General features: G+C 62.8%; 53 protein-coding genes (2 of these 53 cut by a window edge). 21 read left to right on the forward strand and 32 right to left on the reverse strand.

The window, feature by feature from the left end; translation table 11 throughout:
* From secY to GRI97_RS07655, 9 genes are all read left to right on the forward strand, one after another.
* Window positions 1-84, forward strand: the end of a protein-coding gene (secY, locus tag GRI97_RS07615) for a preprotein translocase subunit SecY (protein WP_161390446.1). 1,281 nt of this gene lie to the left of the window's left edge; 84 of the gene's 1,365 nt are visible here — the last part of the coding sequence; the start codon falls outside the window, past its left edge; it ends in the stop codon at window positions 82-84.
* Window positions 85-165: 81 nt separating this feature from the next.
* Window positions 166-816, forward strand: coding sequence for an adenylate kinase (locus GRI97_RS07620; protein WP_161390447.1), 651 nt, complete (start codon window positions 166-168; stop codon window positions 814-816).
* Between the two features lie 480 nt (window positions 817-1,296).
* Window positions 1,297-1,665 (forward strand): 30S ribosomal protein S13, encoded by a 369-nt coding sequence (rpsM, locus tag GRI97_RS07625; protein ID WP_161390448.1) that lies wholly within the window; start codon window positions 1,297-1,299, stop codon window positions 1,663-1,665.
* Window positions 1,666-1,717: 52 nt separating this feature from the next.
* A complete protein-coding gene (gene rpsK / locus GRI97_RS07630; protein ID WP_161390449.1) occupies window positions 1,718-2,107 on the forward strand; it encodes a 30S ribosomal protein S11 in 390 nt (129 codons plus the stop codon).
* A 108-nt stretch (window positions 2,108-2,215) separates the two neighbouring features.
* The gene (locus GRI97_RS07635; protein ID WP_161390450.1) at window positions 2,216-3,271 is read left to right on the forward strand and encodes a DNA-directed RNA polymerase subunit alpha; all 1,056 of its coding nucleotides are present in this window, start codon (window positions 2,216-2,218) and stop codon (window positions 3,269-3,271) included.
* A gap of 145 nt (window positions 3,272-3,416) precedes the next feature.
* The gene (gene rplQ, locus GRI97_RS07640) at window positions 3,417-3,833 is read left to right on the forward strand and encodes a 50S ribosomal protein L17 (protein ID WP_161390451.1); all 417 of its coding nucleotides are present in this window, start codon (window positions 3,417-3,419) and stop codon (window positions 3,831-3,833) included.
* Window positions 3,834-4,058: 225 nt separating this feature from the next.
* Window positions 4,059-6,200, forward strand: a complete 2,142-nt coding sequence (locus tag GRI97_RS07645; RefSeq protein ID WP_161390452.1) for a prolyl oligopeptidase family serine peptidase — start codon at window positions 4,059-4,061, stop codon at window positions 6,198-6,200.
* A gap of 125 nt (window positions 6,201-6,325) precedes the next feature.
* Window positions 6,326-6,898, forward strand: coding sequence for a hypothetical protein (locus GRI97_RS07650; protein WP_161390453.1), 573 nt, complete (start codon window positions 6,326-6,328; stop codon window positions 6,896-6,898).
* A 136-nt stretch (window positions 6,899-7,034) separates the two neighbouring features.
* Complete coding sequence (locus GRI97_RS07655) at window positions 7,035-7,613, forward strand: hypothetical protein (protein ID WP_161390454.1); 579 nt, start codon at window positions 7,035-7,037, stop codon at window positions 7,611-7,613.
* A 152-nt stretch (window positions 7,614-7,765) separates the two neighbouring features.
* Here GRI97_RS07655 and GRI97_RS07660 read toward each other — a convergent pair whose 3' ends face one another.
* The 11 genes from GRI97_RS07660 to GRI97_RS07710 form a co-directional block, all read right to left on the reverse strand.
* Entirely contained in the window at window positions 7,766-8,413 is a 648-nt protein-coding gene (locus tag GRI97_RS07660; RefSeq protein ID WP_161390455.1) for a trimeric intracellular cation channel family protein, read from the reverse strand.
* 12 nt (window positions 8,414-8,425) lie between these two features.
* Window positions 8,426-8,848, reverse strand: coding sequence for a VOC family protein (locus GRI97_RS07665; RefSeq protein WP_161390456.1), 423 nt, complete (start codon window positions 8,846-8,848; stop codon window positions 8,426-8,428).
* Window positions 8,845-10,239: an amidohydrolase gene (locus GRI97_RS07670; RefSeq protein WP_161390457.1), complete on the reverse strand. Its 1,395-nt coding sequence runs from the start codon at window positions 10,237-10,239 to the stop codon at window positions 8,845-8,847. Before GRI97_RS07670 ends, GRI97_RS07665 begins: the two co-directional genes overlap by 4 nt.
* 169 nt (window positions 10,240-10,408) lie before the next feature.
* Window positions 10,409-11,806, reverse strand: coding sequence for a dihydrolipoyl dehydrogenase (gene lpdA / locus GRI97_RS07675; protein WP_161390458.1), 1,398 nt, complete (start codon window positions 11,804-11,806; stop codon window positions 10,409-10,411).
* Window positions 11,807-11,930: 124 nt separating this feature from the next.
* Window positions 11,931-13,142 carry a 2-oxoglutarate dehydrogenase complex dihydrolipoyllysine-residue succinyltransferase gene (gene odhB, locus GRI97_RS07680; protein ID WP_161390459.1) on the reverse strand — a complete coding sequence of 404 codons (1,212 nt, stop codon included), beginning with the start codon at window positions 13,140-13,142 and terminating at the stop codon, window positions 11,931-11,933.
* A 12-nt stretch (window positions 13,143-13,154) separates the two neighbouring features.
* Window positions 13,155-15,995 (reverse strand): 2-oxoglutarate dehydrogenase E1 component, encoded by a 2,841-nt coding sequence (locus GRI97_RS07685; protein WP_161390460.1) that lies wholly within the window; start codon window positions 15,993-15,995, stop codon window positions 13,155-13,157.
* Window positions 15,996-16,061: 66 nt separating this feature from the next.
* Window positions 16,062-16,952, reverse strand: a complete 891-nt coding sequence (gene sucD / locus GRI97_RS07690) for a succinate--CoA ligase subunit alpha (protein ID WP_161390461.1) — start codon at window positions 16,950-16,952, stop codon at window positions 16,062-16,064.
* 137 nt (window positions 16,953-17,089) lie between these two features.
* Complete coding sequence (gene mdh, locus GRI97_RS07695) at window positions 17,090-18,052, reverse strand: malate dehydrogenase (RefSeq protein WP_161390462.1); 963 nt, start codon at window positions 18,050-18,052, stop codon at window positions 17,090-17,092.
* Between the two features lie 320 nt (window positions 18,053-18,372).
* A complete protein-coding gene (locus tag GRI97_RS07700) occupies window positions 18,373-20,319 on the reverse strand; it encodes a putative bifunctional diguanylate cyclase/phosphodiesterase (RefSeq protein WP_235917639.1) in 1,947 nt (648 codons plus the stop codon).
* A 112-nt stretch (window positions 20,320-20,431) separates the two neighbouring features.
* Window positions 20,432-20,740: a hypothetical protein gene (locus GRI97_RS07705; RefSeq protein WP_161390463.1), complete on the reverse strand. Its 309-nt coding sequence runs from the start codon at window positions 20,738-20,740 to the stop codon at window positions 20,432-20,434.
* 131 nt (window positions 20,741-20,871) lie between these two features.
* Window positions 20,872-21,873 carry a cell wall hydrolase gene (locus GRI97_RS07710; RefSeq protein ID WP_328598513.1) on the reverse strand — a complete coding sequence of 334 codons (1,002 nt, stop codon included), beginning with the start codon at window positions 21,871-21,873 and terminating at the stop codon, window positions 20,872-20,874.
* 421 nt (window positions 21,874-22,294) lie between these two features.
* Between GRI97_RS07710 and GRI97_RS07715 the strand changes: the two genes are divergently transcribed.
* The 3 genes from GRI97_RS07715 (at window position 22,295) to uvrA (ending at window position 29,297) form a co-directional block, all read left to right on the forward strand.
* Window positions 22,295-23,575, forward strand: a complete 1,281-nt coding sequence (locus GRI97_RS07715) for a surface lipoprotein assembly modifier (protein WP_161390465.1) — start codon at window positions 22,295-22,297, stop codon at window positions 23,573-23,575.
* A gap of 412 nt (window positions 23,576-23,987) precedes the next feature.
* Window positions 23,988-26,282, forward strand: a complete 2,295-nt coding sequence (locus tag GRI97_RS07720; RefSeq protein ID WP_161390466.1) for a transferrin-binding protein-like solute binding protein — start codon at window positions 23,988-23,990, stop codon at window positions 26,280-26,282.
* Between the two features lie 114 nt (window positions 26,283-26,396).
* Window positions 26,397-29,297, forward strand: coding sequence for an excinuclease ABC subunit UvrA (gene uvrA / locus GRI97_RS07725; RefSeq protein ID WP_161390467.1), 2,901 nt, complete (start codon window positions 26,397-26,399; stop codon window positions 29,295-29,297).
* A gap of 212 nt (window positions 29,298-29,509) precedes the next feature.
* On the opposite strand, the gene GRI97_RS07730 is transcribed toward uvrA, so the two are convergent.
* The 4 genes from GRI97_RS07730 to GRI97_RS07745 form a co-directional block, all read right to left on the reverse strand.
* Entirely contained in the window at window positions 29,510-30,043 is a 534-nt protein-coding gene (locus GRI97_RS07730; protein WP_161390468.1) for a septal ring lytic transglycosylase RlpA family protein, read from the reverse strand.
* 964 nt (window positions 30,044-31,007) lie between these two features.
* Complete coding sequence (locus tag GRI97_RS07735; protein WP_161390469.1) at window positions 31,008-32,240, reverse strand: argininosuccinate synthase; 1,233 nt, start codon at window positions 32,238-32,240, stop codon at window positions 31,008-31,010.
* Between the two features lie 36 nt (window positions 32,241-32,276).
* Window positions 32,277-33,668 (reverse strand): MATE family efflux transporter, encoded by a 1,392-nt coding sequence (locus tag GRI97_RS07740; protein ID WP_161390470.1) that lies wholly within the window; start codon window positions 33,666-33,668, stop codon window positions 32,277-32,279.
* Between the two features lie 71 nt (window positions 33,669-33,739).
* Window positions 33,740-35,008, reverse strand: a complete 1,269-nt coding sequence (locus GRI97_RS07745) for an SAM-dependent methyltransferase (protein WP_161390471.1) — start codon at window positions 35,006-35,008, stop codon at window positions 33,740-33,742.
* 87 nt (window positions 35,009-35,095) lie between these two features.
* On the opposite strand from GRI97_RS07745, the gene GRI97_RS07750 reads away from it, so the two are divergent.
* Window positions 35,096-35,536, forward strand: a complete 441-nt coding sequence (locus tag GRI97_RS07750; protein ID WP_161390472.1) for a DUF1801 domain-containing protein — start codon at window positions 35,096-35,098, stop codon at window positions 35,534-35,536.
* Here the strand turns inward: GRI97_RS07750 and GRI97_RS07755 are convergent.
* From GRI97_RS07755 to GRI97_RS07780, 6 genes are all read right to left on the reverse strand, one after another.
* Complete coding sequence (locus tag GRI97_RS07755) at window positions 35,533-36,273, reverse strand: molybdopterin-binding protein (protein ID WP_161390473.1); 741 nt, start codon at window positions 36,271-36,273, stop codon at window positions 35,533-35,535. The two genes, GRI97_RS07750 and GRI97_RS07755, sit on opposite strands and share 4 nt — an antisense overlap.
* Window positions 36,260-36,934 carry a cytochrome b/b6 domain-containing protein gene (locus GRI97_RS07760; RefSeq protein WP_161390474.1) on the reverse strand — a complete coding sequence of 225 codons (675 nt, stop codon included), beginning with the start codon at window positions 36,932-36,934 and terminating at the stop codon, window positions 36,260-36,262. The genes GRI97_RS07755 and GRI97_RS07760 overlap by 14 nt, the downstream gene beginning before the upstream one ends.
* A 92-nt stretch (window positions 36,935-37,026) precedes the next feature.
* The gene (locus GRI97_RS07765; RefSeq protein WP_235917640.1) at window positions 37,027-37,782 is read right to left on the reverse strand and encodes an SDR family oxidoreductase; all 756 of its coding nucleotides are present in this window, start codon (window positions 37,780-37,782) and stop codon (window positions 37,027-37,029) included.
* 42 nt (window positions 37,783-37,824) lie between these two features.
* Window positions 37,825-39,882 (reverse strand): NAD(+) synthase, encoded by a 2,058-nt coding sequence (locus tag GRI97_RS07770; protein ID WP_161390475.1) that lies wholly within the window; start codon window positions 39,880-39,882, stop codon window positions 37,825-37,827.
* A 234-nt stretch (window positions 39,883-40,116) separates the two neighbouring features.
* Entirely contained in the window at window positions 40,117-40,800 is a 684-nt protein-coding gene (locus GRI97_RS07775) for an MOSC domain-containing protein (protein ID WP_235917641.1), read from the reverse strand.
* Between the two features lie 14 nt (window positions 40,801-40,814).
* Window positions 40,815-42,017, reverse strand: coding sequence for an amidohydrolase family protein (locus GRI97_RS07780; RefSeq protein WP_235917642.1), 1,203 nt, complete (start codon window positions 42,015-42,017; stop codon window positions 40,815-40,817).
* A gap of 119 nt (window positions 42,018-42,136) precedes the next feature.
* Between GRI97_RS07780 and GRI97_RS07785 the strand changes: the two genes are divergently transcribed.
* Window positions 42,137-42,724 carry a MarR family transcriptional regulator gene (locus GRI97_RS07785; protein WP_161390476.1) on the forward strand — a complete coding sequence of 196 codons (588 nt, stop codon included), beginning with the start codon at window positions 42,137-42,139 and terminating at the stop codon, window positions 42,722-42,724.
* 53 nt (window positions 42,725-42,777) lie between these two features.
* Here the strand turns inward: GRI97_RS07785 and GRI97_RS07790 are convergent, their stop codons facing one another.
* Entirely contained in the window at window positions 42,778-43,374 is a 597-nt protein-coding gene (locus GRI97_RS07790) for an FMN-dependent NADH-azoreductase (protein ID WP_161390477.1), read from the reverse strand.
* 83 nt (window positions 43,375-43,457) lie between these two features.
* Between GRI97_RS07790 and GRI97_RS07795 the strand changes: the two genes are divergently transcribed.
* Window positions 43,458-43,904: a winged helix-turn-helix transcriptional regulator gene (locus GRI97_RS07795; protein WP_328598514.1), complete on the forward strand. Its 447-nt coding sequence runs from the start codon at window positions 43,458-43,460 to the stop codon at window positions 43,902-43,904.
* Between the two features lie 666 nt (window positions 43,905-44,570).
* Window positions 44,571-44,834: a CPCC family cysteine-rich protein gene (locus GRI97_RS07800; protein ID WP_161390479.1), complete on the forward strand. Its 264-nt coding sequence runs from the start codon at window positions 44,571-44,573 to the stop codon at window positions 44,832-44,834.
* Between the two features lie 224 nt (window positions 44,835-45,058).
* On the opposite strand, the gene GRI97_RS07805 is transcribed toward GRI97_RS07800, so the two are convergent.
* The 4 genes from GRI97_RS07805 to rlmN form a co-directional block, all read right to left on the reverse strand.
* Window positions 45,059-45,517: a hypothetical protein gene (locus GRI97_RS07805; RefSeq protein ID WP_161390480.1), complete on the reverse strand. Its 459-nt coding sequence runs from the start codon at window positions 45,515-45,517 to the stop codon at window positions 45,059-45,061.
* Window positions 45,518-45,880 (reverse strand): transcriptional repressor TCF25 family protein, encoded by a 363-nt coding sequence (locus GRI97_RS07810; RefSeq protein WP_161390481.1) that lies wholly within the window; start codon window positions 45,878-45,880, stop codon window positions 45,518-45,520. It lies immediately after the preceding gene.
* Window positions 45,881-46,005: 125 nt separating this feature from the next.
* A complete protein-coding gene (locus GRI97_RS07815; protein ID WP_161390482.1) occupies window positions 46,006-48,474 on the reverse strand; it encodes a PhoX family protein in 2,469 nt (822 codons plus the stop codon).
* 153 nt (window positions 48,475-48,627) lie between these two features.
* The gene (gene rlmN / locus GRI97_RS07820) at window positions 48,628-49,923 is read right to left on the reverse strand and encodes a 23S rRNA (adenine(2503)-C(2))-methyltransferase RlmN (protein ID WP_161390878.1); all 1,296 of its coding nucleotides are present in this window, start codon (window positions 49,921-49,923) and stop codon (window positions 48,628-48,630) included.
* Between the two features lie 287 nt (window positions 49,924-50,210).
* Here rlmN and GRI97_RS07825 point away from each other — a divergent pair, with 287 nt between their 5' ends.
* Both GRI97_RS07825 and GRI97_RS07830 read left to right on the forward strand, forming a co-directional pair.
* Window positions 50,211-50,873, forward strand: coding sequence for an outer membrane protein (locus tag GRI97_RS07825; RefSeq protein WP_235917643.1), 663 nt, complete (start codon window positions 50,211-50,213; stop codon window positions 50,871-50,873).
* Window positions 50,874-51,025: 152 nt separating this feature from the next.
* Window positions 51,026-51,682, forward strand: coding sequence for an outer membrane protein (locus GRI97_RS07830; RefSeq protein ID WP_161390484.1), 657 nt, complete (start codon window positions 51,026-51,028; stop codon window positions 51,680-51,682).
* A gap of 60 nt (window positions 51,683-51,742) precedes the next feature.
* Here the strand turns inward: GRI97_RS07830 and GRI97_RS07835 are convergent, their stop codons facing one another.
* A complete protein-coding gene (locus GRI97_RS07835) occupies window positions 51,743-52,237 on the reverse strand; it encodes an invasion associated locus B family protein (protein WP_161390485.1) in 495 nt (164 codons plus the stop codon).
* Between the two features lie 206 nt (window positions 52,238-52,443).
* Between GRI97_RS07835 and GRI97_RS07840 the strand changes: the two genes are divergently transcribed.
* Both GRI97_RS07840 and GRI97_RS07845 read left to right on the forward strand, forming a co-directional pair.
* Complete coding sequence (locus GRI97_RS07840; protein ID WP_161390486.1) at window positions 52,444-53,082, forward strand: OB-fold-containig protein; 639 nt, start codon at window positions 52,444-52,446, stop codon at window positions 53,080-53,082.
* 26 nt (window positions 53,083-53,108) lie between these two features.
* A complete protein-coding gene (locus GRI97_RS07845; protein WP_161390879.1) occupies window positions 53,109-54,884 on the forward strand; it encodes a flotillin family protein in 1,776 nt (591 codons plus the stop codon).
* Window positions 54,885-54,916: 32 nt separating this feature from the next.
* Here GRI97_RS07845 and GRI97_RS07850 read toward each other — a convergent pair whose 3' ends face one another.
* Both GRI97_RS07850 and GRI97_RS07855 read right to left on the reverse strand, forming a co-directional pair.
* Entirely contained in the window at window positions 54,917-55,120 is a 204-nt protein-coding gene (locus GRI97_RS07850; protein WP_161390487.1) for a hypothetical protein, read from the reverse strand.
* Window positions 55,120-55,350 (reverse strand): DUF4169 family protein, encoded by a 231-nt coding sequence (locus GRI97_RS07855; protein WP_161390488.1) that lies wholly within the window; start codon window positions 55,348-55,350, stop codon window positions 55,120-55,122. Before GRI97_RS07855 ends, GRI97_RS07850 begins: the two co-directional genes overlap by 1 nt.
* A 152-nt stretch (window positions 55,351-55,502) precedes the next feature.
* Between GRI97_RS07855 and GRI97_RS07860 the strand changes: the two genes are divergently transcribed.
* Window positions 55,503-56,654, forward strand: a complete 1,152-nt coding sequence (locus GRI97_RS07860) for a DUF3734 domain-containing protein (RefSeq protein ID WP_161390489.1) — start codon at window positions 55,503-55,505, stop codon at window positions 56,652-56,654.
* A 64-nt stretch (window positions 56,655-56,718) separates the two neighbouring features.
* Here GRI97_RS07860 and GRI97_RS07865 read toward each other — a convergent pair whose 3' ends face one another.
* The 3 genes from GRI97_RS07865 to greB form a co-directional block, all read right to left on the reverse strand.
* Window positions 56,719-56,901 (reverse strand): hypothetical protein, encoded by a 183-nt coding sequence (locus tag GRI97_RS07865; RefSeq protein WP_161390490.1) that lies wholly within the window; start codon window positions 56,899-56,901, stop codon window positions 56,719-56,721.
* 66 nt (window positions 56,902-56,967) lie between these two features.
* Window positions 56,968-57,306 (reverse strand): hypothetical protein, encoded by a 339-nt coding sequence (locus GRI97_RS07870; protein ID WP_161390491.1) that lies wholly within the window; start codon window positions 57,304-57,306, stop codon window positions 56,968-56,970.
* 16 nt (window positions 57,307-57,322) lie between these two features.
* Window positions 57,323-57,671, reverse strand: the 3' portion of a protein-coding gene (gene greB / locus GRI97_RS07875) for a transcription elongation factor GreB (RefSeq protein ID WP_161390492.1). 137 nt of this gene lie beyond the right edge of the window; the window shows 349 of its 486 coding nt (coding positions 138-486); its start codon lies off the right edge, out of view; its stop codon occupies window positions 57,323-57,325.

Genomic DNA, 57,671 nt, shown 5'->3' on the forward strand with positions numbered 1-57,671 from the left:
ATCAGCCAGATCCAATCACATTTGCTGGCGCATCAGTATGGTGACCTGATCAAAAAGGCCAAGTTGAAGGGCCGGCTGCGCTGAGGCAGCGCGCCCATCAGGTTGAGTAGATAGCCAGGGGTGGCGGCTGTTGCCGTCACCCGGGTTTTTTTGGGGGAGCGGACAATGAACATTATTCTGCTGGGCCCTCCGGGCGCAGGCAAGGGCACGCAGGCCGCGCGTCTGGTTGAGCATCACGGCATGGTGCAGCTGTCGACGGGCGACATGTTGCGCGCTGCGGTCAAGGCACAGACGCCGGTCGGGCTGCAGGCGCAAGCTGTTATGCAGCGCGGAGAGCTGGTTTCCGACGAGATCGTTAGCGCGCTGATCGACGCGGAACTGACCGCGATGGGTCCGGATACCGGCGCGATCTTCGATGGCTATCCGCGGACGGCGGCACAGGCTGAATCGCTTGATGCGCTGCTGGCCCAGCACGGGCGGCAACTGGATCATGTGATCGAGCTGGATGTGAACGAGGATGCCCTGGTTGAGCGGATCGTCGGGCGGTTTTCCTGCGCCACCTGTGGTGAAGGCTATCACGATCGGTTCAAGCAGCCGGCGAGCGAGAATGAATGCGACAAGTGCCATGGGCACGAATTCAAGCGCCGTCCGGACGACAATGAAGACACCGTGCGTACGCGCATGGCCGAATACCGCGCTAAAACGGCGCCGATCCTGCCGCTGTATGAATCGCGCGGTATCGTCAGCCGCATCGATGGCATGGCGCCGATGAATGACGTGTCGGTCGCGATCGAGGCTATTCTCGCCAGCGATTGATGTCGACCGGGCAGGGTGCTGTGCCCGGTCTGCAAGGGCCGGGAGGCCGCGCTACCGCCTCCCGGCTCCTGGCGCCGCAAGAAATGCGGCCATTGCGTCATGCGGGCCGATGGAGAGCCGCGGGTGCCCGATTGACAGTATCGGGATTGGGGCAAGATCGCGGGCGGTCGCCGTTTTTGACCTCGCCCGCGAAATCCGCTATTGCTCCAGACATGGCTTCTCGGTGCGGGCAGCGGAAAACCGCTTGCGCGCCTCATCTTGTTGATGGGCTGTTGACGGCGCCCGAGAATCGCCCTAAGCGCGCATTCCATTCGTCTATTCGAAGGTCCCTTCCAGGCAGCCCTCGTTTCCAAAGCGTGGTTGGCCGGATGGTTGCAGCGTTCCCGCTGTTTCTTTGAAGAATGGATGGATTTGACCGCTATGAGATAGGGCTTGATCTGCCGAAAATCGGATCGGGCGCTGTGGAGCATGGAGAATTAAGTGGCTCGTATTGCCGGGGTAAATATCCCCACCAACAAGCGCGTTATCATCGCGCTCACCTATATTCACGGAATCGGCCCTGCGACTGCCAAGGCAATCGCGGCCAAGCTGGGCATTGATGAAACCCGCCGCGTGCAGGATCTCAGCGACGCCGAAGTTCTGCAGATTCGTGAAGCTATCGACGCTGAATACACCGTCGAAGGTGACCTTCGTCGCGAAACTGCGATGAACATCAAGCGCCTGATGGATCTGGCCTGCTATCGCGGCCTGCGTCATCGTAAGGGTCTGCCGGTTCGTGGTCAGCGCACGCACACCAATGCGCGCACCCGCAAGGGCAAGGCCAAGCCGATCGCTGGCAAGAAGAAGTAAGCGCCTTTTCGGCAGCTGACTTCCCGGTAGAAATTAGGACAGGATATAAACCATGGCACGCGAACCCCAGCGCATTCGGAGGCGGGAGCGCAAGAATATCACCAGCGGTGTTGCTCACGTCAACGCCAGCTTCAACAACACCATGATCACCATCACCGACGCCCAGGGCAATGCTATCAGCTGGTCCAGCGCGGGGATGATGGGCTTCAAGGGCAGCCGTAAATCGACTCCCTATGCAGCACAGGTCGCGGCTGATGACGCGGGCAAGAAGGCCGCCGAACACGGCGTGCGTACGCTGGAAGTCGAAATCAAGGGCCCGGGTTCGGGCCGTGAAAGCGCGCTGCGGGCGCTGCAGGCGGTGGGCTTCACCATCACCTCGATCCGCGACGTGACCCCGATCCCGCACAATGGCGTGAGGCCGTCCAAGCGCCGTCGCGTCTGATCGATCCTGCTGCGCGGCATTCGGTCGCACTGGCAAATTCGCATCGGCCGCGGCGTGTTTAACGCTCCGCGGCCTTTGTCGACATTAGAATACCTTTAGGGGAAGTCCATGTCCGTCAATATGAAGAACTGGCAGGAACTGAAGAAGCCCAACAGCCTGGAAATCAAGGAAGGCAGCGACCGCAAGCGCAAGGCAACCTTCGTTGCTGAACCGCTGGAGCGGGGCTATGGCCTGACGCTGGGCAACGCACTGCGGCGCGTGCTGCTGTCGTCGCTGCAGGGCGCGGCAATTACCTCGATCAAGATCGAAAACGTGCTGCATGAATTCTCGTCGCTCGCTGGCGTTCGCGAAGACGTGACGGACATCGTTCTGAACGTGAAGCAGATCGCACTGCGGATGGAAGGCGAAGGCCCCAAGCGTCTGCAGCTGTCCGTGACCGGCCCGGCGGAAGTGACCGCCGGCAATATTGCCGTGACCGGTGATATTGAAGTGCTGAACAAGGATCTGGTGATCTGCCACCTCGACGAAGGTGCGACGCTGAACATGGAACTGACAGCTGATACCGGCAAGGGCTATGTCCCGGCCGTTGCCAACCGTCCGATTGATGCGCCGATCGGCCTGATCCCGGTGGATTCGCTGTATTCGCCGATCAAGCAGGTCAGCTACAAGGTCGACAATGCCCGCGTCGGGCAGGAACTTGACTATGACAAGCTGAGCCTGAATGTCGAAACCGACGGCACGGTCACCCCGGAAGATGCCGTGGCTTATGCTGCGCGTATCCTGCAGGATCAGTTGACCCTGTTCGTTCACTTCGATGAAGGCATTCCGCAGCCAGCATCGCCGATGATCGGCGTTGCCGTGCCGCCGGAAGAAAGCGACGCCAATCAGCTCAACCGCTACCTCCTCAAGAAGGTGGACGAGCTGGAACTGTCGGTGCGTTCGGCCAACTGCCTCAAGAACGACAACATCATCTACATTGGCGATCTGGTTCAGAAGACCGAAGCGGAGATGCTGCGTACGCCGAATTTTGGCCGCAAGTCGCTCAACGAAATCAAGGAAGTCCTCTCCAGCATGGGGCTGCGCCTCGGCATGGATATCCCGGGCTGGCCGCCGGAAAACATCGAGGAAATGGCCAAGAAGCTCGAGCAGGAACTGCTCGGCTGATCGGGCGGCGCCGTTTCGATGGCGCCACCAGGGTTTTGCGGATCCCCGTTTCGGCGGGGATTCGTTTTTTGGGGAAGGCGGCGCCCAGAACAGCCACCAGGACCGGGCTACCTGATACGGGCCCCTTACGAACGGAGTAACGAATATGCGTCACGGTATTTCAGGTCGCAAGCTGCAGCGTAAATCCGGCCACCGCGCCGCCCTGCTGCGCAACATGGCTGCTGCGCTGATCAAGCACGAGCAGATCAAGACCACCACGCCGAAGGCCAAGGAACTTCGTCCTTACATCGAAAAGCTCATCACGCTGGCAAAGCGTGGCGGCCTGTCTAACCGCCGTCTGGCTCATGCCCGCCTTCTTGACGATGCGCAGGAACGCAAGCTGTTCGAAGTGCTGGCAGAGCGTTATGCCGGCCGTGAAGGCGGCTACACCCGCATCATCAAGGCCGGTATCCGTGCTTCGGACGCCGCGCCGATCGCCTATATCGAACTGGTTGATCGCGATGTGGATGCCAAGGGCCAGGACAGCGGGCCAGTTGTTTCCGAGGAACTGGAAGAGGCCTGAGCCCCTTTGCAGTCTGTCGGGCGGCCTCGCCGCCTGACATGCAGAACACGAGAAGGCTCCGCTGCGGCGGGGCCTTTTTCGTATCAGCCGGAAACAGGTTTGGGCCCGGTCCGGCAGGTTGATTGACCGGGCGGTGTGTCTGGTTGCATGGGCAGCATGAGGGGAGATTGCAAAGATGGGGCAGATCGTTACGGTCGAAACCGTCTTTTCTACACCGGAGTTAGCATGCGCCCCGTCATCCTTGCAGCGGCAATCGCTGCCATCGCCATTCAACCTGCGCAGGCCCAGACAATGACCGCCCCCGACTATCCCGAAACCCGCCGCGGCGATGTGGTGGAAACCCTGTTCGGCGAACAGATCGCCGATCCCTATCGCTGGCTGGAAGATGACGTTCGGAACAATCCGGAGGTTGCGGATTGGGTGAAGCGGCAGAATGCCGTGACGCAGAGCGTGCTGGACCAGTTGCCGCTGCGCGACCAACTGCGCGGGCGAATTGCCGAGCTTTATGATTACGAGCGTTTCTCCACTCCGGTGAAGCGGGGCGATCGTTATTTCTACATGCGCAACAGCGGGTTGCAAAATCAGAACCCGCTCTATGTGCGCGACAGCCTCACCGCTGAACCACGGCTGCTGATCGATCCCAACAACTGGGCTGCCGACGGTGCAACCGCCCTGTCCGACTGGGTGCCATCGCCCGATGGCAGCAAGCTGCTCTACAGCGTGCAGGATGGCGGCAGCGACTGGCGTATCCTGCATGTGCTGGATGTGACGACGGGCAAGCAGACATCGGAAGAAATCCGCTGGGCCAAGTTTACCGGTCTGGCTTGGGTCGGGGAAGAAGGCTTCCTCTATTCGCGTTTCCCGGAACCGGAAGCAGGGCAGGATTTCCAGGCGCTGAACTACAACCAGGCCGTGTATTTCCACCGCATCGGCACGCCGCAGAGCGAAGATCAGCTCGTCTTCGGTACCCCCGAGCACCGCGAATATATGCACAGCGCCGGCGTCACCAGCGATGGTCGCTGGGCAATCATCACCAGCTCGATCGGCACCGATGCCCGGTATGAAGTGCACGCGATCGATCTGGCCGCCCGCGCGGAGAAGGGCTGGGCCGCGCGCCCCGTCGTCAAGGGTTTCGAAAATGCCTGGAGCGTGATCGACGGCATTGGCGGGAAGCTGTGGTTCACCACCAATCAGGGCGCGCCGCGCTATCGCGTAACCACGATCGATCTGGATGCTGCTGCGCCGACGTGGACCGATATCGTGCCGGAAACCGAACAGCCGATCGATGGTTCGGCGATCATAGGGGAACGGCTGATTCTGTCCTATCTGCAGGATGCGAGCTCGGTGGCGCGCAGCTTCGATCTGGGCGGCAAGGCACTGGGCGAGATCGAACTGGGTGGCATCGGCAGTGTCGGTGGCTTCACGGGCAAGGCCGGCGATCCGGAAACCTTCTACAGCTTCAGCAGCTTCAATCGCCCGGCGACGATCTATCGCCTGAACGTGGCCACTGGCGAGCGCAGCGTCTTTGCCGAACCCAAGCTTGCCTTCGATCCTGACAGCATCAGTGTGGAGCAGCGTTTCTTCACCTCGAAGGACGGCACGCGGGTGCCGATGTTCATCGTCCGGCGCAAGGATATCGCCCAAGCCAACACCGCCGTGCCCACACTGCTTTATGGCTATGGTGGCTTCGATATTTCGTTGACCCCCAGTTTTGCGCCAAGCCGGCTTGCTTGGGTCGAGGCCGGCGGTGCCTATGTCGTCGCCAATATTCGCGGTGGCGGGGAATACGGCAAAGCCTGGCATGATGGTGGGCGGCTGAACAACAAGCAGAATGTATTCGACGATTTCATCGGTGCCGGTGAATTCCTGATCGCGGAAGGTATCACCCCCAAGGATGGCCTCGCGATCCAGGGTGGTTCCAATGGTGGCCTGCTGATTGGTGCAGTTGCCAATCAGCGCCCGGATCTGTTCGCGGCCGGCAATGCCCAGGTGGGCGTGATGGACATGCTGCGCTTCGATCGCTTCACAGCGGGCCGGTATTGGGTGGATGATTACGGCTACCCTGACCGCGAAGCCGATTTCCGCGTGCTGCGGGCCTATTCGCCCTATCACAACATCCATCCCGGCACGGCCTATCCGGCATTGCTGGTGACCACGGCGGATACCGATGATCGCGTGGTCCCCGGTCACAGCTTCAAATATGCCGCTGCGCTGCAGGCGGCGGGGCTGGGGCCCAGACCGCAGTTGATCCGGATCGAAACCCGCGCCGGCCATGGATCGGGCAAGCCGACGGACAAGGCGATCGAGGAAGCCGCCGATACGCTGGCCTTCCTCGGCTTTTGGACGGGGTTGCAGCCGCGTCCATAATATTCATCTGGGTGATAGGTTTTATGAACGGCGGCTTTCGAGCCAGTTCAGCCTCGCATCAAGACGAATCGACTACTCCTGCTTCTACGGCAGCAACAGTTGCCACAGAGGCAGGAGAGTTTTCGATGAGCACCATTTCCAAAGCCCTGGTCGGAACCGTCGCGGCAGGCGCGATGGCGATGGCTTCTTTCACTCCGGCCGCAGCGCAGTCGCGTGACCGCGACCGTGGCGGGATCGGCGCGGGCGAAATCATTGCCGGTGCGCTGATCATCGGCGGTATCGCAGCGATTGCGGCGACAGCCGGCAATGATCGCAACGATCGCCGCTACAATGATCGTCGCGGTCGTGGCTGGGATGATCGCCGTGGCTACAATCAGGATCCGCGTCGCGCCGTGGAACAATGCGTCCGCGCCGCCGAACGTGGGGCCAGCAGCCGCGCATGGCGCAATGGTGCCAAGGTCACCGATATTCGCGACATTCGCCAGCGTGACGGCGGCTATCGCATCACCGGCCGCATCGCGGTGAACCAGATGCAGCGCGACTGGCGCCGGGGCGACAACCGCTATGGCCGGGGCTGGGGTAATGACTATCGTGGCTGGAACGACCGCTATGCCGGTTGGGACAGTGGCCGCTTTACCTGCGACGTGCGCTACGATCAGATCACGCGGCTGAATTACAACGGCATTCGCGGTCTCTGATCACGTCTGCCAAGTGCGGATGAACCGGTTCCGTCAAGGGCATTCAGCCTGGTGCAAGCGGAACCGGTTCATTCTGCAGCAGTTCGATTGATGCGGTCCGACTCAGATCCGGCTGCTGAAGGCAAAGGTGGAAACCATGGTAAACAGGATTAATCGCTTCTCTATCGCCACCGCGATCGGCGCGGTGCTGCTGCCGCTGGCCACCCCCGCTACAGCAGCCAGCCTGCCGCGCCCAGCAGCGGCCACGTCTTTTGAAACCTATGATGCGCAGGCGGGCAATGTGGTGGAACAGCGCCGCAGCGACCGTCGCTGGGATCGTGATCGTCGCTGGGATCGTGACCGCGGATGGGGCCGTGATCGCTACCGCGACCGTGACCGGGGCATCGACGCCGGCACGGCAATCGCCGGTGTGCTGGTGCTGGGCAGCGTGGCTGCGATCCTGGCGGAGAGCGCCAACAAGCGCAATCGCCAGCAGCAGCAGCAGCAGGATTACGACCCGTATCCCTATCCTGAGGATGCCCGCTACAACGACGGTCGCAACTACGATTACGACAACAATTACGCGCAGGCACCGGCCTATCCCGGCGGTCCGGTGGCCGGCGATTACGGTTATGCCCCCAGCGATTACAACGCGCCGGTGGCTGACAACCAATATGATGAGGCAACTTACGCTCGTCTGCGGCAGCAGCAGAATGGCGGATACAACGGTTACTGATCGGTCCGCCATTTCTCTTTAATGCCACAAGGCCGCGTCGTGACCGCACGGCGCGGCCTTTTTATTGGCGATGCCGTAGCCTCATTTTCCTCGGCCAAGGAAGCGGCCAGGGCGGGGCCCGAGCAGCGCCGAACCGGACCTATAGGGTGATCCTATCGCTTTTCCCGGTGAGAATAGGCCGGCAGTTCGATATTCCACACCATCGCCGCCCCGCGCAGCGCGAAACCTGCCAGCGCAGCCAGCATGCCGGCAATCGCTTCATTTACGCCGATCACCAATAGAAGGGCGTATGACCCCGCAGCCAGCGCGGCGGCGGTGACGTAAAGCTCCGGCCGCATCAGGATCGACGGGATCCCGGCGATCACGTCGCGGATCATCCCGCCCACGCAGCCGGTCACAATGCCCAGGATCACCGCCGGCAGCGGCGCCACACCGAAGGTCAGCGCCTTGGCCGTGCCCAGCACGGCGAAGGCCGCCATACCGGCAGCGTCCGCCCATTCGAGCAGGCGCCCACCCCACCAGCGGTGCGGCGTGAACCAGGCGATGGCAGCGCTAGCCAGAATGACTGCCGCTGCCCACGGCTCCTTCAGCCAGAAGGCCTGCACCCCGATCAGCGCATCCCGCACCGATCCGCCGCCGACCCCGGTGACCAGAGCGAAGAAGCACATGGTCACGAAGGTCTGCTTCAGCCGCGCCGCCACCAGCGCGCCGCTCAGCGCGAACACCGCCATCCCGCCAAGATCCAGCAGGGGATGCAGGGCGGGGGCGGCGGTCAGCGGAAGAGCGGAAAGCGGCGTCATCGCAAGGTCGGGTCAGCCGCGCGCAAACAATTGGCCGAGATCGGCAAAGGCCTTCATCTCGATTGCATTGCCGCTCGGGTCGCGGAAGAACATCGTCGCCTGCTCCCCCGACTGCCCGGCGAAGCGGACATAGGGTTCCATGCCGAATTCCACCCCGGCCGCGAGCAGGCGATCGGCCAGTGCGTGAAAATCCGCCAGCGTCAGGACGATGCCGAAATGCGGCACCGGCACATTGTGCCCGTCCACCGGATTGGTGGCCGCGGTTTCTGCCGCTGTCGGCACCAGATGGGTGACGATCTGATGGCCATAGAAATCGAAATCGATCCAGTGCGGGCTGCTCCGCCCTTCCGGGCAGCCCATGATCGTGCCCCAGAAATGGCGGGCCAGATCCAGATCATGCACAGGGAAGGCGAGGTGGAAGGGGCGCAGGCTCATTGCGCGCTGCCTGCTTCCGGGCGCACGCCGCCGATCACGGACATCACCAGCGCGGTCACGCCGGCGCGGATGGTGGGGCCGGGAATGGGGGCGAAATTGGGTGAATGGTTGACAGGCAGTTGCGTCTTGTTCGCCTCTGCCGCCGCGATCACCGCCGGGTCATAGCCACCGATGCTGAAGAACAGCGACGGCACGCCCGCCGCGACATATTCGGAATAGTCCTCGCTGGCTGACACCGGCGGCGCATCGGGCGGCACGAAATGAATCTGATCGCCATAGAGCGGGCGGAGCAGCGCCTCGGCCTGGTGGGCCATCCCGGCATCATTGATCAGCGCCGCCGTTCCGGCCAATCGGGTGATGGTCGGCGGCTCGGCCCGGGCCATGCTGGAAACGGCGCGGGCCGTTCGCTCCATCCCGTCCACCAATTGCGCGCGGACATCTGCGGAATAGGACCGCATATTGACCTTCACCATCGCATTATCGGGGATGATGTTGGCCACGCTGCCCGCCTGGAACGCGCCGATCGTCAGCACGCCAAAGGCGGCAGCATCCTTCTCCCGGCTGATTACGGTCTGCACATCGTTGACGAAGCGGGCGCCCATCACGATCGGATCGATGGTGGCGCTGGGCATGGACCCATGACCACCACGCCCGTGGAAGGTGACATCGAAACTGTCCGAGGCGGCGCCGGCGGCGCCCGGGCGGATGTGAATCGTGCCGGCGGGCAGGTTGTTCACATGCGCGGCAAAGCCGTAATCGGGCCGGGGGAAGCGGGTCAGCAGCCCATCGGCAATCATGCCGCGCGCGCCGCCGAGCGATTCCTCGGCAGGCTGGCCGATGAACAGCAGCGTGCCTTTCCAACTGTCTTTCATCTGGGCCAGCGCTTCGGCCGCGCCCACCCACCAGGCCATGTGGAGGTCATGGCCGCAACCATGGAACACCAGCGTTTCCTCGCCATTGCGGGTTTGGGTGGCCCGGCTGGCATAGGGCAGGCCGGTCTTTTCCTCCATCGGCAGGCCGTCCATTTCCGCGCGGATCAGGATCGTCGGCCCCTCACCATTGCGCAGCACGCCGACGACGCCGGTGCGCCCCACACCTTCGGTCACTTCGAACCCGGCCGCCCGAAGTTTGCCCGCCAGCAGCGCGGCGGTGCGGGTTTCCTGGAAACCGAGTTCAGGGTGGGCATGGATATCCTCATACAGCGCTTCCAGCGCGGGATAGGATTGATCCAGCAGGCTGTTAAGCCGGGTCTTGGCCGCCGCCAGATCGATCTGCGGCACCGAAGGCCGCGCCTCCGATTGCGTTGGGGCCTGTGCCAGAGCGGGCAGCGGGATTAGCGCAAAGGCGGTTGCAAGGCAGCAGGCGCGGCGGACGAAAAGGGTCGGTCTCATGACCGGCTTCTATCGCGAATAGGCGGGACGGGGGAAGAGCGGAGTGCCGGTTTCCAGCCCGATCTCTTCAGGGCCTGCAAACGAAAATGCCGGGCGCCGTAAAGACCTGCCCGGCATCACAATTTCGTCTGTCAGCCACCGGATTTGCGCCCGGCCGCCTGAAGTCAGATCAGATGTGGATCGGCTTGCCCAGCACGCCCATCGCCGCTTCCTTCACGGCTTCCGAATGGGTCGGATGCGCGTGGCAGGTATAGGCGATGTCTTCGCTGGTGGCGCCGAATTCCATCGCCTGCGCAACCTGCGCGATCATGGTTCCGGCAACCGATGCGATGATCCAGGTGCCCAGAACGCGATCGGTTTCCGCGTCCGCAATCACCTTCACGAAACCTTCGGGCTCGTGATTGGTCTTGGCACGGCTGTTGGCCATCATCGGGAACTTCCCCACCTTGATCGCGCCGCGTTCCTTGGCTGCTTCTTCGGTCAGGCCGACACCGGCGATTTCCGGCGTGGTGTAAACGACGCTGGGGATCACATCATGGTTCACGATGCCCGTCTGGCCGGCAATGTTTTCGGCAACGGCAATGCCCTCATCCTCTGCCTTGTGCGCCAGCATCGGGCCGGGGATCACATCGCCAATCGCCCAGATGCCATGCACCTTGGTGCGGAAATCATGATCGGTTTCGATCTGGCCGCGCTGGTTCAGTTCAAGGCCGACGGCGTCGAGGCCCAGACCTTCGGTGTTCGGGCGGCGGCCGATGGAAACCAGCACGCAATCGGCGGTGATGGTTTCGGCGGCGCCACCGGCAGCGGGCTCAACCGTCACGCTGGCCTGCTTGCCATCCACGACAACGCCGGTGACCTTGGTCGCCAGCTTCAGCGTCATGCCCTGCTTCTTGAAGATCTTCGCGGCTTCCTTGCGCACATCGCCATCCATACCGGGCAGCAATTGATCCAGGAATTCGACCACGGTGACCTGCGCGCCCAAGCGGCGCCAGACCGAACCGAGTTCCAGGCCGATCACGCCGCCGCCAATCACCACCATGTGTTCCGGAACGGAAGCGAGTTCCAGCGCACCGGTGGAATCCACCACCACGCCGGCCGCATTGTCGACATCCACGCCCGGCAGCGGGGTGACCGAAGAGCCAGTGGCGATGACAATGTCCTTCGCCGTCACCGTCTGCCCGGCCACGTCCACGCTGTTGGGGCCGGTGAAGCGGGCCAAGCCTTTCAGCCAAGTGATCTTGTTCTTCTTGAACAGATATTCGATGCCGCCGGTCAGGCCCTTCACCGATTCACGACGCTGACCATGCATGGTGTTCAGGTCGAGCTCCGGGGTCACCTTGATGCCCAGCTTGGCCATGGTGCCATTGGCGGCGATGTCGAAATATTCGGATGCGTGCAACATTGCCTTGGAAGGGATGCAGCCAACGTTGAGGCAGGTCCCGCCCAGTGTTTCACGGCTTTCGGCGCATGCCACCTTCAGCCCCAGCTGGGCTGCGCGGATCGCTGCGACATAGCCGCCGGGACCTGCACCGATGACAAGAACGTCGTATTCGTATTCAGCCATGAGACACTCCGTAATGTGCGCCCGGCAGCATGGTCAGGGCGTTCGGAACCTGTATTTCAGATGCCGCATCTGCCCATGCCGGTTCGTACCGGACATGGGCAGGTGTGGCGGATAATCAACCGGATCAGAGATCGATCAGCAGGCGCATCGGATCTTCGATCGCTTCCTTGATGATCTTCAGCGCGGTCACGGCTTCGCGGCCGTCGATGATGCGGTGGTCATAGCTGAGCGCCAGATACATCATCGGGCGGATCACGACCTGGCCGTTGCGGGCAACCGGGCGTTCCTCGATCCGGTGCAGGCCCAGCACAGCGCTCTGAGGCGGATTGATGATCGGGGTGCTCATCAGGCTGCCGAACACACCACCATTGGAAATGGTGAAGGTGCCGCCGGTCATGTCCTGCATGGTCAGCGTGCCTTCCTTGGCCTTCTGGCCATAGCCGGCAATTGCCTGTTCCACCTGGGCGAAGCTCATCTGATTGACGTCGCGCACCACCGGCACGACCAGCCCGTTGGGGGCGCTGACGGCCACCGACAGATCGACATAGTCGTGATAGATGATCTCATCGCCTTCGATCTTGGCGTTGACGGCGGGCACGTCCTTCAGCGCCAGGCAGGCCGCCTTGGCGAAGAAGCTCATGAAGCCCAGTTTGATTCCATGCTTCTTGGCGAACACGTCCTTGTAGGCTTCGCGCGCCTCGATCACGGCGGTCATGTCGCAATCGTTGAAGGTGGTCAGCAGCGCGGCTTCCGTCTGCGCGCTCTTCAGGCGGCGGGCGATCGTCTGGCGCAGGCGGGTCATCTTGACCCGTTCTTCGCGCCGATCGCTGCCGGCTGCGGCCGGCGCTGGGGTGCTGGCTGCGGGTGCCGGGGCATCCTTCTTCGCCTTGGCGGCGGCGACGACGTCTTCCTTGGTCAGGCGGCCGTCCTTGCCGGTGCCCTTCAGGGTCGACGGATCGATGCCATGTTCCAGCACCGCGCGACGGACGGAGGGGGACAGGGCCGCATCGCCGGCATCGTCTGCCGGTTCGGTGCTCGATGCCGGGGCCACTGCGTCCTTGACGCGCGGGGCAGGGGTGTCGTCGCCGGCGGGCGACACACTGTCTTCGATGGTCGCGATCAGTGCGCCCACTTCGACCGTTTCACCAACCGCAACCACTTGCTTGCCCATCACGCCGGCCACGGGGGAGGGAACCTCCACCGCCACCTTGTCGGTTTCGAGGCTGGCGATCGGTTCGTCCACGGCGACAGCGTCACCGGGCTTCTTCAGCCATTCGCCAATGGTCGCTTCGGTCACGGATTCGCCGAGCGTGGGGACTTTAACTTCAATTGCCATTGCTGGGCTCCCTCAGACTTGCGCCTGCTTCGTTCCAATGCGCCTTGACGGGCCCTTGCCCCCAAGGCCGAGCGCGCTGGCGACCAGCGCGTCCTGCTGTTCCTTGTGCCTGATCGCAAAGCCGGTTGCCGGCGAAGCGGAAACATCGCGCCCGGCATAGCAGGGGCGCATGCCCTGATGGCCTGCTGCGATCAGCGCGTCCTCGATCTGGTTTTCGACGAAGAACCAGGCGCCGTTGTTGCGCGGTTCTTCCTGGCACCAGACGACGTCTTCCAGATTGGTCATGCGGCGCAGGCGTTCTGCCAGCGGCTGGCCCGGGAAGGGATAGAGCTGTTCGATACGAACGACCGAAACATCTTCGATCCCGGCCTCATCCCGCTTGCTCATCAGGTCATAGGCGACCTTGCCCGAACACAGCACCAGACGGCGTACCTTCTCGTCGGCGATCACCTTGGTGTCCGACAGAATCCGGCGGAAATGGCTCTCGCCCACGAATTCGGAAATGTCCGACTTCGCCAGCGGGTGCCGCAGCAGGCTCTTGGGCGTCATGATGACCATCGGCTTGCGGAACGGCCGCAGCATCTGCCGGCGCAGCACGTGGAAGTAATTCGCCGGGCTGGTGATGTTCAACACCTGAAGGTTGTCATTCGCGCACAGCTGGAGGAAGCGTTCCAGACGGGCGGAGGAATGCTCCGGACCCTGGCCTTCATAACCATGCGGCAGCAACAGCACCAGGCCGTTGGCACGCAGCCATTTGGCTTCGCCGGCCGCGATATATTGGTCGATGATGATCTGCGCGCCATTGGCGAAATCGCCGAACTGCGCTTCCCACAGCACCAGGGTTTTCGGATCGGCCATGGCAAAGCCATATTCGAAACCGAGCACGCCATATTCGGACAGCGGGCTGTCATAGACCTCGAACTTCCCATGCGGCAGTTCGCACAGCGGAATAAACTTGCGTTCGGTGTTCTGGTCCACCCAGATTGCATGCCGCTGGCTGAAGGTGCCGCGACCCGAATCCTGGCCCGACAGGCGGACATTGAAGCCTTCTGCCAGCAGACTGCCGAAGGCGAGCGATTCCGCCGTCGCCCAGTCCACGCCCTGTTCCCCGCCGAACATCTGCCGGCGCTGGTCGATCACGCGGCCCAGCGTCTTGTGGATGGTCAGGTCTTCGGGAACATTGGTCAGCGTCCGGCCCAGGCTGTCGAACAGCTTCTGTTCGATGGCAGAGGGCACGTTGCGACGTGCGGTTTCCGGATCGGCCGGCTTGTGCAACCCACTCCACCGCCCGGCGAACCAGTCGGCTTCATTGGGCTTGTAGCTTTTGGCGGCTTCGAATTCTTCGCTCAGCTGATTGTCGAATTCGGCACGCAACCCCGGTGCGGTGCCGGCATCGATCACACCTTCCTGCGTCAGGCGCGTGGCATAAAGCTCGCTGACGCGTGGATGCTGACGGATCTTGTCATACATCAGCGGCTGGGTGAAGCTGGGCTCGTCGCCTTCGTTGTGGCCGAAGCGGCGATAGCACCACATGTCGATCACGATGTCGCGCTTGAACTGCTGGCGGTATTCAATCGCCAGCTTGCAGGCGAATGTCACCGCTTCGGGATTGTCGCCATTCACATGCAGGATCGGCGCCTGAATGCCCTTCGCCACATCCGATGGATAGGGCGATGAACGGGCGAATTTCGGGCTGGTGGTGAAACCGATCTGGTTGTTGATCACGAAATGGATGCAACCGCCGGTGTTGTAGCCGCGCACACCGGAAAGGCCGAAGCACTCCCACACGATGCCCTGGCCGGCGAAGGCCGCATCGCCATGGATCAGCACGGGCAGAACCTGCTCATGCTTGGTCAGATCGTCGCGGATCGCCTGCTGCGCGCGGGTCTTGCCCAGCACCACGGGATCCACGGTTTCCAGATGGCTCGGGTTGGGGACCAGCGACATATGCACCTTGATGCCGTCGAATTCGCGGTCGGTGCTGGTGCCCAGGTGATACTTCACGTCGCCCGATCCGCCCACATCTTCCGGATTGGCGCTGCCGCCGGAAAACTCGTGGAAGATCACGCGGTAAGGCTTTGACATCACATTCGCGAGCACATTCAGGCGGCCGCGATGGGCCATGCCGTAAATGATTTCGCGCACGCCGTACTGGCCACCATATTTGATCACCGCTTCCAGCGCGGGGATCATGCTTTCGCCGCCGTCCAGGCCGAAACGCTTGGTGCCAACATATTTCTTGCCGAGGAATTTTTCGTATTCCTCGCCCCGGATCACAGCCTGCAGGATCGCCCGCTTGCCTTCGGGGGTGAAGGTGATGACCTTGTCCTGGCCTTCGATCCGGTCCTGCAGGAAACGGCGTTCCTCCACGTCGGAAATATGCATGTATTCCAGCCCGACGGGGCCGCAGTAATTCTTGCGCAGAATTTCCACCAGCTTGCGCGGAGTCGCCCATTCCAGGCCCAGTGCGCCGCCGACGTAAACCTCGCGGTCGAGCGCATCGGCGGAAAAGCCGTGATATTCCGGGTCCAGATCTTCCGGCAGTTCCAGGTGCGACAAGCCCAGCGGATCCAGATCGGCCGCCAGATGGCCACGCACGCGATAGGTACGGATCAGCAGCATGGCGCGGATGGAATCGCCCGCAGCCTGCTCGATAGTGTCTGCATTGATAGACTTGCCGGCCTTGGCGGCGGCATCCTTGACCACGATCTTCAGCGTGGTGGGATCCATCGCCTGGGAAAGATCGCCATCGGCATCGGTCAGCGGCCAGCGATTGTTGTGCCAGCTGGGGCCCGGTTGCGGCCCTTCCTGAGCAGGAAGATCGGGAAGGGAATTCTGCACTTCGTTACCCATCGGGCAATCCTTTGTGTCGTCTCCGGCCCCGCCCGCTGACGCAGGGGGCAGGGCCGGGACGTTTGATTAGGCGAGTTCTTTCAGCAGCGCGGCAAGGGTGGTGCCAAGCTCGCTGGGTGAGGGGGAAACGCGAATGCCGGCCGATTCCATGGCGGCAATCTTGTCGTCTGCACCGCCCTGACCACCGCTGACGATCGCACCGGCATGGCCCATGCGACGACCCGGAGGCGCCGTGCGGCCGGCAATGAAGCCCACCATCGGCTTGCTGCGGCCCTTGGCGGCCTCCTGCTTGATGAATTCCGCCGCTTCTTCTTCGGCCGAACCACCGATTTCACCGATCATGATGATCGACTTGGTTTCATCGTCAGACAGGAACAGGTCCAGCACGTCGATGAAGTTGGTGCCATTGACCGGATCGCCGCCGATGCCGACAGCCGTGGTCTGGCCCAGGCCGACGGCCGTGGTCTGGTGCACGGCTTCATAGGTCAGCGTGCCCGAACGGCTGACGACGCCCACGCTGCCCTTCTGGAAGATGCTGCCCGGCATGATGCCGATCTTGCATTCGCCCGGGGTCAGAACGCCGGGGCAGTTCGGGCCGATCAGGCGCGATTTCGAACCGGCCAGGGCGCGCTTCACGCGGACCATGTCCAGCACCGGAATGCCTTCGGTGATCGCCACGATCAGTTCGATTTCCGCTTCAATCGCTTCCAGGATCGAATCCGCGGCGAAGGGCGGCGGAACATAGATCACGCTGGCGGTGGCGCCGGTGGCGTTCTTGGCTTCGGCAACGGTGTCGAACACGGGCAGATCGATGTGGGTCTGGCCGCCCTTGCCGGGGGTGACGCCTGCAACCATCTGCGTCCCGTACGCCAGCGCCTGCTGCGTGTGGAAGGTACCGGTTTCACCGGTCATCCCCTGGGTGATGACCTTGGTGTTCTTGTTGACGAGAATGCTCACAGTGTCTGTTCCATCTTGATGATGTGAATTTCTGGGGCGATCGGACGGCACCTTTGCGGGCAGCCGGCCTTCGCCGTGATCATGCGCCACTGCGGCCGCGCCGCCCGGTCAGGCAGCGCGGCCGCAGTGGATATTCATCAGGCCAGCGCCGGATCGATGCCCTTGCAGGCGACCAGCAGTTCCTTGACCGCATCGACGGAGACGTCGAAATTGGCCTTGGCCGTGTCGTTCAGTGCGATTTCGGCGATGCGTTCCACGCCACCGGCGCCAATCACTACCGGCACACCGACGTAGAGATTGTCCACGCCATACTCGCCGGTCAGATTGGCGGCGCAGGGCAGCAGCCGCTTCTTGTCCTTCAGATAGCTTTCCGCCATCGCGATGGCGCTGGTCGCCGGTGCATAATAGGCCGAACCATTGCCCAGCAACTGGACGATCTCGCCGCCGCCCGAACGGGTGCGGGCCACGATCGCGTCGATCTTTTCCTGCGTCGACCAGCCCATCTTGATCAGATCAGGCACGGGGATGCCGGCCACGGTCGAATATTCGATCACCGGCACCATGGTATCGCCATGGCCGCCCAGCACGAAGGCGGTGACGTCTTCGACAGACACATTGAATTCTTCAGCCAGGAAGTGGCGGAAGCGCGCGCTGTCGAGCACGCCGGCCATGCCAACGACCTTGTTGTGCGGCAGGCCCGAATATTCGCGCAGCGCCCACACCATCGCGTCGAGCGGGTTGGTGATGCAGATCACGAAGGCGTCAGGAGCGTTTTCCTTGATGCCCGCGCCCACGGCCTGCATGACCTTCAGATTGATGCCCAGCAGATCGTCGCGGCTCATGCCCGGCTTGCGCGGCACGCCTGCGGTCACGATCACCACGTCGGCGCCGGCGATATCGGCATAATCGCTGGTGCCCTTGAGGTTGGCGTCATAGCCTTCGACCGGTCCGGCCTGTGCCAGATCCAGGGCCTTGCCCTTGGGCATGCCTTCAGCGATGTCGAACAGGACGATGTCGCCCAGTTCCTTCATCGCGGCGAGGTGGGCGAGCGTTCCGCCGATCATGCCGGCGCCAACGAGTGCGATCTTTTTCCTGGACATAGACCTGTGCCAATCCTTCCTGCGGCGCGGGAGCTGGCAAAAGAATATTCCGGCGCTTCCCTGCATCCCGCGATAAGGAAGCGCCCGGGTGTTGGCGCCCGCCCTAGGCCGGGCGGAAAGGCTTTTCAACCGCCAAAACCCTTCCCGAGCAGACTATCTTTGATATTCGTTCGCAGTATCAATAAGGTTGATTTGTAACGAATCTTGTGGATAGTTTGGCTAAGTCCGGGTTGATGAACCAGTCACGACGTCCAAGTCGGCTGATCGTATTATCCGGGCGTCTTGCCGCGCTGCAGCATTCATGCGCGGATTTTTCCGGGTCAGCCGGCCTTGCGGGCCAGCGGATGTTCGCCCTGATCGCGTACGAGCAGTTCGGTCGCCTTATGCTCGGGGACCGGCCGGCTGTAGTGATAACCTTGGCCAAGGGTGCAACCGGCTGCCCTGACCTTCTCGATCTGCTCGATCGTTTCCAGGCCTTCGGCAACGATATCCATGTCCAGCGCGGCGCCCATTTCGGCCACGGCGCGGATGATGGCATTGCTCTTGCGCCCGACATCGGGGCCGGAAACGAAGCTGCGGTCGATCTTGATCTTCCGGAAGGGGAACTTGTTGATGTACCCGAGGGAGGAATAGCCGGTGCCGAAGTCATCCAGCGTGAAGGTGCAGCCCGCCTCCGTCAGCGCGCGGATGAAGCGGGCCGAATTCTCGTCATGCTCGATGAACAGGCTTTCGGTGACTTCCAGTTCCAGCCGGCGCGGGTCCAGATTGGCTTCCTTCAGCGCGTTGATAATGCCCAGTTCGGCCCCGGGTGCGCGCAGTTGCACGGGGGAAAGATTGACAGCCACGGTTATGTCGTCGGGCCATTGTGCGCAAACCCGCGCAGCCTGCGCGGTGATCCAGTTGCCCAGGGTGATAATCACGCCGGTTTCTTCTGCGACGGGAATGAACTCATCCGGCGGCAACTCACCCTTGACCGGGTGGAACCAGCGAACCAGCGCTTCAAAGGATCGGATCCGGCCGGTTTCCAGATCGTGCAGCGGCTGGAAATAGATCGACAACTCGTCACGCTGGATGGCCGCGCGCAACTCGGCTTCGATCTCCTTGCGGCGCACCAGTTCGCGGGTCATCTCGTTGTTGAAGAAGCATGACTGGTTCCGCCCTGCGGCCTTGGCATGATACAGCGCAAGATCCGCGCCCTGCATCAGCAGGTCCACGCTTTCCCCGTCATCGGGCAGCAGTGCCACACCCATTGATGCGGTCGTGACGATCCGATGTTCGTCGATACGGGCGGTGCGGCTGATGTTTTCGGAAATGGTCAGCGCCAGGCGTTCCGCCTCAGCCCGGCTGACGACTTCGGCCACCACGATGAATTCATCGCCACCGAAACGGGCGATGACGGCATTGGCCGGGCTGTGCGATTTCAACCGCGCGGCGACATCGGCCAGCACCTTGTCGCCGACCGGATGGCCTAGCGTGTCGTTCACTTCCTTGAATTTGTCGAGATCGATCCAGAACATCGCCAGCTTGCGATCAGGGGACAGTGCAGCCAGCATGTCCGACAGGCAATTGTTGAGGCCCGCACGATTGGCCAGCCCGGTGACGACATCGGTCTGCGCCAGGTCGCGCATCCGGTCGGCCATGCCCTCGGCCTCTTCGGCGGCCATGATCTGCTCTCGCAGTGATGCGAACACGTTGAAGGTCACCGATGCCATGGCGAAAATAACCAGGATCAGCGATACGCCCAGCACATAGAGCACGATCCCGCCTACGGCGAGACAGACGACGATCAGCGGCACCATCGTCAGCAGCAACTGCCCGATGGCGATATGCGGCCGCCCGGCGTTGCGGGCGGCGATGCCGGTGCCGTAAACCACGGCATAGGATACGACCAGCGTCTGCACCGGGCCCGGGTTGTAGAATGCGATCGTGATCGCCGCAGCCAGACCGGACAGGAAGGCGTAGACGAAGGCCCCAGCCTCATAGAGATATTCCAGGGTTTGCGTATTGCTGTTGCTGCCGGCCGGGCGCGCCAGCCAGAAGGCGCTGGAAACCCGCAGGAACGCGACCAGGATCAGCGCGACCGTGGTGATCGACATCGCCAGGTTCTGCATGATGACCATGGCCGTGCCGCAGCACGCGATCCCGGACAGCGCACCGATGGCGAGGCTGGTGGGCTGGGTATAGAGAGTCGCGACAAGCTTCCGACGAACCCGCTCATCGCGGTCGTCTCCATGCAGGTAGCTGTCGAAAAACGTTCTCAGCGGCAAAAGCTTGGGCTCCGGTTAGCTTCCATCTACCCGTAAGTCCTAACTGATTTGTTAAGTACGGCCCCCGCCAGACGCCGCGCCCGAAATTATCTGGAGCGGTGCTGCTGCGTGTTCAGCGCGCATCGGTCTCCGCGACCAGCTGGCTGGCCAGCCGCTTGTCGAGAATTCGGCAGATATCGAGCCACCAGCGATAGGATGCACGGTCACCGGCGAAGAAGGCGGTTTCGGATTGTTTCCGCGCCCGTTGTGCTGCGGCCATGCCGTGCTGGGCGAAATGGCGCAGGGCTGCATGCAACAGGGCGTCGTCCGGCGTTTCTGCCTGGGCATTGTCATTCGCGGCGTGGGCGGAAAATGCGCGCAGCCGGACCTTGGCCATCCGCAATTCGCGTGCGTTTCTCGATGGGGCAAAGCGGATGGTCATCGATAGTCTCGCACCACGCAGCCCACTTGGCCGCCCGCTATTGTGGGCCAGACAAAGCTAACATCCAGTTACGATCTATGGTTACCGGCAGGGGGCAATCCGGTGGCGGCCCGGATGCGGATCGCGATGGATCAGGGTTGTGCGATCCACTGGCCGCTGCGGGCGTATTCATCCCTCACGCCGCCGCTGGCCGGCAGGTTCTGGCCTGTGAACAGATCGTCGCCGCCGCGCGCTTCCACCGCCGGGGCATAGCTCGGCGCAGGATCGACGGCATTCGGGGCGGATGTCGGCGCGGCCTTCTGGGCCGCCTGCAGCGCCTCTTCATACGCGCGCGCCAGGGCCAGCGGATCATAGTCCGGGGCGGCGCTCGCGGTTACGGTTCGCGGGTGCGGCGCCGGGATCGGCTCATGCCCGACATAGCGATTGCTGAACGCCGCCGCACGGCCGGCGGCACCGCGCCAGCGATAGAACCGATGCGCGCCTATGGTGCCGACATGGTCGAGGCTGTCGGCCCAATAGGGGTGGATCTGGATGGTGTGGTAATGGGTGGCCAGGCCGATCGGGCGATAGACCGATCCGGCCAGCGCTTCCCGCGCGATCCGCGCGGCGCGATCCCACCACATCGGCGAAGGCCGGCGAGCCATCGCGCCATCGCAGGTGAAGCTGAACTGGCAACCCGTCTGCCGTTCGGATCCCTGGAAGACAACGCCGCACACCGTATTGGGATAGCTCGGGTGCGCCACGCGGTTGAGCACCACCTGCGCGACGGCGCGTTGCCCGGCATCCGATTCGGTTGCCGCTTCGTAATAAATGGCCTGCGTCAGGCACTGCTGCGCCCGCAGCTTGTCCGTGATCGATCCAGTGGCCAGCATCATGCGGGCGGCTGGCCCGGCGTCCAACTGTCGCGCATCGGCAGCAGCCAGCGCCAGATGGCCGTCGTTCGCCTGGCCGGCCGTCGGCGCGTTCACCGCGCCATTGCCGACCGGCAGATCGGGCGTGTCCGCCAGATAATAGAAGGCGGAACCCGGAAAGCTTTCCCCCGGGGTTTCGAACGGCATCGGATTGGCGATGGCAACCTGGTCCGATGCGCTCATCGCCCAATCGTCCGGCGCGGCGAAGGCCGGCACGGTCACGACCGCTGTTGCAATCGCAATGCGGCGGCCCAGATGCTTGCGCCGCTGGTCGGCGGAAAAGCCACGCGCCCGTTTCCCGCGAGTCGTCCGACCGCGAAAGTCTCGCGGTCGCGCTTCGGAAAGAGGGGGCAAATCGGGCAAGCAGCGATCCTTCGGCAAAAACGCGCCTTGCGCGTAGCGTGTCCTGGGCCGCGGTGCATCACAAATCGCAACGGCGGCAGAATGCGTGCCAATGGAGGACGAATAGCGCCAACAGGTTAACAAAATCATGCGTTCTTGCTGCGCCCGTTGTTGCGCAATTGTTTGCCTGCGCTCTGTTGCTCGACAGCAGGTCTGCCTTCGCCTAGCTGCATGAATGGGGAATAGGGGGCAGTCTTTGTTGAAGTCGGTCGGTTTGAGCGCATCTGTCTGGGTGCTGGCAATGGCAACGCCGCTTGCGGCGCAGGATCAGGCATCGGCAGAAGTGCAGATGAGCGCGGCCGAACTGTTCGGCTTCGCCGATCGCGCTGTGGCATCGGGCGATCTGCAGACGGCTGAGGCGGCCTATCGCGCACTGATGCAGGATCCGGATGTGGAACTGCGGAGCGAGGCGAGGTTCCGCCTGGCCCGCCTGCTGGCCGATCGTATGGATCGCAAGCGCGATGCCGCCGTCCTGTTGCGCCGCATTCTGGATGACAAGCCCGAGGCTGCACCGGTGCGGCTGGAACTGGCACGCATTCTGGCGGAACTGGGCGATTACCAGTCTGCCCGGCGCGAATTGCGCGCGGCGCAGGCTGGCGGTTTGCCGGAGGATGTCGAACAGCGGGTGCGCTTCTTCGCCAATGCGCTCAGCGCCACGAAGATGATCGGCGGCGGGCTGGATGTGGCCCTGGCACCCACCAGCAACATGAACCGTGCGACAAGGTCCGACACGCTGGGCACGGTGATCGGCGATTTCGTGCTGAGCGAGGATGCGCAGGCGCAATCGGGCATAGGCCTGGCGCTCAAGGGGCAGGCCTATGCCCGATTGCCGGCCAGCAAGAAGGTGGATTTCCTGCTGCGCGCCAATGCCGCAGCCGACTTGTATCGCCATTCGCAGTTCAACGACATCAACACTTCCGTCCAGGTCGGTCCGCAATGGGTCTGGGGGCGCGATCGCCTGGCGATGGCAGCTACGGTCAGCTGGCGCTGGTTCGGCATGGATCCCTACAGCATCTCCTATGGGGTGACCAGCAATTGGCAGCATCCGCTCGGTGATCGCACCCAATTGCGCATCGACGGTTCGGCCTTGCTGGAAGACGTCCGCCCCAACGACATGCAGGATGGCGAACGCTACATGCTGGCGCTCGGGGTGGATCACGCCTTCAGCGCACGGGCCGGCGGCGGCTTCCAGCTTCACGGTACACGCGATCACGCGAAAGATTCCGGCTATTCCACCGCCAGCGGCGGCATCGGCACCTATTTCTACCGCGAGATGGGCCGCACTACAGCAGTGGCCAATGTCTCCTACCGCCATCTCGAAGGCGATGCGCGGCTGCTGCTCTATCCGCGTCGCCGGATGGACGACAATCTCAACCTGTCGCTCTCGGGCACCTTCCGCAGCCTGACCGTGGGCACCTTCGCCCCGGTCGCGCGCGTCCGTTACGAACGCAATTGGTCGAGCGTGGAGATCTATGATTTCGATCGCATAGGGGTGGAATTCGGCGTCGTTGCCGCATTCTAATCGGTGGCTTTTGAAATCCGGCGAAGTAATGCGGCAGAGATTATTTCAGGGGGCATGTGGTAATATGATAAAACGGCGTCTGGCAGTGAGCGCATCTGCCATTTCATTGGGGTTGTTGTTGGCTGCATGCGGCGGCGGGGGCGGTGGTGGACCGATTTCGACGCCTGGACCTGCACCAAGTCCCGGGCCGGGCCCGGCGCCCACGCCCGGCCCGGCACCCACTCCAGCGCCCACGCCGGGGCCAACGCCAGCGCCAACTCCGGCCCCTACGCCCGTGCCGACGCCTGCTCCTACGCCGACCCCGATAGCCAGTGGCGATCTGGTCGCGCCGCTTCGCTCCGGCATCTACAGCAATTCAGCTTCGGCTGCCTCGGTCCGTTTCCCGTTGCCTCGGGGGGAGGCAAGCGTATCCGTGGACAGGCTGCCACTCGAAATATCCTACGATGCTGCGCGCAGCACCTATTCCCTGTCTGATGGGCAGCGGCGGGTGAATTTCCGTTCGGCAGATATCGACCGCGCACAATCGAATGCCGAACTGACGACCTTCAAGGTGACAACGGGTTCCACCACCGATCATCTGAGCGTTTCGACCACGGGAACGGGCGAAGGGCAGACCCGCTACGTTGCCGGGGGCTTTTGGCAGACCCAGACCGATGGCACGGCGGCGATCGAGGGGCGGCTGGCCTCATTCGTTTATGGCATTCCGACGCTGGCTTCCTCGGTCCCGCGTACCGGGCTGGCCGGCTATGACGTGCGACTGATGGGGGCCAATATGATCGGAACCTCGATCGCATCGCTTGTTGGAGATGGCAGGATCGAGGTTGATTTCCAGTCTGGCGCTTTGCTGGCCAATGGGCGTTACTCCGCCGTCTTTCCCGATGCCCCGCCCCCGGCTTGGCATGGCAGCCAGTGGCATGCACGCGCTCTGCTGTCATCCGGCCGGTTCGAGGGTGACATCACGATGGACAATTACGGGACCGGTGATTTCCACGGCTCCCTGTTCGGTCCTGCCGGCGAAGAAATCGGCGGTGCATTCCATATCCTGGGCGAAAATTCCCGCATAACCAGCGGCGCGATCTTCGGGGTGCGCAGGGACACGCCGCCGGTTGTGGTTGAAAGCTTTCTGGGTTCGGTGCCCGATGCATTTTTCATTCCCTTGCATGCCGGCATCGAAGGGGATTTGTCGAACAGGCGCAGGATCAGCAACATCAGGGAAGGTGACCGGATACTGTCGATCCACCGCGCCTCCAACATCTACACCGTTTTTGCGGCGAATGGCGAAGCCGTGCGGCTGGGTTCATACCAGAGCTACGCCGACCACACGAATGATTACATTCTCGATCCTTGGTATCGCACGCCCTATGTAAAATATCTGGAGCGTTTCGACCGGCGGAATGGTGTTGCCGCCTATGATGCCATGATCCTGGGGATCGATACACCGGCATCGGCCATGCCGCGCATGGGCAGGGCGATCTACAATGCCACGCTTGGCGGATATCTGATGGAGCCCGACGCCATACCGAGAAACCTTTATGGCGAGGGTGTGCTGGCGGCAGATTTCACTACCGGTCAGATCACTGGTGAAGGCAGCTATTCTGTACGTGCGCTGACCAGCAGTTCTGCATGGGGCAATATCACCGACAGGGTTCTGGACAAAGGTACCTGGCAATCGTCGGCGGCGCTCGGTTCCGGATCGAACCGGTTCTCGGGCACGATGCAACTGGATGGCGCAAATGATTACGCGGGCAGCCTCACCGGCGGGTTCTTCGGGCCTGACGCCAGTGAGGCGGCTGGGGTGTTCCAGCTTGATGGGCCGGACGGGCGCAAGCTGGCCGGTACTGTCGGCTCACGATTTGATGATCGTGCCACCATGGGGGTCACGGAACTTGCGGATCTGTCGAAACTGACCTTAATGACATCCATCAGCATTGATACCACCGATGGGTACAGCAGTGACCCAACCTACATCAACGCCTCCAGCAATGCGGTATACCTGGACAATACTTCAGAACAATTCCCACTGGTCATCTTCCGGAATGCGGTCAGCGTAGAAAACGCGCTCCTGGCCAGGAACAATGCGACCAATACTCTGGACAGCTCAAACGACAATCCCGCGTTCAGGCGCTATCTCTACAGCGCCCCGAACTTCGATCAGCAGGTCGATGCCTATGTCTTTGACGGGCAAGGTGGCCGGATTGAACTGACCTATTCGAGTTTCGCGGTCGCTCGTCGCGCCGATCGCCCGGGTCAGGAGTGGACACCTCACTTCATCGCTTATGGAGTGCCGACAACAGCGGCGACGCTGCCGCGCAGCGGTCTCGCGAGCTATTCCGGGGTTGTTCAGGGGTATGGATACGTAGGCGATGACATGAGAACGGACAGCTATAATCTGACCGGCACCAGTTCCATGAATGTCAACTTCGGCTCGGGGAAAGCAACGTCCACGCTGTTGCTCGCAGGCGCCCACACCCAGAACGGATCGATGCTGGATTTTGGTCGTTACGATTTTTCCGGAAACATCACCAACGAGCAGAACCAGGTTCTCATCGACGGGGTTGCCGACAAATCCGGCTACCACGGTGCCTTGCAAGGCCTGTTCTTTGGTGCCGCTGCTGCTGAATATGGCGGCATCTTCAATCTGACGCTTAATGGGCACAATGGGCTCTACGGTGGCGCGCGTGGCGCTTTCGTCGGCAAGAAGGACTGAGGGTTGCAAGGCCGTTGCACTCGGCGGCCTCCGATCCCACATCTGGCACAATCCGAAGGGGCGCCGCACGGCGCCCCTTGACGCTTGTGAACATTTGCGGAACATCGCCATCCTATGAGTCTGACCACCATTTCCGTCCGCGGCGCGCGTGAACACAATCTCAAGGGCGTCGATATCGATCTCCCGCGGGACAAGCTGATCGTCATCACCGGCCTGTCGGGCAGCGGCAAGAGCAGCCTGGCCTTCGACACGATCTATGCCGAAGGGCAGCGGCGCTACGTCGAAAGCCTCAGCGCCTATGCGCGGCAGTTCCTGGAAATGATGCAGAAACCGGACGTCGAACATATCGACGGCCTCTCCCCAGCCATTTCAATCGAGCAGAAAACCACCAGCCGCAATCCGCGCTCCACCGTGGCCACGGTCACGGAAATCTACGATTACATGCGCCTGCTCTGGGCGCGCGTCGGCGTGCCCTATTCGCCCGCTACAGGCCTCCCGATCGAGGCGCAGACCGTTTCCAACATGGTCGACCGGGTGATGGCCCTGCCGGATGGCACGCGGATCTATCTGCTCGCGCCCGCCATCCGGGCGCGCAAGGGCGAATATCGCAAGGAACTGGCCGAATGGCAGAAGGCCGGCTTCACCCGCGTGCGGATCGACGGCGAAATCCATGAAATCCAGGATGCGCCCGCGCTCGACAAGAAGAAGAAACACGACATAGAGGTCGTGGTCGATCGCCTGGCGGTGCGCGAAGGGATCGAAACCCGGCTGGCCGACAGTTTCGAAACCGCGCTCAAGCTGGCCGAAGGGCTGGCCTATGTTGATCTCGCCGATGGCAATGTTCCGGGTCGCGAAGAAACGGAAAGCGGCGGCAATCTGAAGGGGGCGGGCCTGCCGGCCAATCGCATCGTCTTCTCGGAAAAATTCGCCTGCCCGGTCAGCGGTTTCACGATCGAGGCAGTGGAACCGCGCCTGTTCTCCTTCAACGCGCCGCAGGGCGCCTGCGCCGCCTGTGACGGGCTGGGTGAGAAGCTGCTGTTCGATCCGCAGCTGGTTGTCCCCAATGAAGCGCTGACGCTGAAGCAGGGGGCCATCGTTCCCTGGGCCAAATCCAATCCGCCGTCACCCTATTACATGCAGGTTCTAACCAGCCTGGCACGGGCCTATCAGTTTGATATCACCACGCCGTGGAGCGATCTCGAACCCGATCAGCAGTCCATCATCCTGCATGGCACGGGCGGCCTGCCGGTCGAACTCACCTTCAAGGACGGGCGCAAGGAATATACCGTCAGCAAACCGTTCGAGGGCGTGATCGGCAATCTCAACCGCCGCATGCTGCAGACGGACAGCGCCTGGATGCGGGAAGAACTGAGCAAGTTCCAGACCGCTCAGCCATGCGAACAATGCCGCGGTAAACGCCTGAATGAAAAGGCGCTGGCGGTAAAGGTCGCCGGGCAGGATATCGCTGCCCCCACCGCCATGTCGGTGGCCGATGCCAAGGCCTGGTTCCTCGATCTGATGCCGCAGCTGACCGATCAGCAGCAGCAGATCGCCCGCGCCATCCTGAAGGAAATCAACGAGCGGCTCGGCTTCCTCGACAATGTCGGGCTCGACTATCTCAACCTCGATCGCACCAGCGGCACCCTGTCGGGCGGCGAAAGCCAGCGCATCCGGCTGGCGAGCCAGATCGGTTCGGGCCTGTCGGGCGTACTCTATGTGCTGGACGAACCCAGCATCGGCCTGCACCAACGGGACAATGACCGGCTACTCGAAACGCTCAAGCGGCTGCGCGATCTCGGCAATACGGTCATTGTGGTTGAACATGATGAAGACGCGATCCGTGCGGCCGATTACATCGTCGATCTCGGCCCGGGCGCCGGGGTCCACGGCGGGGAAGTCGTGGCAGAAGGGACGCTGAAGCAGATCCTCAAGAGCAAGAATTCGCTCACCGCCGCCTATCTCAATGGCACGCGCGAAATCGCCGTCCCGGCCAAGCGGCGCAAGGGCAATGGCAAGAAGATCGTCGTCCATGGTGCCAAGGCCAACAATCTGAAGAATGTCAGCGCGGCTATTCCGCTTGGCACCTTCACCTGCATCACCGGCGTCTCCGGTTCGGGCAAGTCCAGCTTCACCATCGATACGCTCTATGCCGGCGCAGCCCGGGCGCTCAATGGTGCGCGGGTCATCGCCGGCCCGCATGACAAGATCACCGGCTTCGAACATTGCGACAAGGTGATCGAGATCGACCAGTCGCCGATCGGGCGCACCCCGCGATCCAATCCGGCCACCTACACCGGCGCCTTCACCCAGATTCGCGACTGGTTCGCCGGCCTGCCGGAAAGCGGAGCGCGCGGGTACAAGGCCGGCCGGTTCAGCTTCAACGTCAAGGGCGGCCGGTGTGAGGCGTGCCAGGGCGATGGGCTGATCAAGATCGAAATGCACTTCCTGCCCGATGTCTATGTGACATGCGAGGAATGCCAGGGCCGGCGCTACAACCGCGAAACGCTGGAAGTGAAGTTCAAGGGCATGAGCATTGCCGACGTGCTCGACATGACGATTGAGGATGCGGAGGAATTCTTCAAGGCCGTCCCGCCGATCCGCGACAAGATGCACATGCTCAACGAAGTGGGGCTGGGCTATGTCAAGGTCGGCCAGCAGGCGACCACGCTTTCGGGCGGGGAAGCGCAGCGGGTGAAACTGGCCAAGGAACTCAGCCGCCGCTCAACCGGGCAGACGCTCTACATCCTGGATGAACCGACCACCGGGCTGCATTTCGAAGACGTGCGCAAGCTGCTCGAAGTGCTGCAGCGGCTGGTCGAACAGGGCAACAGCGTGGTGGTGATCGAACACAATCTCGACGTCATCAAGACGGCCGACTGGATCGTAGATCTCGGCCCGGACGGTGGCGTGCGCGGTGGTGAGATCGTGGCCGAGGGAACGCCGGAGCAGGTGGTGAAGAACGACCGCAGCTACACCGGCCATTATCTGAAGCCGCTGCTCGAAAAGGCAAAGTAGGGCGATCGCGTGGAACCAGGGCAGCTTTCGGGCTGCGCTGGTTCCACGCGATCACTAGAGCGATTTCCAAGCAGGTGGAATCACCTGCTGACTCGGAAATCGCGGCAAACAAAAGAAAATAGAGCGGCGATCCGATGCAATCGGATCGCCGCTCTAATCTGCATTGGGAGGAAAGTGGGGCGATCCGGCAAGAGCGCCCGGTTCGCGTCGGCTCAGGAACCCAGCAGGGCCAGTTCGACGCGGCCCGATCCGGCGGAGACCAGGCCGATGCTTTCGGCGGCGCCATGGCTCAGATCGATCAGGCGGTTGCCGTGGAACGGGCCGCGATCATTGATGCGCACCACCACCGAACGGCCGTTGCGGGCATTGGTAACGCGCACCTTGCTGCCGAAGGGCAGGGTGCGGTGGGCAGCCGTCAGGCCGCTCGGATCGAAACGTTCGCCGCTGGCCGTGGGCCGGCCGGCCAGTTCACGACCATAGAAGCTGGCCATGCCGCCGCCGATCTCTTCGGCCTCTTCAGCGATTTCGAAATCTGCTGCCGGGGTAAGGGCTGCCGCTTCGTCAATCTGAGGGGCGAGGTTGGCAGCAGCAGCGTCATTGGCGCTGGGCAAGAAGTGGGGAAGATCGTCAACCGCCGGCTGCGATGCTGCTGGCGCGCTGTCGGTACGATCATCAGCGCTTGCCGCGCTGAGCGATCCACCAAGCGCAAACAGCGCCAAAGCCGCAATGGTTACTGACCGTTTCATATTCGGTCGAACTCCCGTCGGTTACGAGGGGATCAGATACAGGAGGGGGAGGGGGGAGGACACCCAGGCGGAGTCTGGCCACCCCGCCACAGGCTCAACTGGTCCCGCTTTGGTAATATTCCGGGAACGTTTCGGCTTGGCGAAAATCGCACTGTCGCCCCGGGGGCTCGTCTCGGCTGATGGCCGAAATTCCGCCACGCAGCGATGCGGCGAGGTGTGATCGTCGCGATTTTCGAGTCGAGGGGGGAGCGAGGCAGCGGTGTTGTCGCGGCAGATCATCCCCGTGGAATGAGGCTGCCACATCTGTGCCGTCGCCGAAGTGAAATGGGGCCGGCATTGCTGCCAGCCCCACTGTCACCGGCATGGATCCATCAGGATCGGCGCCCGGCTGTTTCGGGAAAGGCGTGACGCGCTTTCCCAATTCGACCGGCGCTCACGCCGGCGGCGGGAGTGTTTCGTGTCATGTCTGATCCATCGGATCGCAATGACGTTCCGCATTCCCATCGGGCGCCTGGCTTCCATCTCTGCATCCCGTCCGCTTGCGCGCAAGGGGTGTTCGATTTCTGCTCGGAACTTCCCGATCCGACCGCCCGATCACCTGCATCCGGCAAACACGTTCTCGCATCCATAAGTCGCTTGCGCGGCTCATGCTTGCGGATGTCGTTCCGCCCTCTGCCTGTGGTCTGACTGTCGTGTCGTCAGCGTCTGCAGCGGCTCTCCTTCCATTCCGGGCTTTTCAGGGCCGGGTCTTTTCGGAGCCATCCGGGGCGTCAGCTGTTGATGTCTGGAGAATGCGCCTTTCGACTGAGTCGGGGAAGGCCAATGTGCCGCTGTTTAGTCCATAGCGGGAACAATGCCAGTGAATAAGGCTGGATAACTCAACAGCTCATCGCAAAGGCTGTGCTTTTCTGGTGATTTCCGGGGTGGGCGATCCTGTCGCTCCCACCCCGGACAATTCTATCGCTTATTTCCCGTCGCGCTGGGCCAGCAGGCGCAGGCGCAGGGCGTTGAGCTTGATGAAGCCCTGCGCGTCTTGCTGGTCATAGGCGCCGGCATCATCCTCAAAGGTCACATGGCGTTCGGAATAGAGCGAATCCGGGCTCTTGCGGCCAACTACGCTGGTCGATCCCTTGTACAGCTTCAGCCGCACCGTGCCGTTCACGCGCTGCTGGCTCAGATCGATCGCCGCCTGCAGCATTTCGCGTTCCGGCGCGAACCAGAAACCGTTGTAGATCAGCTCGGCATATTTCGGCATCAGCTCATCTTTCAGATGCGCCGCGCCGCGATCGAGCGTGATCTGCTCGATGCCGCGATGGGCCACCGCATAGATCGTGCCGCCCGGGGTTTCATACATGCCGCGGCTCTTCATCCCGACGAAGCGGTTTTCGACCAGATCCAGCCGGCCGATGCCATGCTTGCGACCCAGCTCGTTCAGCGCGGTCAGCAGCGTCGCGGGGGACATCGGCGTTCCATTCAGCGCGACGCCATCGCCCTTCGCGAAATCGATGGTGATGTATTCCGGCGTATCGGGCGCGTCTTCCGGGTTGACGGTGCGCGAGAAGACATAGTCCGGGGTTTCTTCCCACGGATCTTCCAGCACCTTGCCTTCGGACGACGTGTGCAGAAGATTGGCGTCGGTCGAAAACGGGCTCTCGCCACGCTTGTCCTTCGGCACCGGGATCTGGTGCTGCTCAGCCCAGGCGATCAGCGCGGTACGGCTGGTCAAATCCCATTCGCGCCACGGAGCGATCACCTTGATATCCGGATCCAGCGCATAGGCCGACAGTTCGAAACGAACCTGGTCATTGCCCTTGCCGGTCGCGCCATGGGCCACGGCATCGGCGCCGGTTTCGCGGGCGATTTCGATCAGCCGCTTGGAAATCAGCGGGCGGGCGATCGACGTGCCGAGCAGATAATCGCCTTCGTAACGCGCATTGGCGCGCATTATCGGGAACACGAAATCACGCACGAATTCCTCGCGCAGATCGTCGATATAGATGTCCTTGTCCGGCACGCCCATCAGCTGCGCCTTGGCGCGCGCGGGTTCCAGCTCTTCACCCTGGCCCAGATCGGCGGTGAAGGTGACGACTTCGCAGCCGTAAGTCACCTGCAGCCATTTGAGGATCACGCTGGTGTCGAGACCACCCGAATAGGCGAGAACGACTTTCTTGATCCCGGAATGCTTGCTGTCGGCCATGTGCTGCTCCGCTGCGTAAAATTTGCGCGGCGCCTATCAGTGGATGCGGTTCTCCGCAACGGGGGGAAGGGCATCGATGCTGCGTAACAGTGCAGGAAAATGCCAGGCCAGCGTACCGGCGCGCAGCAAATAGCTGGCCGAAATCGCCATCCACACGCCCACCGCCCCCTGCGGCCGCAGCAGCAGATCGATCAACAGATAGATCATTGTCGCGATCAGCGCCGAATTGCGCAGCGCCCGGCCCCGGGTCGCGCCGATGAAAATCCCATCGAGCAGCCAGCTTGGCATACCCAGCAGCGGCACCATGGCGGCAAAGGGCAGGAAGCGCGCCGCCTCTGCCCGCACGCCGGGATCGGTCGTCAGCACATCGATCAGCGCCTGCCCCGCCGCCAGGAAGATCAGCGATAGCAACAGGCCGGCCAGCAGGGAGAATTCCCCCGTCAGCCGGATCGCCCGCAGGAAGTCCGTGCGCGATCGGGCACCGATGGCATGGCCGACGCGCGCCTCTGCCGTGAAAGCAAATGCGTCCAGCACGAAGGCGGCAATCTCGATGAACTGCAGCAGCACATGATTGGCCGCCAGTGTCTCCGTCCCCAACCGCGCGCCGGCATTGGCGAACCAGGCAAACATCAGCAGCAGCGCCATGGTGCGGATCATCAGGTCGCGGTTGACCGCAAACATGCGCATCAGCGCCGCCCGCTCCAGCACGGCGGCGCGACCGGCCGCACGGGCGATCGCCAGCGGGGAATGCCCGGCAATGCGGGTGGTGATCGCCAGGCCCGCGATCAGCGCCAGCCATTCGGCGCCCGCCGTGCCCAGGCCCACGCCCTGCGCGCCCATGCCCAACCCCCAGACGAAACCGATATCCAGCGCCAGATTGACGAAATTCACGCAAATCTGCAGCATCAGCGCCGCCCGCGTCCGCCCGAGGCCCAGCAGCCAGCCATTGATGGCGAAGCCGCACAGCGCCGCCGGCGCGCCCAGGAAACGCGCCTCGACATAGGCGCGCGCTTCCGCGCTGACATCTTCCCCGCCGGCCAGCACGGAAAAGGCCAGGTCAGCCAGCGGAATGCGCAGCAGCAACAAGAAAAGGCCAATGCCGCCACCGATCATCAGCGCCCGCAGCAGCAGCAGGTCGATCTCGGCGCGATGTCCCGTGCCGGCCTCCGCAGCGCCCTGGGCCTGGGCGGTCAGCCCGGTCATACCCATCCGCAGGAAGCCGAAGCTCCAGAATATCATGCCGATGACCGTGGCGCCCAGTGCCACCCCGGCCAGTGCCACACTGTCGCCGGTGCGCCCGATCACCGCCACATCCGCGAGGCCCACCAGCGGGATGGATGCCTGCCCCACGATGATCGGCCACGCCTGCGCCAGCACGGCGCGCCGGCTCAGCCGGCCGGGCTGGGAAGGGGGCGGGGTGGTGGTCATGATGTGCCGTTAAACAGAAACGGCGGGTGATGGTATCACCCGCCGTATCATTTCCCGTTCTGTGCGCCGGCTTACTCCGCCGCTTCGGCGAACCGCCACACGGGCGGTTCCTCCTGAGCCAGCAGGCGCAGGAATTCCTCATGGATATACTCGCGGGTCAGCGGCAGGGCGCTGCGATCCCGCACGGTGACCATCTGCCAATTGACCATCGTGCCATTGATGAAGCTCTGCTGCGCGCCGGCCAGATAGAACAGCCACATGCGATAGAATTCTTCATCATACATCTCGGTGATTTCCTGCCGGTGCATGACGGTCCGGTTGTACCATTCGGCCAGCGTGTAGCCGTAATGGAACCGCATGGCTTCCACATCCATCACCTGCCCGCCGGCGCGTTCGCTCTCGCTCACCAGCTCGGACAGGGCGGGGATATAGCCGCCGGGGAAGATATATTTGCGTGTCCAGGCATCGGTAAAGCCGGGAGGGCCCGTGCGGCCGATGCTGTGGTTCAACATCACGCCATCAGGCTTCAGCAGCTGGTTGGTCTTGCGGAAATATTCCGGGAAATGCGGCGTGCCCAGATGTTCGAGCATGCCGATCGATGTGATCCGGTCGAACTGCCCCTCCACATCGCGGTAATCGATCAGGCGGAACTTTGCCTTGTGATCCAGCCCATCGGCCTTGGCGCGTTCCTGGCAGAAAGCGATCTGATCGGGTGCTAGCGCCACGCCCAGCACTTCGCAATCATAATTGCGCGCCAGATACAGCGCCCAGCCGCCCCAGCCGCAGCCGATATCCAGGATCTTCATCCCCGGCTTGATGTACAGCTTGGCCGCGATCAGCGCCTTCTTTTCCAGCTGGGCCCGTTCCAGGCTGACCGAGGGATCGCGGTGATAACCCATGGTGTATTGCCGGTCCTCGTCCAGGAACAGCTCATACAGTCGGCGGGTCAGGTTGTAGGTGTGCTCGGCATTCTTGCGCGCCTTGGTGCGCAGGTTCACGCTGTCGACCTTGGCGGCGGTCTTCTGCACCAGCCGGCGCATCGGTCCCTGCGGCTGCAGCGCGCGTTCGCCATGCGCCTTGGCCTGGCCGGTCACGAACATCACCATGTCGCGAATGTCGTGCGGCGGTTCGACCACCAGCCAGCCCCACATATAGGCTTCGCCCGCGCCCAGCTGCGGATAGCGGGCGATATGGCCGGATGTCCGCTTATCGGTAAAGCGCAGGCGAATGGGCGCATCATTGCCGCCCGGGCCAAAGGTATAGACCTTGCCGTCATAGTCGGTAATTTCCATCCGACCCTGGCGGATCAGCTTGCGAAGCAGTTTTTCGAGCAGCCACATGACCGGGCGCGTCCCCTTCGTTTCTACAATTCGGCGGCACTAGAAACGCGGCTTGGCGCGGTGTCAATGACAGGGTAAATTCCATCTGTGGCAGGATTGAAAACACATGAAACACAGGCCGGCGTGGCCGGGTTCATCGCCGCCGTGGAACCGCAAGTCCGGCGGGAAGACGCCATTTTGCTGGATCAGCTGTTCCGCAAGGTGACCGGTCAGCCGCCTGCCATGTGGGGCCCATCGATCATCGGGTACGGTCGCTATCACTATCGCTATGGCAGCGGGCACGAAGGGGACATGTGCCGCACCGGATTTTCCCCGCGCAAGGCGAAGCAGTCGCTCTATGTGTTGGCCGCCAGTGACGATCCGGCGGATATCGCCCGGCAGGATGAATTGCTGACACGGCTGGGCAAGCATGCGCGCGGCAAGGGCTGCCTCTATGTCACGCGACTGGCCGATGTGGATCTGGCCGTGCTGGAAGAATTGATCGGCGATTGCTGGGACACGATGAATCGCCTCTGGCCCGACAGCTAGATCCCGGCGTACCAGGTGTAACCGGCCCGGTCTTCCCAATAGCCGCCTTTGCCTTCGCCGATGTCATCCAGGCTGGCGACCAGCTCGATGCCGGTCAGATATTTGGCATGCTTGTAACCCAGCTGCCGCTCGATCCGCATTCGCAGCGGTGCGCCGTTGATGATCGGCAACGGTTCGCCGTTCAGAAGATGGGCGATGATGGTCTGCGGATGATGCGCATCGAGCAGATCGACACTTTCGTAATAATTCCCGCCGTTCAGCGTATCGGCACAGCGGAACACGGCGAAGCGCGCGCTGTCATCCACCCCGGCCATGGCCAGCAAAGTGGACAATTGCGGCCCGGTCCATTCGGCGATCGCGCTCCATCCTTCCACGCAATCATGCCGGGTGATCTGCGTGCGCTGGGGCAGGGCGCGGATCTCGTCGAGCGACAGGCTGAGCGGCTTCTGCACCAGCCCGCTGACACTCAGCTGCCAGTCGGCAAAGCCATTGGCCGATGACGCACGATAGGCATCGGTATCGACATCGATGCTGCCATTGCCGCGAAAGAAGGGCGACACATCGGCCTTGGTGAATTCCGGCGCCAGCGCCTGCTCTCCGCCCAGTGCCCGGTGCGCGGCGCGGTTCAGTCTGCCGGTGGCGTCGATCACATCGGCAAACCAGTCGGTCTTGCCGATCTTGGTGCAGCCGGCGGTGAAAAGCGCCGCCAGCCCCGCCAGCACATTACGCCGCTTCATCGCGATGTCCTCCGGTGATCATGTCGCGCAATTGCCGGATCGGCCCGGACAGCAGCACCATCACGACATGCACGATGAAAAACCCGAACAGCAGCCAGGCGCAAATGAAATGGATCGACCGCGCGCTCTGCCGCCCGCCGAACAGATCAAGCAGGAAGGGCCAGGCCGCATTCATCGCCGGGCTCATCGTCAGCCCGGTCAGGATCATCAGCGGCAGCAGGATCAGGGTGACCAGCCCATAGCTGGCCTTCTGCAGGGAATTGTATCGTCCCGAATGCCCCCCGAAATCCAGCCGCAGATGCTGGCGGATATCGCGCGAGATAGGCGCCACGCGCCATTCGCTGGCGCGCGTGGCGATGTCGCGGCGCAGGTGCCCGTTGATCAGCGCCGCGATCAGGAACAGCAGCAGCGACAGGCTGAACACCCAGGCCATCAGCAGATGCCAGTCGCGCGCGCCGGCCAGGCTGTAATAGTTCGGAATGGTCGCCCAACCGGGAAAGCGCGGCACAAACAGCCAGGCGGTGGACGGATCGAAGCCCCAGTCCCCCCAATAGAGCCGCCGATGCGCGTTGGAGATATTGAGGCCCGACATGAACAGCACGATCACGCTCAGGGCATTGATCCAGTGCCAGATACGGGTGCTGAGCGCATGTCGTTTCATTCTCGCGCCTCCTGAAAAACACCCGCATACACAGTCGGTGCCGACACATTAGCCTGCCGGGCCGCCATGCGACAGTGCAAAGCGCCCCGTTTTTAAGTGCCTCGCGCCAGGAAGATCACATCGCGCGCCTGCGGCACCAGATGCTGTCCGGAATCGACGAACAGCGCCTGCCCATTGGCCAGCGGCCCGGTCGCCAGGAACAGCGCCGCGTCGGCCACATCCTCCAGCGTGGTCCGCCGCCCCAGCGGGTTCATCCGATGCGATATCTCCGCCTCCGCCGCCGATTGATCGAAACTGGGCAGGATTGCGCCCGGCGCCAGCGAATGGATCCGGTCGCCCGGTCTGGCAGCCATGGCCAGCATGGCGTTTCCGGCCGCCACCGCATGCTTGCTCATGGTATAGCTGAAGAAATCGGGGTTCGAATTGGCGATCTTCTGATCAGTCAGCTGGATGATCCGCCGCCCGGCCTTGCTGCGCGATTGCTGCAGGAACTGCTGCGCCATCCGCATCGGCATTTCGGCATTCACCCGCATCGCCTCGGCAAACATTTCGGGCTGCAACGCGTCCGCATGATCGTCGCGAAACACCGCCGCGCTGTTGACCAGCACGCGCCAATCCTCATGCCGCGCGGCAATTCCGTCGATCATCTCCCGCACGGCATCGCCATCGGCCAGATCGCAGGCGCACACCTCCGCACTCGGCAGGCTGACTGCCAGTGCCTGCGCGTCCTCCACTGAACGATGGCAATGGATCACCACATGCCAACCGGCCTCACCCAACCGCCGGCCGATCGCCGCCCCGATCCGCCGCGCACCACCGGTCACCAGCACCACCGGCTTGCCAGTCAAACCGGCACCGCCAACAGGTCGGGATCGTCAGGCCGCACCATCTTATCCCGGCACATTCGCCCGCAGCTCCTCCAGCCACACATCGGCCACCGCATCGCTCGGCGCACGCCAGTCGCCGCGCGGGCTCAGCGCGCCACCGGCGCTCACCTTGGGGCCATTGGGGATGGCGCTGCGCTTGAACTGGCTGAAGCCGAAGAAGCGGCGCAGGAAATTTTCCAGCCATTTGCGGATCGTGGCGATGTCATACTGGTTCTTGGCGCCCGCGGGGAAGCCGGATGGCCAGATGCCGCGTTCCGCATCACGCCAGGCGTGCCAGGCCAGGAATGCCACCTTCGATGGCCGCTGTCCGAACCGCACGATGTAATGCAGGAAGAAATCATTCAGCTCATAGGGGCCGACCGCCGCCTCCGTGCTCTGGATCGCGCCCTTGGCATCGGCGGGCACCAGTTCCGGGCTGATCTCCGTGCCCAGGATCGCCTCCAGAATGGCGTCGGTTTCCGCATCGAACTGATCGGTGCGTGTGCACCAGCGGATCAGATACTGGATCAGCGTCTTGGGCACGCCGGCATTCACCGCATAATGGCTCATGTGGTCGCCCACGCCATAGGTGCACCAGCCCAGCGCCAGCTCGCTCAGATCGCCCGTGCCGACGACAAAGCCCTGATGCTGCCCGGCCAGGCGGAAAAGGTAATCGGTGCGCAGCCCGGCCTGCACATTCTCGAATGTCGTGTCATAGACCGGCTCCCCGCTGGCATAGGGGTGGCCGATATCGGCCAGCATGCGCTCGGCCGCCGGGCGGATATCGATCTCTTCCGCCACAATGCCCAGCGCCCGCATCAGCTTCCAGGCATTGCTTTTGGTTTCGTCGGACGTGCCGAAGCCGGGCATGGTATAGCCGCGGATAGTGCTGTGGGGCAGGCCCAGCCGCTGGCACGCCTTGGCGCACACGAGCAGGGCATGGGTCGAATCCAGCCCGCCCGAAATCCCGATCACGAGGCTCTTGGAACGGGTCGATTCCATCCGCCGCATCAGCCCGTCGACCTGGATGTTGAACGCTTCGAAGCAATCCTCATCCAGCTTTTCCAGCCGCCCCGGTACGAAGGGGAACCGCGCCAGCGGGCGGATCAGCCCGATATCGCCGCGCGCCGGCACATGGTCGAAACTGACCACGCGGAAATGATCTTCCGGCCGGCCATCCGCCTCGGCATTGTCGTTGAACGTCTGCCAGCGCAGCCGCTCCCCCAAAATGCGCCCGGTGTCGACATCGGCCACGCACAGTTCCGGTTTCAGCGCGAAACGCTCGCTTTCGGCCAGCAGATCGCCCAGCTCGAACACCATGCCCTGGCCGTCCCACGCCATATCCGTGGTGCTTTCGCCATGGCCGGCGGCTGAGTAGATATAGGCGCTGGCGGTCCGGGCGCTCTGCGCGCGGCAGAGCAGGTGCCGTTCGTCCGACTTGCCGATCAGGATGTTTGACGCGGAAAGATTGGCCAGAATGGTCGCTCCGGCCAGTGCTGCCGCGGTAGACGGCGGATTGGGCGCCCAGAAATCCTCGCACAGTTCCACCCCCAGCTTGAAACCGGGCAATTGGTTGGAGGCAAACAGCAGATCGGTACCAAACGGCGCCTGCAGGCTGCCGACGGTGATCGTCTGGCCGCGCACATTGCGGCCATGCGCGTACCAGCGCTTTTCATAGAATTCGCGATAATTGGGCAGATAGCTCTTGGGCACCACCCCCAGCAGCACGCCATCGGCAATCACCAGCGCGCAATTGTACAGCCGGCCATTGTGCCGCAGCGGCGCACCGATCAGCGCCACCGGGCTCAGCCCGCGCGTCGCGGCGCGAATGGTGGCAACGGCCGCCTCCACCGCTTCCAACAGGGCGGTCTGCATCACCAGATCGTCGAGCGCGTAGGACGACAGGCACAGTTCCGGGAACACCAGCAGATCGACATGCGCCGCATGCGCGCGTTTCAGCTCTTCGATGATGCCGCGCGCGTTGAACGCCACATCGGCGGTGCGTACGGGCGGCGTGCTGGTGGCCACGCGGATGAACCCATGGCGGTGCATGTCATGGAAGCTGTGGTTGGTGTCGCGCATCAGTCTGCTGTCTGTCCGTATGAAATCGGGGAAACGGGCTCCGCCGTGCCGGGGCGCGGCGCTGTGTTGAGAGGCAGCGCATAGCGGGCCGGCAGGTTCCAGCCGGCAGCGGTCATATGCGAAGCAAGGGGCGCGCCGTGGGCCGGCGGGCGGCGATGGAACATGGCCTAACTATCGGGAAATCACGCCTTTGCACAAGCCCGCGTGCAGTGTGTCAGGTGCTTGCCGTGGCGATCAATCCCGCCGCAATTTCTCCGCCCGCGCGCGCCAGCTGGTCGCCAGCACGGGCAGGGCGGCCAGCGCGCGGATCGCCGCCGGGTCGCCCTTGTGCCCGCTACCGATCAGCAACTGGAAAGTATGCGCCACGCTCCATCGCGGATGCGGGCGATCCTGCAGCATCAGCCCATCGCCCTGCTGCACCGTGCCGCTTTCGATCACGCGATAATACCAGCCCGATCGCCCGGTGGTGACGATCCGCGCATTGATGCCTTTGCGACCGAAATGATGGTCGATCTTCCAGCACGGCTGCCGCCCCTGCGACACTTCGACCAGCGCCGTACCCAGCCGGAACCGGTCGCCGATACACAGATCCGCCTCGGTCAGCCCGCTGGTGCTGATATTCTCGCCAAAGGCGCCCGGCGCGTCGAGCAGCTCATGCCGCTCCAGCTCATCCCGCCAGGCAGCATAATGGTCATGCGGATAATGGTGGATCGCCTTGTCCACCCCGCCATGCACCGACAGATCGGCCTGCTCATCGCCGGCCAGTCCCAGCGGACCGATCGCGATCGGTCCATCGGCTGGCGATTTGGCAATGGCGCTCGCTTCTTTGCCGCGAAACGGCACAGCCCTGCCAACGAGAATGGGGCCAACCGCAAACGGGCCAGCAGCAATATCATCCATCACTGCCGGCCCGTTCATGATCTCACCTGTTCTTATGCGGCGACGGTTTCTTTCCCGATCGCCAGATTGGCGCGCACGGTCGCCTTGCTCAGGTCCAGCCCATACAGCTTGGCCGCATTGCCGCCAACCAGGCCGCGCACCACTTCGGGGTCCATATGGCCCATGGTTTCACCGATGGTGCGCACGCTGTTCGGCCAGATCGAATCCGGATGCGGGTAATCGCTCGCCCACAGCAGATTGTTCGGGCCCCAGAATTCCAGCAGCCGCATCGCCGTCGGGCTCTGCTGGAAGGTGCCATACACCTGCCGCTTGAACACTTCGCTCGGCTTCATCTTGTGCGGAATGCCGCCCTTGTCTTCCCAGAAATCGCTGCACTCCCACAGCCGCCAGTGGCGATAATCCAGCTCTTCCACCACCCAGGGAACCCAGCCCACGCCGCTTTCGGCGATCACGATGTTCAGCTTCGGGTGCCGTTCCAGAATGCCCCAGGCGAACAGGTCGACGAAGGGATCCAGGAACTGTTCGATGAACATCTTGGCATGCAGGAAGGTCGCGCCCGGGCTGCCCTTGTATTTGTCGAACGCATCACCCGCCTTGGGGAACACGGTCACATGAAACGCCAGCACGATGCCGCTCTGTTCCAGCAGGTCGAACAGCGGTTCCCAGCGCTTGTCTTCCAGCCGCGGCTCGGCCACCGCGATCTGCAGATTGGCCTGGCGCACGCCGCCCTTTTCGGCCAGCCGCTTCAGCTCTTCATAGGCCGCTTCGGGATAGGGCGGCAGCATCGCCACGCCGATCAGGCGGTCGGGCGCCACGCTGCAGAAATCGTCGAACATCCAGTCGTTGAACGCCGCATAGGCATCGCGCATGAAGTCGGGATCGTTCGTCTTGATCGACGTTACCGGGCCGAACACCAGATGGCCCCACACATTGTCGCGGTCCATATCTTCAAGTCGCAGCTTGGCGTGGCCAGCGCGCAATTCGGTCAGATCCTCCACCCCGCCGCGATCGTATGCGGTCAGGATCGGCTTGGGCCCGCCGAAGCTGAAGCGCTTGCCGCTCCACATGCCCCAGCGCTGGCCATCGGCCATCCACTGGGCGGGGCCGTTTTCCTGATCCACCACCTGCGGCGTGCGATCACCCCATTTGGCGGACATGCGCCGCGTCCATACATCGGCGGGCAGCATGTTGAGATCGAGATGGTCGTCGCAAGAGACGAGCGCGGTTTCCAGCATTCTATCACTCCCAAAAAACGGGCCCAAAAGCCGGCGCAGGGCGATTTCGTTGAATCGTCACCAACGCTTGGCAAGATACCTACAATGATACATATCATCGGGCAAGAGGATGAAACATCATGGCAAACGACGATCTGCCCTCAAGCCTGCACGCGGCAGAGCTGGATAGGGGCGGCCCGATGACAGAGGCGGGAGCCATTCAGGACGGCAACGAAGCGGATGACGCGCTGCTCTATGGCGTGATGTATCCGCGGGGCTCGCGCGCCGAACGCGAATTCCGCACGGTTCTTACCCTGTCGCGCACGGTGCGGCTGTGGACGCAGTCCGTGGAACGGCTGCTGCGCGATCGCACCGGGCAGACCCGCACCCGCTGGGAAACGCTCTTCGCCATCCGCTTCGCCCCGCAGCCCCGCCGCGCGACCGATCTGGCGCGGCAGATGGGCGTGCAATGGCCGGCGCTGCTGCGCAATCTGGAAGGGTTGGAACGCGATGGGCTGATCATCCGTCAGCCCGATCCGGAAGACAGCCGCGCCCGGCTGATCGAACTGACCGAGGCGGGCCATGCCGTGATTGCAGAGGTGCGCGCCACCGTCGATCCGGCGCGCGCGGCGTTGCTGGACAATATGGCCGATGCGGAACTGGATGCGATCAACACGCTGGTCACACGGATACGCGGGCGGCTGGAACAGCAGCAGCGGCTCCGCTGATCGGCCGACAAAACACAACGGGCCGGCGGCATGCCGGCCCGTTGCCAAACACATTATAGCTTGGCGATTTCCGCCTTGGCATCGGCCAGCGCTTCGGCCCGGGCTTCGGGGCCGAAACCGATCTTTTCCGCGCGGATGAACACCGGATCATCGACGCCGATGAAGGACAGGAAATCGCGGATCAGCGTTTCCTGATGTTCGAACGGTGTGTCCTGCTCATAAACCCCGCCGCGTGACGAAACCACGATCACCCGGCGCCCGCCGGCCAGCCCCTTGGGGCCCGCTTCGGAATAGCTGAATGTAACGCCCGGCACGCCGAGCCGGTCGAGCCAGGCCTTCAGCTGCGAAGGAATGGTGAAATTGTACATCGGCGCGCCGATGATCACCACGTCGGAGGCGAGGAATTCATCCAGCACCGCGCGCTCTGCGGGGAAGGCGGCCTGCATTGCGGGCGTATGGGCATCCTGCGGCAGGCGGATCGCGCCGGTCGTGACCGCATCGATATGGGGCAGGGGATTGCTGGCCAGATCCCGCTCGATCAGCGTCGCACCCGGGTTCTTGGCCGCAAAATGATCGGCCAGCGCCTGGGTCAGCTCGCGGCTGACCGAATTTTCACCCGTGACGGCGCTGTCGATGCGGAGGATCTGCATGAGTTCTATCTTTCCATGGTTACGTTGGATAACTTGGCGGCCATATGGAAACTGTCACCCACTTCGCGCAAGAAGGCACTTTGGTGTCCGATAGGCACACCGATGTGCCCACCAACGCCGCAATCGCGCCGCAACCCGCCCCGCCAGCCACGCCTCTGGCAGAGGTCGCACCCGATGACAGCAACAGCTGCCAGACGGTCAATGAAGTGCTGGCCCGCATCGGCGACAAATGGTCGATGCAGGTGGTCATGAGCCTGGGGCGCGGCCCCTTGCGCTTCAACGAACTGCGCCGCCGGATAGAGGGCATTTCCCAGCGCATGCTCACCCGCACCCTGCGCGGCCTGGAACGCGACGGCCTGGTCAGCCGCAAGGTCACCCCCTCCGTCCCTCCACGCGTGGATTACGCGCTAAGCACTATGGGCATGTCCCTGCGCGATCCGGTCATGGCCCTGGGCGGCTGGGCCATCGAACACCGCCACGCCATCGCCATGGCCCGCAGCGCGTTTGATGATGCGCAGGAGGAAGGGTGAGGGCGGGGGCGTGATTGGGCGGGATAGCGCCCAGCGAACCCGCACACACCACCATCCCCACCCGACACCAACCCCACCCGACACCAACCCGACCCCCACCCACAAACATCCGTCCAGCCTGAGCCCGTCGAGGGCTAGCCACCACGCTTGAGCCACGCGTCTGAGCCAAAATGATCTGCCGCAAGCACCAATGCGGGTGGCGATGCGATTGGTTTTCAGCTTAACTCCGCTGGCTATTCACTCACGTGAGGCGGGCATGGCGATAGCACTGGATATCAAAATACGAAAAGCAGATTTGCGCCGAGAGGATGCAATTTCTGTTATCCAGGAAGCATAGTGTAACGCCGAAATTAGCGGGCCTGGCCGCTAGCCTTCTCCGCGATCCTTTTGTGCTGCTGTCCGCCTCGGCGCTTGAGTCATTGACATTCATGGGCAGAATTTCTGATCGCTAATCTGCGCAGGCGCCGGCTTTGTGCCAGCTGAAAGTGGTATGACGGATTCCGGCCGAACCGCGCGCCGGTCAGCTACCAAGAGTTCCGAAGAAAGATAAATGCCGGACTGTCAGCATGTTGAACGATAGCGTGCTAAAGCTGACGCGGTGCTGTATAATCGCTTTGCAGCAGACGCCCGCTTGCACATGTTTGCCTTAACCGGCAGTCTATCGACATGTCGCATGATGCCCCGTTCAAACGCTGCTGCCCCTGCTGCGATAATCGCACGCTCGATGAACATGCGGATTACGAGATTTGTCCGGTATGCTTTTGGGAAGATGACGGACAGGATGACGAAAGTGCAAACGAGATTTGGGGCGGGGCAAACGGGGATATTTCACTAACAGCAGCACGACAAAATTATATTCGCATCGGGGCTGCTGATCCGAAGAATTTACGTCACGTTCGTGCGCCGACCGAGGCAGAAGCAGCGCGATAACGTAGGTTTGCTCTCCATCGGGACTTGGTTATTGGGCCTTTGATTTGCTAGCAAAATCTTGCTGACTGTGACCCAGATTGCTTTCCGCCTAGCCAATAGCAGGCTGACGGTATGTCGCAACGATCCGAGAAGCAGTTGGCTCGCTGGACATAAAGGCGTGCCACCTCCGCTTGATCCGGACGAAAATAGCGAAATGTCAAAGGCGTACTTGGGGGTTGCTTTTCTCAAACGATGGCCACCCGAGGGTTAGACCAAGTCTTGTTTGCATCCGATGCGAGCTGACCGAAAGTGGTGGAGAGCGGAAATTCGTCAGCGCTTGAAATGCGCCCTTCAAACTCGTTTAGTAAAGTCCCGCCTTCGATTTCCTGCCCGTTCCGATAAGCCATAAACGAGCGATCAAGAATGCTGTGAAGCTCACGCCGTTTGTCCTCGAATTGCTCCTCGGGATACGCAATCACGACGCCCGCATGAAGCTGCTCAAAGGCTCGATCTAGCGTCATTTGTTCGGCGGGTGCGAGGAAATCTCGATAAGGGAAACGGTCGGGCGCATAGCCGAGGACATAGGCGATATGGTTCCATAGGTCGTCTATGTTCTCCATTACAAACATCTCGCCCTCCTTGCGTGAGCACATTATCGGAAGCTCGAACGCCCGCAACTTGGCGAAAGCTGCTGCGTTGGACAATCACGCAAACGGAAACGCAGTCCAAAACCGCGCCGCCACATCCGGATGGCGCCGCAACGCTTCCAGGGCAGCCTCCCGGCTCTGAAAGGTCTCATCGATCACCCGCCCGCGTTCAACCGCAATTCCCGCCAGCGCAGCCTTGCTGCCGTTGTAACCATGGGGCGCAAAGCCGACCACCGTATAGGCTTCGGCAGCGGGCCCGTCGAAATCGGCCAGTTCCAACAACCATTCCGGCGGGTCGTCCAGCACGGCGATGGCGTGATCGCACCATAGGCGCATTTCGCCCAGGCTGATCGCTCCGGTCATCAGGGCGCTCAGCACGAAATCCAGATCGGCGCTGTCGTCGGATTCTATCCGCATCATGGCACCATGCCGGTCACAGGGCAGGGCGCCAAACAAAAACCGCCGGTTGTGCCCAGGCACCACCGGCGGTTCTTGATCGGGTGCCGGCCGGGCGCCTGGGGCGTCCGGCCGGTCGAAGGCGGGGGTCAGAGACCGACGATACCGCCGTCATTCTTGGTGATCGCCACCACGGCCGAACGCGGGCGGCCGCTGTTGGTGCCGGTCTGGCTCTGCGGCCAATGGCTCGACGGAGCGTCTGCTTCGCCGTTTTCGCCCGGGTGCTGGATGCCCACGAACAGCGTGCGACCGTCCGGAGTGCTGTCCACGCCGGTCAGTTCGCATTCCAGCGGACCGGTCAGGAACCGGCGCAGCGTGGCTGCGGTTGCAGCCGCACCGACGAAGGTCGCCTGCTGGGCGGTCTGGGTGCCATTGGTGTTGGTGATGGTGCGTGCGCCGCCATCGCCAACCTGGCCCGGCAGGGCGGCCAGCATCTGGTTGTTGGTGCGATCGGTGAAGGCGCCATCATCCGTCTGCAGCCACATCAGCGGGTGATGCTGACCGGCCGGGTTGGTCGTGCGGCTGAACCACAGGCCGTCCGGGCTGGAGAAGTCGTTGGCGGTCGTCAGGCCCGACAGATTGACGTTCTGCGCGCTGGCATCGGTCGAATCTGCACCGAACAGATAGATGTCCCAGGTGAAGGTGGTTGCCGCCGATTCATTGTCCTTCTCACGCAGACGGACGATGTGACCGTTGGGATTGCCCAGCTGATTGCTGGTGCCCTTCGGGTCGTTGTAGTGGCGCGGGTTGGCGGCGTCGGTGCCGGTCAGCGGGCGACCGGCGGCGTTGTTGTTGGTCAGCGTCAGATAGACTTCGCCGGTGACCGGGTTGGTGCCGGTCCATTCCGGGCGATCCATCGGGGTCGCGCCAACGGCGTCGGCGGCCAGACGGGTGTTGACCAGAATGTCGGCCTGGCTGGCGAACACATATTCCTCATCGGTGCCGGTGGCCGGACGGTTGGGAACCTGGCCATGAACCAGCGGCAGCCAGGTGCCGGTGCCATCGGCATTGAACTTGGCTGCATAGAGCGTGCCGGCATCCAGGTACTTGTCGCCCACGGCCAGACGGTCGGCCGCTTGCGCGTCGGATGGGTTCCAGGCCGCGTTCGAAACGAACTTGTACATATATTCGCGGCGGGAATCGTCACCCATGTAGATGGCGATCTTCTTGCCGCTGGTCAGATTGCCCAGCCATGCGCCTTCATGGCCCATGCGGCCCAACGCGGTGCGCTTGCGCGGCACGCTGTTGGGATTGTACGGATCGACTTCCAGCACCCAGCCGAACTTGTTGGGTTCGTTGCGGTAATCCTGGGTGGCCGATGCGGCCGTGGCGCGCGCGTCCCAGCGGCGGAACATCTGGTCGCCCGACGGGGCGGAAGACCAGGCATAGTTGCCGGAATTGCTGGTCACGCCATAACGGCGCAGCGCGGTCAGTTCGCGTGCCGAACGATTGGCATTGTCCGTGCCGGCGCCCGAATTGTCACGACGGAAATAACCGGCCCAGTTTTCTTCGCAAGTCAGGTTGGTCGCCCAAACGGTGTGGCCATTGGCGCAATTGTTGATCGTGCCGGTGCCGTTGATGCCGTCGGTAGCGGCAACCGTCTTCAGGAAATCGGTGCCACGCACCGGGCCGTGGAACACGACCGGGGTGTTCGGCGTAATGCGGCGGTTCAGCGCGCTGTTGGGCACCACGGCCCAACCCGGATTGCCGCTGTCGCGGAATTCGGTGACGCTCACGCCATGGGCTTCGATTTCCTTGCGGGCTTCGCCGGCCGGGCGCGGGCCGCTCGAAACATTGGTCGGGCCATTCGGGTGCAGATACTGCACATTCAGGTTTTCATGGTTCTGCACCAGCACGCCACGGGTGGAGCTGTTGTCGTCGCGGGCACCGGCGGCGTTCAGGCCATACCAGGTCAGCGCGTCGCCATGGTCGCCGATGCGGCTGGCGAAATCGGTGTCCGTACCGTCATTGGCATAGTTGGGCGCATTGTTGACAATCGGATCACCCAGGCGGGTCATCACGGTCACGCTGTAGCCGGCCGGAACGGTCACGATGTCGTTCTTGTTGTGCGGCACGGCGGCGAAGCCCAGCGTTGCCGGATTCACGACAACCGTGGTCACCGACGTGGCAGGGCGGGCGCCGGCACCGCTGCTGCTCAGGCTGAAGGTCAGCTCCGTACGGCTGGCAACAGCCGGGGCGATGAACTTCGGCGTCGCGGTGTCTGCTCCGCCGAGAGCGACTGCCGGACCACCGGTCTGCTTCCAGGTCAGCGTGCCGACTGCGCCGGTCGCCACGCCTGCCAGGGTCACCACGCGGCCAGCGCTGGTGACGATGGTGCCACCGGCGTTCACGGTGGAGTTTTCGCCCAGATCGTCGTCACCGCAAGCGGCCAGCAGCGTCGTGCCCATGAAGGCTGCGGTCGATGCGACCAAGCCGCCACGCATCGTCTGACGACGCGAATAGCGTTCGTTGACGATCACTTCCAGTGACGGTGTGTCCATGCGGTTGGTATCGACGTCACCGTCGGTATAGCCGCGAACGTGTTCGATGTCTTTCATGCCAGAAACCCCCGAATTGATTGAGTCCACGGGGCGCTAACTGGCTGAATTACATGACGGTTTCACGGATGGTATGCGTCCATCCCGGGTTAGAAATATGACCGGCCCTGATACATCCGGGCCGAAATCCTGCCGTGTCCGGACAGAAATGTGTCAATTGCCGATGGCGGCCGGTTCCGTCGATCCATCGGCCATTGCTGTTTCCTGCGCGGCAGCGGCTTCGCGGTCACGCTCGGCCCGGCTCTTCTTTTCGGCGGCGGTCTTCAACTGGCCGCAGGCGGCATCGATATCGCGGCCGCGCGGCGTGCGCACGGGGGCGGAAATGCCGCCTTCGAACACGATGTCGGAAAAACGCCGCACGCGTTCGGGGGTGGAACATTCATATTCCGCGCCGGGCCAGGGGTTGAACGGGATCAGATTGACCTTGGCCGGCAGCTTGTAATGCTTGAGCAGGCGGACCAGCTCATGCGCATCCTCATCGCTGTCGTTCTTGTCCTTCAGCATTACATATTCGAACGTGATGCGCCGCGCATTGGACGCGCCGGGATAGGCGGCGCAGGCTTCCAGCAGCTGTTCCAGCCCGTATTTGCGGTTCAGCGGCACGATCTCGTCGCGCACTTCCTTGGTCACCGCATGCAGGCTGACGGCCAGATTGACGCCCAGCTCCTCGCCGCAGCGGGTCATCGCCGGTACCACGCCGCTGGTGGACAGGGTAATCCGCCGCTTGGACAGGGCCAGACCGTCGCCATCCATCACCAGCGTCAACGCGTCGCGGACATTGTCGAAATTGTACAGCGGCTCGCCCATGCCCATCATGACGATATTGGTCAGCAGCCTGCCGTCGGATGTATATTCGGCGGCATCCGCATTCTCGTCATCGGTCAGTTCGGAAAAATCCATCTTTCCGCGCGGCCATTCGCCCAGCGCATCGCGCGCCAGCATCACCTGGCCCACGATCTCGCCCGGCGTCAGATTGCGCACCAGCCGCATGGTGCCAGTGTGGCAGAAGGTGCAGTTCAGCGTGCAGCCGACCTGGCTCGACACGCACAGCGTGCCGCGATCGGCGTCGGGGATGAACACCATCTCATAATCATGGCCGTCATCGGTCCGCAGCAGCCACTTGCGGGTGCCGTCCACACTGTGCTGCGCCTCGACGATATCGGGCCGTCCGATCACGAAGCGTTCGGCCAGCCAGGGGCGCATGGTCTTGGCGATGTCGGTCATCGCCTCGAAATCGGTCACCCCGCGGTGATACAGCCAGTGGAACAGCTGCTTGGCGCGCAGCTTGGCTTGCTTGCTGTCCAGCCCCTGATCGGCCAGCAGCGCGGCCATACGCCGGCGCGACAGGCCCATCAGATCGATGCGCCCATCGGCGCGCGGCGTGATGTCACGCGCCACGGGAACCGGGTCGATCTGCCCGGGGATCTGCATCAATGATGTATCGGCCATGCGCGCCATATAATGCGGCAGCGCCCCGGAATCAAAAAAATGCGCCATTGCTGCCTTTTCTACCATGGCCGCCCAGCTGTTTTCGCCTGCGACAGGCCGTTAGCGGCAACAGGGCCTGCATTTTGTTCCCGCAGCGGGCGTCCAAATCGCACGCTTCGTCGCAGCCTATGTGTCTAAAAAATCACACATTTTCTGTTGTCTCAGGTTCAGGAAACTCTCGGTCACGCCGACCATTTCAGCAATCCGCCCAGACAAGGTTCAGGCGGAAAACTGAGATGGAGCTTTTTATGCGTAATCGTCTTGCACTCATCACCGCCGGCACGTTCGCGGTGCTCGCAACGCCAGCCCTGGCGCAGGACAACACCGCCTTCACCGGGCCGCGCGTCGAAGCACTGGTCGGCTATGACATCAGCCGCCCCGGCAGCACGGTCGACAATGACAATATCGAGGATTCCACCCGCGAAAACGTCGATGGCGTGAACTACGGCGTCGGCATCGGTTATGACATTGCCCTGGGCGGGCTGGTCGCCGGTATTGAGGGCCAGTTCATCGAATCCTCCGCCAAGACCGACTACGACACCACCAATTTCAACGGCTTCGGTGTCGGCAATGTCGAAGCCGGGCGGGATCTCTACATCGGCGCCCGGCTGGGTGCACTCGTGACGCCCAGCACTCTCGCCTATGTGAAGGGTGGCTATACCAACGCCCGCTACAATCTGCTCGCCACCGACAATGAAACCGATGTCGACGCCGATGTGGATGTCGACGGCTGGCGCGTGGGCGCCGGCGTGGAACAGGCGATCAACGAAAACTTCTTCGTGAAGGGTGAATACGCCTATTCCAATTACGGCAGCGGCGAAGTTCGACTGCCCGGCGGTTCGGAAAGCGACAGCTTCGACGTCGATGTCGACCGCCATCAGATCATGCTCGGCGTGGGTTACCGCTTCTGAGCCTGACCCGTCACGGCTGCATGACAGTTCTGTGACATTAATAGCACACACATGTTTGTTGTCTGAGGTTCAGGAAACTCGCCCCTTGGATAACCATTTAGGGTGTCCCGAAGGCAAACAAGGCCCGGGCATTAATGAGATGGAGTTTTTTTATGAATAAGCGCATTGCCCTTCTCGTCGCTGGATCGGCCGCAGTTCTCGCAACGCCCGCTCTGGCGCAGGACAGTTCGCCCTTCACCGGCCCCCGTGCAGAAGTGCTGATGGGTTATGACATCAGCAAGCTGGAAACGGACTCGCTGGACATCGACGACAATTTCGATCGCTCGATCGATGGCGTCACCTATGGTGCCGGCGTCGGCTATGACCACGCAATCGGCGGCCTGGTTGTCGGTATCGAAGGTCAGATCTTCGGCGGCGAAGCCAAGAACACCTATGACGTGTCCGGCATCAGCGATTTCTCGACCGCACGCATCTCGAACGGCCGTGATCTCTACGCCGGTGCTCGCGTCGGTGCGCTGGTGACCCCGAACACCCTGGCTTACGTCAAGGGCGGCTACACCAATGCCCAGTACAATGTCTCCGGCTTCACCTCCGCTGCGCAGGCCACTGACGCTCGCGTGGAACTGGACGGCTGGCGCGTGGGTGGCGGTCTCGAACGCGCCATCACCAACAACGTCTTCGTGAAGGGTGAATACACCTATTCCGACTACGGCAATGGCGAACTGAAGCTGGGCGATCAGACCTCGGACAGCTTCGACCTCAACACACACCGCCACCAGGTGGTTGTGGGCGCGGGCTTCCGCTTCTGATCTTTGACGATCGGTAAAAACACGAACGGCCGGGACGGAAACGTCCCGGCCCTTTTCGTATCAGCGGCGCCCGGTGCAGCCGACGCTGGCCGCGTCCATGGCGGTGGCCGCGCCTTCCAGGCTGTAGCTGTCGGAAAAATTCCGCCCGTCTGCCGAACGTGCGCTGATCGTCATCCGGCCGGCCGAACGCATCGCCGCCACGATCGCGGCATCCATCCGCCCATCGCGGGCCCAGGCATCGCCGCCGCCGCCGGTCAGCGGGAATTCCTGTGATCCCACCCGCAGTCGGATCGCCGTGTTGCGGGCCGTTCTGCGCGACAGGCGAAAATGCACCTGCCCGCGCACCTCCTGCCCGGGCCAGGTGCCGACGCTGGCAAAAGGCGCAAAATCGCCGCGCCGCCCCCCGGCCGCAATCGCATAGCAGCGCGGCCCATCGGCGTCGTGAAACGCACCCCACTGCCCGAACACGCCCAGGCTGTCCTTTGCCGCCAGCGGCGCACAGACAGCGATCAGCGGAACGGCGATCAGGGCGGCAAGGCTCAGGCGGCGGATCATGGCGCCCGCTTGTGCTGGATTTTGCTGCAGATGGAAACTGCAACATCGATCGGGCAGGGCTGCCCGCCCCGCAGACGATTTATTTTCATAATTGTTGCGCCTGAAACCGGTTTGGCTGGATTCTCTACCGGATTCATAGTTTGATGGCCGCGAACAGGATTCGACAAACAGGGAGGGCCCAGCCGATATGCGGCGGGCGGGGATGCATGAGCCTTCTGGCTGACCACAATCTGCCTTTCGCCGCCGCGCTGGTGCTGATGGCCCTGATCGCTCTGCTGCAATTGTTTGGCGTGGCCGACATGTTCGGGGACGCAGATCTCGATATGGATGCCGACGCCGATGGCCATGCTGCCGGGGCGGGCGAGGGGCTGCTCAGCCTGCTGGGCATCGGCCGGGTGCCCTTCATGATCTGGCTGACGATGTATCTGCTGCTGTTTGCCGCATTGGGTGTCGGGGTGCAGGGGCTGGCGCAATCGCTGCTCGGCGCGCCGCTCGACATGTGGCTCGGCGCTGCCGCCACCGGCGTGCTGACCCTGCCGGTGGCCGGCGCACTGTCGCGCCCGCTCGGCCATATTTTGCCGCAGGATGAAACCACCGCCGTCGGGCTGGACAGCCTGGTCGGCCGGCGCGGGCGGATCGCCCATGGCCGGGCCGCCGCCAACTATCCGGCCCGCGCCCGGGTGGAGGATATCCACGGCCATCCGCACCACGTCATGGTCGTGCCGCACGATCCCGCCGCGCAGATTGCCGAGGGCGAAGAGATCCTGCTCGTGCGGCGAGAGAACGAGATTTTTTACTGTGTGACACTGGAAGAGCGGCGATTGGCGCCGCTGGGCAATTCCTGAAGGGGATATAGATGGGCTATGATTTCATGACATTGGCGACACTGGTCGGCGGGGCATTCCTGTTCCTGCTGATCATCGGGTTCATGCTGGCCAAGCTGTATCGTCGGGCAAGCAAGGAAGTCGCCTTCGTCCGGACGGGCGTCGGCGGGGAACGGGTGGTCATGAACGGCGGCGCGCTGGTGCTGCCGGTCTTCCATGAAACCATGCCGGTGAACATGAACACCGTCCGTCTGGCGGTGGAACGCAAGAACCAGGACGCGCTGATCACGCTGGATCGGCTGCGGATCGACGTGAAGGCGGAATTCTACGTTCGCGTGCGCCCCGATGCCGGCGCCATCGCCATGGCCGCCCAGACGCTGGGTCAGCGCACCATGCATCCCGAAGCATTGAAGGATCTGGTCGAAGGCAAATTCGTCGATGCGCTGCGCTCGGTCGCGGCCGGCATGAGCATGAACGAACTGCATGAACAGCGGGCCGATTTCGTGCAGAAGGTGCAGCAGGTCAGCTCCAACGATCTGGCCATGAACGGGCTGGAACTGGAATCCGTTTCCCTCACCGGGCTCGATCAGACCAGCATCGAACATTTCAACGCCAACAACGCCTTCGACGCCGAAGGTCTGACCAAGCTGACCGAGCAGATCGAAGCGCGCAAGAAATTGCGCAACGACATCGAACAGGAAACCCGCGTCCAGATCGAAACCAAGAACCTGGAAGCCGGCAAGCGCAGCTTCGAAATCGGCCGCGATACCGAATTCGCCCGGCTGGAACAGGAACGCGAGGTTGAAATGCGCCGGGCCGCCCAGATGGCGGAAGTCGCGCGGGAACAGGCGCTCCGCAACCAGGAATCGGAAAGCGCCCGGATCGATGCCAAGCGCGAAATCGATGGCCGCCAGATCGAGGCGGACCGGGCCATTGAAGAGGCGCGCATTGCCCAGAAGCAGGCGCTCGATATCGCCCGCCAGGAACAGCAGATCGCGGTCCAGAACAAGAGCCGCGAAGAAAGCCAGGCCAAGGCGCAGGCCGATGAAGCCCGTGCCAAGGCCATCGCGGCCGAAGAATCCGTCACCACCTCACGCGACACCGAAATCGCCGAGCGTGAAAAGCGCATCGAACTGATCGAAGCGGCCAAGGCGGCCGAACGCGATGCCATCCGCCTGAAGGTTCAGGCAGAGGCGGAACGCGACGCTGCCAGCAACCGCGCCGCCGCCGTCCGGCTGGAGGCAGAGGGTGATGCAGAGGCTGCCAAGCTGCGCGCCGAAGCGGACCGCGTCCGCTTCGAAGTGGAGGCTGCCGGTCAGCGCGCCGTCAACGAAGCGGCCAATCTGCTCTCGATGGATCAGATCTCGCTGCAGACCAAGCTGGCCCTGCTCAAGGTCCTGCCGGAACTGGTCCGCGAAAGCGCCAAGCCGCTCGAAGCGATCGATTCGATCAAGATCGTGCAGGTCGATGGCCTGACCCAGCGCGGCGGCAATGGCGGCGGCGGGGCAGGGGGCTCTGCCGCCATCGGCGGCACCGGCAATCTGGCGACTGATGCGGTCTCGGCCGCGCTCGCCTACCGTGCCCAGGCGCCGGTGCTTGATGGTCTGCTGAAAGAACTGGGGCTCGACGGCAGCTCGCTCAACGGGCTGGTGCAGGGCGTCTCGGGCGCTGTTGCGGCGTCCTCAGGCGGAGGCAGCGCGCCCTCAGGCGCAGGCAGCGCGTCCGCTTCGGTGCCCGCAACGGCATCGGGAACGCAGTCGGTTTCCGCTCCCGCCCGGGTCAGCCGCAGCAGCACGACCTTCGATCTCAACGACGAAAATTAAGCACTCCGGGCCGGCATCATCGCGATGCCGGCCTATTCCTCGACCATGTCGAGATAGGCGACCACATCATTGTCCGTCGCCAGGAACAGGCCTTCCTGCACCGCTTCCGATTGCTGGCTGGCGATGACCATCGCCTCGGATAAAGATCCATAAAACAGCGTGTTGGCGGAACCACCTTCGATCCCGTCATCCAGATGATACAGCCTGACGCTGGCCTCGCCGAAGGTCGATCGCATCAGCCTTCGCCCGGCTCACGCGCGATCAGGCTGACGATCCTGTCGGACTTCGCCGCCCCTTCCAACTGCGCCCCATCCAGCGTCCGCAGGATCCGCTCGGCTTCCGCCTTCACGCTCGCCTTGCCCGATTTCGTCTGCCCGAACCGCGCCCGATTGGCCGCCGCCTGCGCCTCTTCCCCGGCTCGCTTGGCGGCCTTACGTGCTTGACGCAAATTGACAATTTCGGCCACGGCCCGTTCCTCTGGCTGGCGGATTGATCCGCCGTTCGTGCCCTCATATGCCCTCCCGGCGCACAGGCCAAGGGGCCGCGGCGGGCCAGTCCGATAATGGATCACCGGCCTTCCATGTTGCAATGCGGCATCGGACGGGCCACATCTTCGCCATGGCAAAACCGGCACCCAGCAACCCGGCGAAGGAGCCGGTCTTCCTCGTCTTTCAGGGCGGCGGCGCGCTCGGCGCCTATCAGGCGGGCGTGTATGAAGCTCTGCACAAGGGCGGCTATGAGCCTGAATGGCTTGCTGGAATTTCGATCGGCGCGATCAATTGTGCGATCATCGCCGGCAATCCACCCGAACAGCGCCTGCCCCGCCTGCGCCAATTCTGGGATCGCGTATCGGAACTTGTGCCTGTTCCCTGGCCGGCCGAAAGCGGCATCGGCCGCCGCCTGTTCAACGAAACCTCCGCCGCGATCACCGCCATGGCCGGGGCGCCCGGTTTCTTCACCCCGCGCATGCCGCCGCCCTTCGCCGCCACTCCGGGCAGCGAGGCCGCGATCAGTTTTTATGACACCATGCCCCTGCGGCAAACCCTTGTGGAACTTGTGGATTTCGATCTGCTCAACGATGGTCCGATCCGGGTCAGCGTTGGCGCGGTCAATGTGCTGAGCGGCAATCTGGTGTTCTTCGATTCCGATCGCATCCGCATCGAACCCGAACACATCATGGCCAGCGGCGCCCTGCCGCCCGGCTTCCCGCCGGTGATGATCGACGGCGAACCCTATTGGGATGGCGGCCTGGTCTCCAACACCCCGTTGCAATATGTCCTCGACACCAAACAGCCCGGCGATGCGGTGATTTTCCAGGTCGATCTGTTCTGCGCCCGGGGCGACATGCCGCAGACCCTGTCGGATGTGCTGCAGCGGGAAAAGGACATCCGCTATTCCAGCCGCACCCGCTTCAACACCGATGTGGAGAAGGAACTGGTGGCCCTGCGCGGCGCGGTCGCGCGGCTGATGGGCAAGCTGCCGCCGGAAATGCGGGATGACGCCGATGTCCAGTTCCTCTCCCGCTGTGAGGAAGAGGGCGCCGTGTCGGTCGTGCATATGATCAATCACCGAGAAGTGTTCGAATCCCAGTCCAAGGATTACGAATTCTCCCGCCTGACGGTGAACAGCCACTGGCACGACGGCCATCGCGACGCGGCCAAATCGATCAGCCACCCCGCCTGGCTCGATCGGGTAAGGCACAGTTCCGGCATCATGACTTTCGACCTCGCCGGCGCCGTGGGCAAAGTCGATGCGCAGATGGTGGTGTGATTTTGCTGGCAAAACATTGCAGTGGGATGGTTTTTCAGAACCGACTGCTCAACAAGGCGGCGTCTCAGTCAGTTGCAATCGGCTTGGAGCGCCCCCGAAGCCTGTCGATCAGCATCCAGGATCCGGCAATGGCGCCAATTGCAAAAGAGCCATAGAAGAAAGTCCGCCACTCGGCGCCATCTCTAATGAGCGCGGCAGTGAAATGCGATCCTGCTGCAACATAAATAATGCGTTGGGCAATTGTCATGAGAATATCATGAAGCAGGGTATTGATATCTGCAATATAGTGTTTTGAAGCAGCCCGAACCGTGTCTTATCCCAATCGTATATCCATCGTCCCGGCCATGGCGATCCAGACCAGCGCCGCGCCCACCCACAGCACCAGCGCATAGCAGGCACGCCGCAGGGCAGGGGCGGTGCCTTGTCGCGCAAGCCTGCGGTTGATCAGCCCGGCAATGGGGAAGGCCAGGCCCCACAGCATGCCGGCGCCGATGGTGGCGGGCCAGACATTGTCGCCGCTCCAGCCGTTGATATTGCCGAACAGCGGAAACAGCACTGGGAAGGCGGCGTAATACAGCAACCCGCCCAGCAGGCCCATGCTCAGCAGCCCCAGTGCGGCGGCAATTGCCCCGGCGATCAGCGATTTCAGCATCCGCGCCGGTCCATCTTCAGGCCGTGGGATAGGTGATTGCGATCACTTCCCATTCCTTTTCCCCCTGCGGCAGGCGCACAGTGCGCAAATCGCCCACCGCCGCGCCGCGTAATGCGCGGGCGATCGGGGCGCTCCAGCCGATGCGATTGGCGCCCGCATCCTGCTCGTCATCGCCCACCAGCGTCAGCACGCGCTGGTTGTCATCCTCATCGGCAATGGTCACCGTCGCGCCGAAGAAGGTGCGGGTCCGATCCGGCTGTTGTGCGGGGTCGACCACACGCGCGGCTTTCATCCGCCGGGCCAGAAAGCCCAGCTCGCGATCGATCTCCCGCATCCGCTTCCGGCCATAAAGATAATCGCCATTT

Origin of the sequence: Croceibacterium xixiisoli, assembly GCF_009827305.1 — a bacterium.
GTDB classification, from domain to species: domain Bacteria; phylum Pseudomonadota; class Alphaproteobacteria; order Sphingomonadales; family Sphingomonadaceae; genus Croceibacterium_C; species Croceibacterium_C xixiisoli.

What these genes read in the sequence shown, in the direction of transcription:
- GRI97_RS07620 (WP_161390447.1), top strand. Translation starts at nt 166, where the DNA reads ATGAACATTATTCTGCTGGGCCCTCCGGGCGCAGGCAAGGGCACGCAG.
- rpsK (WP_161390449.1), top strand. Translation starts at nt 1,718, where the DNA reads ATGGCACGCGAACCCCAGCGCATTCGGAGGCGGGAGCGCAAGAATATC.
- GRI97_RS07635 (WP_161390450.1), top strand. Translation starts at nt 2,216, where the DNA reads ATGTCCGTCAATATGAAGAACTGGCAGGAACTGAAGAAGCCCAACAGC.
- rplQ (WP_161390451.1), top strand. Translation starts at nt 3,417, where the DNA reads ATGCGTCACGGTATTTCAGGTCGCAAGCTGCAGCGTAAATCCGGCCAC.
- GRI97_RS07645 (WP_161390452.1), top strand. Translation starts at nt 4,059, where the DNA reads ATGCGCCCCGTCATCCTTGCAGCGGCAATCGCTGCCATCGCCATTCAA.
- GRI97_RS07650 (WP_161390453.1), top strand. Translation starts at nt 6,326, where the DNA reads ATGAGCACCATTTCCAAAGCCCTGGTCGGAACCGTCGCGGCAGGCGCG.
- GRI97_RS07655 (WP_161390454.1), top strand. Translation starts at nt 7,035, where the DNA reads ATGGTAAACAGGATTAATCGCTTCTCTATCGCCACCGCGATCGGCGCG.
- GRI97_RS07660 (WP_161390455.1), bottom strand. Translation starts at nt 8,413, where the DNA reads ATGACGCCGCTTTCCGCTCTTCCGCTGACCGCCGCCCCCGCCCTGCAT.
- GRI97_RS07665 (WP_161390456.1), bottom strand. Translation starts at nt 8,848, where the DNA reads ATGAGCCTGCGCCCCTTCCACCTCGCCTTCCCTGTGCATGATCTGGAT.
- GRI97_RS07670 (WP_161390457.1), bottom strand. Translation starts at nt 10,239, where the DNA reads ATGAGACCGACCCTTTTCGTCCGCCGCGCCTGCTGCCTTGCAACCGCC.
- lpdA (WP_161390458.1), bottom strand. Translation starts at nt 11,806, where the DNA reads ATGGCTGAATACGAATACGACGTTCTTGTCATCGGTGCAGGTCCCGGC.
- odhB (WP_161390459.1), bottom strand. Translation starts at nt 13,142, where the DNA reads ATGGCAATTGAAGTTAAAGTCCCCACGCTCGGCGAATCCGTGACCGAA.
- GRI97_RS07685 (WP_161390460.1), bottom strand. Translation starts at nt 15,995, where the DNA reads ATGGGTAACGAAGTGCAGAATTCCCTTCCCGATCTTCCTGCTCAGGAA.
- mdh (WP_161390462.1), bottom strand. Translation starts at nt 18,052, where the DNA reads ATGTCCAGGAAAAAGATCGCACTCGTTGGCGCCGGCATGATCGGCGGA.
- GRI97_RS07705 (WP_161390463.1), bottom strand. Translation starts at nt 20,740, where the DNA reads ATGACCATCCGCTTTGCCCCATCGAGAAACGCACGCGAATTGCGGATG.
- GRI97_RS07715 (WP_161390465.1), top strand. Translation starts at nt 22,295, where the DNA reads ATGGCAACGCCGCTTGCGGCGCAGGATCAGGCATCGGCAGAAGTGCAG.
- uvrA (WP_161390467.1), top strand. Translation starts at nt 26,397, where the DNA reads ATGAGTCTGACCACCATTTCCGTCCGCGGCGCGCGTGAACACAATCTC.
- GRI97_RS07730 (WP_161390468.1), bottom strand. Translation starts at nt 30,043, where the DNA reads ATGAAACGGTCAGTAACCATTGCGGCTTTGGCGCTGTTTGCGCTTGGT.
- GRI97_RS07735 (WP_161390469.1), bottom strand. Translation starts at nt 32,240, where the DNA reads ATGGCCGACAGCAAGCATTCCGGGATCAAGAAAGTCGTTCTCGCCTAT.
- GRI97_RS07740 (WP_161390470.1), bottom strand. Translation starts at nt 33,668, where the DNA reads ATGACCACCACCCCGCCCCCTTCCCAGCCCGGCCGGCTGAGCCGGCGC.
- GRI97_RS07745 (WP_161390471.1), bottom strand. Translation starts at nt 35,008, where the DNA reads ATGTGGCTGCTCGAAAAACTGCTTCGCAAGCTGATCCGCCAGGGTCGG.
- GRI97_RS07755 (WP_161390473.1), bottom strand. Translation starts at nt 36,273, where the DNA reads ATGAAGCGGCGTAATGTGCTGGCGGGGCTGGCGGCGCTTTTCACCGCC.
- GRI97_RS07760 (WP_161390474.1), bottom strand. Translation starts at nt 36,934, where the DNA reads ATGAAACGACATGCGCTCAGCACCCGTATCTGGCACTGGATCAATGCC.
- GRI97_RS07770 (WP_161390475.1), bottom strand. Translation starts at nt 39,882, where the DNA reads ATGCGCGACACCAACCACAGCTTCCATGACATGCACCGCCATGGGTTC.
- GRI97_RS07775 (WP_235917641.1), bottom strand. Translation starts at nt 40,800, where the DNA reads ATGAACGGGCCGGCAGTGATGGATGATATTGCTGCTGGCCCGTTTGCG.
- GRI97_RS07780 (WP_235917642.1), bottom strand. Translation starts at nt 42,017, where the DNA reads ATGCTGGAAACCGCGCTCGTCTCTTGCGACGACCATCTCGATCTCAAC.
- GRI97_RS07785 (WP_161390476.1), top strand. Translation starts at nt 42,137, where the DNA reads ATGGCAAACGACGATCTGCCCTCAAGCCTGCACGCGGCAGAGCTGGAT.
- GRI97_RS07790 (WP_161390477.1), bottom strand. Translation starts at nt 43,374, where the DNA reads ATGCAGATCCTCCGCATCGACAGCGCCGTCACGGGTGAAAATTCGGTC.
- GRI97_RS07800 (WP_161390479.1), top strand. Translation starts at nt 44,571, where the DNA reads ATGTCGCATGATGCCCCGTTCAAACGCTGCTGCCCCTGCTGCGATAAT.
- GRI97_RS07810 (WP_161390481.1), bottom strand. Translation starts at nt 45,880, where the DNA reads ATGATGCGGATAGAATCCGACGACAGCGCCGATCTGGATTTCGTGCTG.
- GRI97_RS07815 (WP_161390482.1), bottom strand. Translation starts at nt 48,474, where the DNA reads ATGAAAGACATCGAACACGTTCGCGGCTATACCGACGGTGACGTCGAT.
- rlmN (WP_161390878.1), bottom strand. Translation starts at nt 49,923, where the DNA reads ATGGCCGATACATCATTGATGCAGATCCCCGGGCAGATCGACCCGGTT.
- GRI97_RS07825 (WP_235917643.1), top strand. Translation starts at nt 50,211, where the DNA reads ATGCGTAATCGTCTTGCACTCATCACCGCCGGCACGTTCGCGGTGCTC.
- GRI97_RS07830 (WP_161390484.1), top strand. Translation starts at nt 51,026, where the DNA reads ATGAATAAGCGCATTGCCCTTCTCGTCGCTGGATCGGCCGCAGTTCTC.
- GRI97_RS07835 (WP_161390485.1), bottom strand. Translation starts at nt 52,237, where the DNA reads ATGATCCGCCGCCTGAGCCTTGCCGCCCTGATCGCCGTTCCGCTGATC.
- GRI97_RS07840 (WP_161390486.1), top strand. Translation starts at nt 52,444, where the DNA reads ATGAGCCTTCTGGCTGACCACAATCTGCCTTTCGCCGCCGCGCTGGTG.
- GRI97_RS07845 (WP_161390879.1), top strand. Translation starts at nt 53,109, where the DNA reads ATGACATTGGCGACACTGGTCGGCGGGGCATTCCTGTTCCTGCTGATC.
- GRI97_RS07850 (WP_161390487.1), bottom strand. Translation starts at nt 55,120, where the DNA reads ATGCGATCGACCTTCGGCGAGGCCAGCGTCAGGCTGTATCATCTGGAT.
- GRI97_RS07860 (WP_161390489.1), top strand. Translation starts at nt 55,503, where the DNA reads ATGGCAAAACCGGCACCCAGCAACCCGGCGAAGGAGCCGGTCTTCCTC.
- GRI97_RS07865 (WP_161390490.1), bottom strand. Translation starts at nt 56,901, where the DNA reads ATGACAATTGCCCAACGCATTATTTATGTTGCAGCAGGATCGCATTTC.
- GRI97_RS07870 (WP_161390491.1), bottom strand. Translation starts at nt 57,306, where the DNA reads ATGCTGAAATCGCTGATCGCCGGGGCAATTGCCGCCGCACTGGGGCTG.